Genomic DNA, 57,671 nt, shown 5'->3' on the forward strand with positions numbered 1-57,671 from the left:
GCTTCTAATGCCGGGGGGCTCACATCAGCGGATCTACGCCAGATCTGTACCTGCTCCTTGCCGTATTGCTCTTCTGTTTCTGCTTTATTCAGTCCCTGAAGCGCTCCGTAATGCCTCTCGTTCAACATCCATGTTTTCTCTACAGGAATCCATGCTAGGTCCAGATGATGCAGCACGATCCATGCCGTTCGGATAGCTCTCTTCAGATAAGAACTATAGGCAATATCAAACTGATACCCGTTCGCTTTCAAAATATCAGCCGCTTGCCTTGCCTCATTAAGCCCGCCTTCTGAAAGATCCACATCCGTCCAACCAGTAAACCGATTCGTTAGATTCCACTCGCTCTGACCATGCCGCAGCAGCACAATCTTCTTCATCTGAAACCATCCTCTCCCGCGTTAAGTTACCATTTAGGATTCCGAATTCATCCTGTAATTAGTACGAAAGAATGTAGTATTTTTGCCGCTTAGGCAATGGGTCGGAGATGACAAACACATCGTTCCTTTTACCATATCACATCCAAAATTCATTAACATCTTTAATTGATTAAACCTGCATGAAGATTGGATGAAACTTTCTATTATGGCGTTGATTTCGGCCGAGAATAGCTTTATAACTGGGAATAAGAGCAATCTTATTTTGCTACTTCACTAAACCAAATAGGAGATGATTCGATGGACGCTACAGCTTCTACTAACGCAGGGAAATGCCCGGTTATGCATGGCAGTGCTACGAGTTACAAATCTAGTGGTACTTCAAATAGAGACTGGTGGCCAAACCAGTTAAACCTGAGCATTCTTCATCAGCATGACAGAAAATCGAATCCTATGGGTGAAGACTTCGACTATGCCGAAGAGTTTCAAAAGCTCGACTACAACGCTCTTAAACAGGATCTCCGCGATCTGATGACAGATAGCCAAGATTGGTGGCCAGCAGATTATGGTCACTATGGCCCATTCTTTATTCGTATGGCATGGCACTCCGCTGGTACGTACCGCACAGGCGACGGCCGCGGCGGCGCAGGCAACGGCACGCAGCGTTTTGCGCCACTGAACAGCTGGCCAGACAATGGCAACCTCGACAAAGCGCGCCGTTTGCTGTGGCCAATCAAACAAAAGTACGGCAACAAAATCTCGTGGGCGGATCTCATGATCCTGACGGGTAACGTTGCAATCGAATCCATGGGCGGCAAGACGTTTGGCTTCGGCGGCGGACGCGCCGACGTCTGGCATCCGGAAGAGGACATCTACTGGGGCAATGAGAAGGAATGGCTCGGCGACAACCGATATACGGGTGATCGCGATCTAGAGAATCCGCTTGCAGCCGTTCAGATGGGTCTGATCTACGTTAACCCGGAAGGTCCTAACGGCAACCCGGATCCGCTTGCAAGCGGCCGTGACATTCGTGAAACATTCGCACGCATGGGGATGAACGATGAAGAAACGGTTGCACTCGTTGCCGGCGGCCATACATTCGGTAAAGCACACGGTGCAGGCGATGCCGCTAAGGTTGGACCAGACCCAGAAGCTGCTCCGATTGAAGCGCAAGGCTTGGGCTGGCTTAGCACGCACGGCTCCGGCAAAGGCCGCGACACGATCACGAGCGGCGTGGAAGGCGCTTGGACAGCAAACCCTACACAATGGGATAACGGTTTCTTCGATACGCTGTTCGGCTACGAGTGGGAACTCACGAAGAGCCCTGCAGGCGCACATATTTGGCATGCTGTTGATCAAACGGAAGACCATATGGCACCAGATGCAGAAGATGCATCCGTTCGTGTTCCGACGATGATGACGACAGCCGATATGGCGCTGCGCGTAGACCCTGTATATGAGAAAATCTCGCGCCGCTTCCACGAGAACCCTGAGGAATTCGCAGATGTGTTCGCTCGCGCTTGGTTTAAACTGACGCACCGCGATATGGGTCCGCGCGCTCGTTATCTCGGACCAGAAGTACCAGCAGAAGAACTGATCTGGCAAGACGTTGTGCCAGCCGTAGATTACACGCTCACTGAAGAAGAAATCGCCGATATCAAAGCCAAGATCCTCGACTCCGGCCTTACGATCAGCGAACTCGTAACGACGGCCTGGGCTTCGGCAAGCACGTTCCGCGGCTCCGATATGCGCGGCGGAGCTAACGGCGCTCGCATCGCATTGTCCCCGCAGCGCGATTGGGAAGTAAACCAACCGCAGCAGCTGACGAAAGTGCTGACGATTCTCGAAGGCATTCAGGAAGAGCTGTCGACCAAAGTAAGCCTCGCCGACCTGATCGTCCTTGGCGGCAGCGCTGCTGTTGAGAAAGCTGCGCTCAATGCAGGCTTCGATATAACGGTACCGTTCACGCCTGGTCGTGGCGATGCAACGCAAGAGCAAACGGACGAAGAAAGCTTCGCAGTGCTCGAGCCAGTTGCAGACGGTTTCCGCAACTACCAGAAGAAGCAGTATAGCGTAAGCCCAGAAGAGCTTCTCGTTGACAAAGCACAGCTGCTGGGTCTGACAGCGCCTGAATTAACCGTTCTCGTCGGCGGTCTGCGCGTACTCGGCGCGAACCATGGCGGCTCGCAGCATGGCGTCTTCACGGATCGTGTAGGTACGCTGACGAACGATTTCTTCGTTAACCTGCTCGATATGAGCGTAGCATGGTGTCCAATGGGCGCTAATGAATATGCCGCACACCACCGTACAACGGGCAAAGTGATGCGTACCGGTACGCGAGTTGACCTCGTGTTCGGCTCGAACTCCATCCTGCGTGCGATCGCTGAAGTATATGCTCAGAACGACAATCAAGAGAAATTCGTACGCGACTTCATTGCAGCATGGGTCAAAGTGATGAACGCTGACCGTTATGATCTGAAACGCACTCATTAATCATCTTCTGTAATCGTCATAAAGACCATCAAATTAACCATCAATCCCTGTTCATCAGACATGGATTGATGGTTTTTTAGTTTCTGCTCATGAATGAAGACTGGCTTTTGCAGCACAATATGAACTGGAATAACCTTCAGGTTTAGGACAAGGATGGAGAACGCCGAATGAATGAGACGGGGAGGGGCTAACTTGATGAAATGGTCTAGAGGAACGTATAACCCTCCCGGTACGGACAACAAACAGGAGGACAATAAGCAAACCGATGACGCCAATGTCCCGGCAAGTCTGCAGCATACGCTGGATAATTTCAAGGATTGCACGGATCTCATTCACCATACGTTTCCAGAAATCAATGTTAACCTTGTATACTTCGGGCATTTAGTCGGATCGGATGAGCTTTTCCGGGACGTCATAACTCCACTGACAAACGTTCGTGAGAATGAAGTGCAAGCTCTGCTAACTCGAAATCAGTATAAGTTGACACCCGACTCCAAATCACTGATCAAAGGCATTTTGAATGGCCAAGCGGCTATTTTCCATAACGACAAAGCGTACTTGATCGATATCTACAAACCTGGCTCTCGCTCAATTGAACAATCTGAGACGGAGACTGTCATTACAGGGCCACACGATTCATTCATTGAGACAGCTACTGCTAATTTATCGCTGATTAGACGCAGGGTCAAAAGCTCGCATCTCAAGGTGATCAAGTTGGAGGTCGGAGAAGTATCCAAGAGTACAGTGTACCTCCTATACATTGACGGTATTGCTAACATGGAATACGTTCGGGAATTAACCGATCGGATTAACTTAATCGAAGTGGATGCTGTCTATGATGGAAACATGCTGATTCAATATATCGATGATTCACCGAATTCCGTCTTCCCTTTATTCTCAACAACGGAAAGGGTAGATACGGCAGTCTCGAAATTAGTGGCAGGCAGAATCGTAGGGATTCTTGATGGCAGCCCTTCGGTATTCGCAGCTCCATCATCCTTTTTCGAGTTCATGGCATCCCCTGACGATTATTATCAGCGATGGTCGACGGGAACAGCAATTCGGGTCCTGCGATTTATCGCATTAATTATTACGCTTACGTTCACTGCTTTATATGTATCCGTTACGACTTACCATTACGAGATGATACCCGAAGCCTTGTTGTTAACGATAACCGAGTCTCGCAGCAAGGTGCCGTTTCCTCCGATTTATGAAGCGCTGCTTATGGAGATAACGATCGAACTGCTTCGAGAGGCAGGAGCACGACTTCCGACCAAAATCGGGCAAACAATCGGTATCGTTGGCGGTATCGTTATCGGACAAGCCGCCGTACAAGCCGGATTCACCAGCAACATACTCATTATTGCAGTTGCCTCATCCGCAATTGCATCCTTCGTCATTCCAAGTTACGTCATGAGTGCTTCTATCCGATTAATCCGTTTCGGATTGATTATTATGGCGGGCATTCTTGGTGATTTAGGCATAGCGCTTGGAATCGCCTATCTCGTCGTTCATTTATCAGGATTAACAAGCTTGAATTCGTCCTATTTGACACCTGTTTCCCCCAACAACTTCAACGATTGGCGCGATGTATTCATTCGTGCCCCCTTCTGGGCACTGACAAGAAGACCTACGCAGTCGAGAAGTCCGAACGCAGTGAGGAATAGAATGAGGAAGTAACGCTGGAGGTCAAGATGAAAGAGAAGCTGCATCCGTTTCATATCAGTGTGCTTGTATTCATGATTCAAGCTGGAGTGGTCGTATTCTTTCTTCCGAGGATGCTAGCGCAGTATATGGGTTATAACGGTTGGGTAGCTATCCCGTTATTTTCCGTCGTAGCGACGTTCAATATCTTTCTAATTTCCATCGTTTATCGGCTTGGCGATGGCAGGTCCATTTTTCAGATCATGGAACAAAGCTTGTCCAAGCTTATCGTCTACCCGGTGTATACTTATTTAATAGTAGTATGGACATTGTTGGGGTGCATAGCGGCAAAGCAGTACATTATCCTTTTTCAAGTGTTCGTGTTTCCGACTACTCCCATCATGTACATAAAGCTCCTGGTGGATATTATTGCATTCAGCTTGATTATTAAAGGCATCTACAATATATCGAAGGCTGCTACCGTTTTTTTCTGGATGGTCATTTGGACAATCCTGATGCTTACTTTCTTCATTAAAGGTTTTGAGTGGGTGAATCTGACGCCGTTCTTTTTCAAAGAATCCACTAATGTAGTTGTAGGAAGCATATCTATCTTTAGTTCGTTCCTAGGGTATGAACTCGTATTGCTGCTCTTCCCCTATGTCGATTCGAAGAAAGGCTTTATGAAAGCCGTATACTTCGGAAATTTCTTAACAACTATTGTCTATTTATCAATAAGCTTCGTCTGTTTTGGCTTTTACAGCTTTAAACAATTAACGAAGATGAAATTTCCGCTCGTCGACTTATTAGCATATATCAGGCTTCCTTTTGTCGAGAGGGTCGAGAATATATTCCTCGCCTTGTACCTAGTCACAAGCTTGATGAGCATTACGATGTATATCTGGGCTGCTACCGAAACTGCCAAAAGCCTTATCCCCCGGGCCAATAAACGTTGGATTACGGCAATTCTCGTATGCTGTGCGTTTGTTGTATCCTGGATTCCTAATATGTTGAGCGAAGTAGAGCTTTGGCTGAAATACCTTGGATACATGGCACTTGGGATTGCATTCGGATTACCGCTCATGTTAATCGCCATATTGGTCATCCATAACGGGGGAAAGAAAATTGCTTAAAGTACTTCGTCTATTCCTTACTGTTGCCTTGCTGGTGACCGTTACGGGCTGCGGAGACCAGCGCATATTGGAGAGGCTAGGCTTCATCCAAACAACAAGTTACGACTTAGCACCACGCAAGGAGAATGAGTCCGAGCAGAAGTTAATGATCAGTGTTACGATACCAAGGCCTGACTCTGGATCTGGATCTGGATCCGGGTCTGGATCTGGATCTGGGACTGGCGGTGTGAACAGAGAATTTCTAACCGCGATTTCATCGACCAGCAAAGAAAGCAGAATCATACTTTCAAGACAAACCGAATTACAGCTTGTAAGCGGTCAATTGCGAAATACACTCTTCGGATTAAGCCTAGCTAAACAAGGGATATGGAAGCATATCGACACCCTTGTTCGAGACCCATCCATTTCACCTAGAGTAAAGATCACAGTCGTAAACGGAAACGCTCATGATCTGTTGACCAAAAACTACCCCTTTCATCCTCGAACAGGGCAGTACATCGATCGCATGCTGGAGAAGGAATCTCTGTCCCAGATTGTACCTAAGACGAGTCTGTATCAATTTACGAAAGATTACTTCGATGACGGCATTGATCCTATAGCGCCCATTATTAAGGAAGTGGGGGATAGCGTTAAAATCGATGGGATTGCGCTGTTTCGGAAGGATCGTTATATCATGAGGATCGATCCTAAACAGTCGATAATCTTCGCGTTAATGCGCGCTGATATTACACAAGGAGAAATTAGCGTCGACCTATCGGGGGAGAATCGAAACAATGAACATGTTACGCTCAGTTCATTGGTCAGTCACCGTTCCGTAAAAGTAACACCTCGCAAGGGGAATTTTCATGTCGATATCAACATCAAAGTCAGTGGTTCGGTTCTTGAGTACATCGGTGTTCTTGATCTTGAGAAAAATAAAGACCGATCCACAATCGAGAAGCTAGTCTCTCAATATATCCGGACAGACGCGGAGCAATTAATTGCTAACATGCAGCAAAATCGTATCGACAGTCTTGGACTAGGAAAAAATATAAGGAGTACCCTCTCTTATGCTAAGTGGCATAAAATGAATTGGCCGGATACTTATCGCAACATAGATGTTCAATGCCATGTGAAGGTTCAAATAAAAGACTATGGGATGTTTACCAAATAACGTATAACACAAACACGCCGCTACTTCTGTATCGGCGTGTTTGTGTTAGGCGGACCTATAAATTGCGGAAAGCGTCAGCTGCCTTTACTTCCTTCGACAGCTGCCCATGCTCGGTCAGCCACTGAATAACGGTCGTCCATGACTGCTCCGACTGGCTGCCGAAAGGCTCTTCACCCGCATCCATTAACGGAAGCAGGATGTCCAAGCTTTTCTTCTCGATATCCGCATCAAGCGGGAACTCGCTGTTTTGCTTATCCAAGAGAAGTTGCAGCGCTTCAGCTGGATGTTCCTTCGTATATTGCTGGCCTCGGGCAGATGCCTCTACAAACCTCTTGATGGCATCCCCTTTGCCCTTCAATTCATCTTCACTTGCAGTCAGTACGAGTTCATAATAATCAGGAACGCCAAACTTCGCTGGGTCGAACGCCGTCACCTTCACGCCATCCTTCTCGAGCAGCAGCTTCTCGTGGTTGATGTAACCGCCAATAATGGCATCTACACGCTTAGTCGTCATGGATGGAATCAGGTCCCAAGAGACGTCCGTATAGCCGAGCTTCGATGGGTCCCCGCCGTCTGTCCGTACCATCGTATTCACAATCGCTTGATCAAGCGGAATGGACGGGTAGCCAATCTTCTGCCCAACGAGGTCCTTAGGGCTGCTGATATTATCCGAATCCAGCACCATCAATTGATTGAGCGGGTGACGAACAATCGCGCCAACGGATACGACAGGAATGTCTTCTGCACGGGCAATCGCTACTTGCATCTGATAACTGAGCGCAAGATCTGCCTTCCCCGTCGCAACCAGCTTAAGCGCATCGTTCGTATCCGCAGGCGTCACCAAATTGACCTTCAAGCCCGCTTCTTTGAAATACCCCTGCTCCTCAGCCGCATACAGGAATGTATGTACCGCATTCGGATACCAGTCCAGCAGCACCGTAAGCTCGGTCTCACCTGACGAAGATTCAGATTTCTTATTTGAGTCGGATGAGCAGCCAACGATACTGACAAGCACTGCTGCAACCGCAAGGGACAACCCTGCTTTTCGTTTCCAATTGTTGAATTTCAATGTCATTCTCCTTTAACGATCGATTTATCTTCTGCGGTATGCAAGAACCGCTTTCTCTAACCATAACGCTGCGAGGAACAACAAAATCCCCATTGCCGACAGCAGCAGCACGCCTGAGAACACGGCATCGGCACGCAGCATATTCGATGCCCGCTTCGTGTAGACACCTAGGCCTTTCTCTCCGCCAAGCCATTCCCCTAGCGTAGCGCCGCCAACACTGAATGCTGCAGCCATCTTCAATCCGGTGAAAAATCCGGGAAGCGCCGATGGCAGCTTCCACTTCAACAGCAGATCACGCCTGCTGGCGCCCATCGTCTTCATTAATGCCCCGATATCGGGATCGGCCGATCGGAATCCATCCGCTGTATTGACTGCGATAGAGAAGAACGTGAATAGAATGACGACCGTAATTTTGCTCCATATTTCATAGCCGAACCACATGACCATAATGGGCGACAATACGATGATAGGAATCGTCTGCGAGCCAACAATAAGCGGATATATCGTCTTCCTCGCTAAGGTTGAACGATCAATCAATATCGCAGCCAACGTTCCGATAACGATGGAAATCCCGAGCCCCAACAACGCCTCCCATAAGGTTACAAGCCAATGCTTGCCAAGCAGATCCCGGTTATCCCACATAGAGATAAATACGTCGGACAGCTTCGGAATAATGTAGTGCGGGACGTCAAATAGCCTTGTCCCGGCTTCCCATATCGCAGCCAGCAGTACAACAAAAACAACAACAGGTATGGACGTACTTACCTTCCGTTTCATACGCTTCCTCCCACCGGACTGCGAGAGGTTCGGCCAAGCAGCTCCAGCAGCTGCCTTTTCGACTCGAGGAAGGTCTGATCCAGCGACGTTTCATAGCTGCGGGGACGCGGAAGGTTGATCTTCAGCTCGCTGAGCTTCGTAATCGGCGACTCCGCCGCTACAAGCACTCTATCGGATAAGAGAATCGCTTCATCAACGTCATGGGTAATGAACAGAATGGTTTTGCGGTGCTGCTCCCATACCTGCAGCAGCCATTCCTGCATGCTAACGCGCGTCATTGCATCTAGCGCACTGAAAGGCTCGTCCAGCAGGAACAACTCTCCTCCTCCGAGTAGGGAGCGCAGGAACGATACCCGCTGGCGCATGCCGCCGGACAGCTCATGCGGATATTTGCGTTCCGTTCCTTCTAAACCCAAGCTCGGCAGCAGTTCCATCACTTGCCGCCTCGCTTCCCGCTTCGGCGTTCCCGCTAACTCAAGACCTAGCGCAGCATTATCCAGCACCGTGCGCCACGGCATCAGACTATCCTTCTGAGGCATATAGCCAATCTGCCTTTTCGCTGAAGCCTCCACAGCCGAATACGCAGCTTGGCCAATGGCAATCGTACCCGCTTGGGGAGCTATGAGCCCGGACAGCAATCGGAACAACGTAGTCTTGCCGATACCGCTAGCCGCTAGGATGCTAACGAATTCGCCTTGTTTGATGTTGAAGTCTAGACCTTGAAATAATGGAGCTTGTCCTGCGAAAGAGAATTCCAGACCACGTACCGATAAGGCAAGCGGCCGTCCTTCGTTTACTGCTTGGTTCAAATTGGCCACTCTTCTTTCCGATAAGCCATATCCCAGAACATATATTCAAGCTTGGACGCCACAAGGAACCGTTCTTCGAGACGTGCAAGTTCCGACTCTGGCAAACCTTCCGCCACACGATCCATATATTCGATCGTCCAATCGGTCAGCACTCCGAATTCCTCTGAGCTGTACATCAGGATCCATTCCCGATACAAAGGATGGTCGAGCGCACCAGGAATCTTCGCGTAAGCGACGCCAATCTCCCGATAGCTCCACATACATGGAAGCAATGCAGCGACCACCTCTGCCAACGATCCTTGCGAAGCTGTATCCAGCAGGAACTTCGTATAAGCAATCGTCGTCGGGGCAGGGACGGTCTGTTCCAGCTCTTCCCGTGACACGCCGAAACGTGCAGCATAGTCTCTATGCAGCGACATCTCTACGTGCAGGGTGGAATGAAGCAGTTCCGCAAACTTCGTCATCGTCTCGAGATCGCGAGCTTTCATGCTTGCCATCGCGAACAGCTTGGCATAATCAATAAGATACACATAGTCCTGCTTCAAGTAATAAATGAAACGTTCCGGATCAAGTGTTCCTTCACGCATCTCAACTAGGAACGGATGCTCGTGGCACTTATTCCAAATCATTTGGGTCGATTCATATAGTCTCTCGCTAAACCGGTTCATCTATATCCTCCTCGTATCGTTGTCTCTATGGTTTGTCTTAGCGGATATTCTCTTTCTCACGGTTGCACCAATCCGCAATGAAAGCGATCATAATCTTCGTGTAATCGATCAACTCCCGCATGTCCGTGCTTTCATCAACCGCATGGGCGTGCGCAAGCTCGCCAGGACCATAGATGACAGTCGGGATACCCGCCCGGCCAATCCAACCTGCATCCGTAACCGTCGGGCTCATCCCCGCTTCAGGTTCGGATCCACGAACTTGCTGATGACTGGCGAATAGCGTCTTGAACCCATCGTTTTCTCGATCCAACTCTAGCGATGGGAAGATTTCGCCTCGTTCCTCAATCATCGAGCGTCCTCCCCATGTGAAGGTTGGGGGATGGTTACGCAGCCAAGGGTCGCCGGCCGCTACGCGCAGCAGATGCTCTTCAATCTCCGCGGCGACGGTCTCATAATCTTCATCTGGGTAGAAATGTACCGTAATCCATAAGGAGCAGCGGTCTGCCACAAATGCTGCATGGCGGCCTCCCTCAATTACAGCAGGGTTAATCGTATTCGAACCGGCAGGAAAGCCCGGGTAAGATTTACTCACAGCCCAATGTCGTTCAAGCTCCTGGAGTCCTGTAATGAGCTTAACCATTTTCTCAATCGCGCTAGCCCCTTCAACTCCGCCCCCTGCATGAATCATTCTCGATCGCATGCCGTCATGGTAAGTAACCGGACTTTGCACCGTTACCCAGCCTGTGATGACGCCGCCTTGCCCTTGGATCGCCAAGCTGCTGGTATCCGCCACTACAGCGAAATCAGCTGTATAGCCTCGCTCCATGCAAGCGCGCGTTCCCGCTTCTCCAGCCTCTTCGCCAATGACTGAATGGAACAGCAGGTCGCCTTTGAGCTCCATGCCTGCTTCATTAAGCAGCTTAACTGCAAATAATAGAGCTGCAAGGCCGCCTTTCATATCTGCGGTTCCTCGGCCATAAGCTCTGCCATTATGCAAGGACAGCTTGAACGGATCAACCTTCCATTCCCCGCTGTCTCCGACCTCAGCAACGTCCATATGACCATTCAAGAGCAAGCTTCGATAACGTTCACGATCCGTACCGCGCTTCGTCGCTGTCACATTCGGGTCGCCAGGGTATACATCCCATAGCTCCGTCTCGAAGCCGCAAGCTTTCAACTGCTCCTCCATAAACTGCTGCGCCTTCAGCGTATTCCTCGCTGGCGGACTAACGGTCGGGAAGGCAATAAGTTCAGCGAGCAGCGCGAACAGCTCTTCCTGCCGTGCTTCCACTAGTTCTTGTAAATGTGTAATCAAAGCGTCTTTCATCTAAAGATCTCCTTCGCTTGCGTCGCGGGCAGGACCATAACAAAAAACCATCCGAGAATATACGAATGGTTCGATCTCCATACATTCTCTACGCCAGCATTACCTGGTTCAGATTAACGGTCAGGGAAATATCGTTCCCAATCTCAGCCAGACTCCATCCAGCCCCCGCAGCGCAATATGAATAATTATTCTCACTATAGCTCATAAGACGGGTAATGACAACCATTCTGCCTATCTCGAATAGAAGCCGCGTTACGCAGCCTGCCTCACAGCGTATAAGACATTTGAGGTGGCGGCAATTCTTCTCGGGCATGAATCTGCTGCAGCGCATCGAAGAACAAGTCTGGCTGATCCATCATCGTCATATGTCCAGCACGAGGAATCATAAACAGCTGTTTATGAGGCGCCTTAATTTCTTCAAAATACTGCTGCGCAATCACATAAGGTGTCTGCCAGTCATTATCTCCCAATACATAATAGATCGGCATATCGTAATCCGCTTGCTCATCACGAAGATTGAAATCTCCCAGAAACTTATAAACCTTGCCATGCGTTTTGTATATTCGCATGAAAGCTGTAAGATCAGACAATCTGAAGATCGGGCTCTTGAATACCGTTAACCACGTTTGAAGTCCGATTTTAATGGCCAAGTCGTATTTCCCTTGAATCTTTCTGACCTTGTCACACTTCGCCAGAAAGTTGCGATCAAATACGAGTTTCTCCCCCGGATACTCACCGATAGCCTCCAGCTTCTTGCGAGATTGCTCATCTCCAGCCTGTTCAATCAGCTCTAACACCTTGTTATATCCCACTCGTTCATTCTCGAGCATATTGATGACCTGACCAACACCAATATAATAAGCAATTTCATTCGGATATTGCCGAATAAATAGGGAACCAAGGACACTTCCCCATGAATGGCCGACAAGAACGATTTTGTGCATATTATATTGTATCTTCAAATATTGAATGATCCCATACAAATCCTCCAGCATCAGTTCAATTGTTGGAATCTTGTCGGGGTTTCGGATCAACGTCTTTCCCGCTCCGCGCTGGTCCCAATGGACAACTGTGTATATGTCCTCCCAGCGGGTCTGAAACGTTTCTGTTAATAACGATTCTGCCGAGCCTGGCCCTCCGTGCAAGTACAGCAATACAGCGTTGTTCCGATTCGTTCCTCTATGGAACAAATAATGCTCTATCCCGTTAACCTCGACATATTCTTCAACGCAGATGAGTCGTTTCATTTTATTTCTCATCTTATAATTCCTCCTCGTTGCTCTATTGATTTCTTCTTCGTTCAAACTCCTTCATCACTCTGCTCTGCAGCTCATCTTGGTTCTCAGCCGGCTCCAGGTTGCCATCTTCCTCAAACCCGTCCATCTCTTCCCCGTCGAATCGGTACATCTTCTTCAGCAGGCTCCACATCTGCTCCAGTTCCTCTGCTGTGAAAGCCGAGAACATATCCGCCAGCATGTAGATGCCTTGTTCCGAGCATTCCAATAATACCTGTTGGCCGATTTCCGTAATGGTGATATTCACCGCGCGTTTATCCTTTGGGTTAGGCATGATTTGGACAAAATGCTTCGACTCAAGAATCGCAATGATCTGTTTAATGCTTTGTTTGGTAGTCCCCAATTTTCTTGCGATGTTGTTTAGTGTCGCTTCATTCTCCTCCAGATGGGCAATCGCCAGCATCGCCATATATTGTCTCGAGGTCAGACTTTGCAGGTATGCATCCCCTTTCATCTGAATCTTGTTCGCGAGCGAGAACAAAGTAGCGTAATTCTGCTGCATGAGAAACAACTGCTTGTAAATATCCATCTAGTATCGGCCCTTCCAAATAGTCATTATACTGTCTAAATTAAGATTAGCAGCTGTTGGTAAAAAAGTCAATATACTTACTATTATTTTCTCTGCGAATCGATTTGTGCTCCCCCATAATATAAAGGAGGCTTCCTTTGCTCTATAAGGAACAAAGCCAAAAAGCCATCTTCTGTTTCGAAGATGGCTTTTTGGCTATTTGCTGGCCCGATAGGGAGTTGCTTATGACAGATTGATTTGGCGAATGAGTTCAAGGGGAACTTTTGGCTTCCGATCTTCCGTCAACAGGCCGTTAACCTCCTGCTGCACGTCCGTAATCTGCGTATAACAATAACCTACGAAATAGTCCGTTTCCTTGATCGCTTCATGAATGCGGCGGAATCGTTCGAGGAACGCTTCCTCTGTTGCAACCTGATTGCCGTAACCCCAACCTTTGTCGGACTTAAAGGCGATTCCGCCGAATTCGCTCATAATGATTGGCTGCCCTTTGTACGAATAACCCTCAGCGAACGCATATTTCCAATTGTTGAACGAAATGCGATTGTTCACGACCGCATCCTTGTCCGCATAGGAGCGCATGAATTGTTCCTTCGTCTCTGCGTAGTCATGCAGTGTGAGGATGTCCGATACGGTATGCTCCCATCCGTCATTTGTAACGACCGGTCGGTTCGGGTCATAGGTTTTGGTCAGATGATAGATCGCTTCCGTAAATTGCTGCTGACGTTTGTTCTTGAATATGTTCGCGACGCCCCATGACTCGTTGAACGGCACCCACGTAATAATCGAAGGGTGATTGTATTGTTGACGGACAACCTCCATCCACTCTTCTGTGAACGTCTGTACGGCGTTATCGTTGAACTCGAATGTCGCCGCCATCTCGGACCAGACGAGCAGGCCTTTCACATCGCACCAGTACAAGTACCGAGCATCCTCAACCTTCATATGCTTACGAACGCCATTGTAGCCCATCTCGAGCGTCTTCTCGATATCCTCGAGAATCGCTTCTTCGGAAGGCGGCGTTAGATGACTATCCGGCCAATAACCTTGATCGAGGATAAGCCGTTGATAGATTGGCGCATTGTTCAGGAGCACCTTGCCTTGTTCGATCGAAATTTTGCGCATGCCGAAGTAGGAATACACATGGTCGACAACCGCATCGTTCTCATATAGGACGAATTCCACATCATACAGATTCGGATGAGCTGGCGCCCAGTGCGTCTGCTTCCAAGGACCATTCGCCTCGTGCACAAGATCAATCTCGAGCTGCATCCACGGGCGATCAATCGTTAGGCTCACTTGCTTGACCGGCTGCCCCTTCAGCGAGATGACCGTCTCCAGACGCAGTCGATTGGAGGCCGAGCCGCCTTTCACCTGATATTCGAAGCGAATAGCGTTCGTATCGAGATCTGGCGTCATTTTGACTTGTCCGACATATACGGGATGAACAGCTTCGAGCCATACGGATTGCCAGATTCCCGTCGTCTGCACATAGAAGCATTCGAAGTTGTTCTGTACCCACCGCTGTTTACCGCGCGGCTGCGTCGCATCGAGACTATCCTCAACTTTGACCGTCAGCTCGTTAACAGCCCCGAACGTAATATAAGGTGTAATATCGAATGAGAACGCAACATAGCCACCTTGGTGGCTGCCCACATATTCGCCGTTCACCCACACCTTCGCAACGTAATCGACCGCCTGAAAATTCAACACAATCCGTTTGCCCGCTTCGTCAGCCGGAATGTCAAAGCTGCGATTGTACCACACATTCGGATGATGCGCTTCTTCTCCGATACCGCTCGCTGCGGTCTCATAAGTGAAAGGAACGTTGATTTTCAAGCCGCCGCCAAACTGGCGATGCCAACCAGCAGCTTCACCCGCATTGCTATCATCGAAACCGAAGTTCCATTCACCGTTCAGATTCGTCCAATTATCCCGAACAAACTGGGGACGCGGATAATCCTTGATATATTTCTTGGTCGTCATCGTGTTCAGTTCTCCTTTGTCATTGAGTTTAGAACTAATAATCGACGTGCTAATTATGTTTCGTTCGTTTTGTTACAAGAATATTGTTTTATTGATAATATAAATGGCTCGCAGCCAAAGTGTCAATGTTTATCGAATGGCTATTAAAATAATCAGTATGTTTGTATAGCTTCTCTGGTCAACGAATCAAACATCGAGTCTGATCTAATCATTCACTACAAAATTATTGTAATAAACAAAATAGTAACGTGCACCACTACATTTCGAACAGCCTCGCCATTCATGCTATATTGAATACAACACCTTTATGACTATTAATGATGGACGTGTTTGCAACAAGGAGGATATATCCATATGAAAATTAATCTTGACCTGATCGTCCGTTCCACCGAGATCGATGTGAACGGGCATGTGAATAATGCCAAATATCTGGAGTATCTGGAGTGGGGACGCGAGGAATGGTATGACGCGAACCAGCTGCACTATGAAACGCTGCTAGGACATGGCGTTCAAACGGTAACTGTAAACATTAATATCAATTATCGCAAAGAGTGCAAACAAGGGGACCGCCTCACCGTGACGACCGAACCTCAGTCGATCGGACGAAGCAGCTACGTATTACGCCAAGAGATCGTCAACGATCAAGGCGAGTTATGTGCCGACGCATTGGTGACTAGCGTTACGATGGATGTAGAAACGAGAAAGAGTCGGGCTGTTCCTGATGTTCTTCGCGGGGTATTCACGTGAACTCGGAGTGGATAAACTCGCATTATCCAATCTATTCGGCTGCCAACATTCAATCGCTGTATACGACCACGAATATGCCGATGCATAAAATCAATGAGCCGTCTCCTGTGCTGATTGGTGTTGCTCGCGGCAAAGGCATCCTTCGAATGGATGATCACGCTCATGAATTAACAGAAGGCAATGTCGTCCTTCTACCGCCACACCGTCATGCTGCACTTATCGCGAATGCTCAGCATCCGCTTCATGCCTATCGATTCGCGATCCATACGATTGAACAAACGGGTTCTCTACTTGCCGGTGCAATGATTCAGAAGAGCGAGCTGAACGCTTATTCGAGTATCAAGCTCATCCCTAATCAATCCAGCATCGTCGCTCAGATGGAGGAGCTGTACATCCATCGATCGACTGCAAGCGAAATGCGCCATGTACAGAACCAGATTATCGTCCATCAAATCATTCTTCAACTGCTGCAGCAGCATAATGAGCATGATCCAACAGGCGATCAGCCTTCGATGGAGCGAAGCATTACTTATCTGGAGAGCCATTATACGGACAAAATATCGCGCGAGCATCTGGCTGAAATCGCTGGTGTCAGCCACTCTCATTATTCGATTTTGTTCAAAAAGATGACCGGCTTCTCGCCTAATGAATACTTGTCGCGCTTGCGTATACATCGAGCAATGGAGCTGTTAATCAGCGGCTCGGGTACGCTTAGAGAAATCGCGCTGGAAGTAGGCTACAAGGACGAATTTTACCTCAGCCGCCGCTTCAAGCAGCACGCAGGCACGTCGCCATCCGGCTATAATCAGCGTACTAGCCACCGTATTGCCGTATTGCTTCCCCCGTATGCCAGTCATCTGTTAACGCTTGGCGTGGAGCCGACCGTCATCATTGCGGAGAGCAATGAATATGTGAATGCGACGGACCTAGCGCCGCCTCAGTCGATCACATTCATGAATACGTCCAGCACAATCGAGCAAATCGATGCAACGCTCCTGGAGAACGGCATTGAGCTCATTATTGCGGCCAAGCAGCATCTAGACATGTATGGACTGAATCTGGCTCATCTGCGAGCGATTGCTCCAGTCATTGAGATACCGTGGATGGATCTGGGCTGGAAGGAGCATCTACGGCTAATTGCCAAGGCGGTTCATCGAAGCGAACTTGCGGAGCAGTGGCTTGCCGCTTTCGAGCAAGAGGAACAGGCAGCTCGCTCACTCGTACAGCAAAGCGCTGCCGCTGACGAGATCATTACGATACTTGTCAGCAAACCCGAAGGGTTGTACGTCTATGGAGCGCGCAATGCGGGATATGTCTTGTATCAATCACTTGGCTTGCACTCCCCGGAAAGAATCCGCCCCGAAATCGATAAGCTTGGAGATCAGTTTCATTCCATACCGATCGAATTATCTGATCTGGCCGAATACGCGGGAGATCGAATTTTAGTTATTGTATACCCAGATGCGAATGGCTCCAGTTCTCATTCCGATGCTTTGTTCAACTCCATCCATTGGCGCACGCTTCCCGCGGTACTACGCGAGAACATACATCTGCTCGATCTGGATGAATGGATTCCATACAACCCGATATCGATCCGATTACAGCTTCAACGGGCTGCAGCCTTATTCGGCAGCGATCAATAGTACAAGCCTATCTTCAAACAAAAAGGCATGGTTTGGTCATTCCAGCATGCCTATAATTATCCTTGCAAGTGAGAATGATTTTCACAATCAAAGAGCATATCATAAGGGAGAGGCATCATTATATGAAAAAGCTTTTCGTTCCAATTATTTTTTCCTTCATTTTACTTCTAGGCGCTTGTGGAGAGTCCGCTTCGAACAATAAGGATACTTCAAGCCATTCGTCTACGACAACATCCCAGGAGACAGCCTCCGATACGTCGGCGGATTCCTCGGCTGCACAGACGGGTACTAGGGTTTATGAGTCGGAGAACGGTCCTGTTGATGTTCCGGCTAACCCGCAGCGCGTTGTTGTTATTACCCGCTTCTTGACTGGCAACGTCATGCTGCTCGGCGTACCGCTGGTCGGCGTGGACGAAATGTCCAAGGATAACCCGAATTTCGCAGACAAACTGAAGGATGTTGAAGTCGTAGCGGAAGACAGCGTCGAGAAAATAATGGAGCTGGAGCCGGACCTCATCATCGGGCTGTCCGATATTAAGAACATCGACAAGTTTAAGCAAATCGCACCTACCGTTACTTATACCTACGGTAAGGTCGACTACTTAACCCAACAGATCGAGATCGGCAAGCTGCTGAACAAAGAGAAGGAAGCGCAAGCTTGGGTGGATGATTTCACGGCAAGAGCGACAAAAGCCGGCGAAGACATTCGAGCGAAAATCGGCGATGATGCTACAGTATCGGTCATCGAGACGTTCAATAAGCAGCTCTATGTATACGGCAATAACTTCGGGCGCGGAACTGAGATTTTGTACCAGCCATTCGGTCTGAAGATGCCGAAGAAGGTTGAAGAAGCAACAGCGACGGATGGCTTCTTCGCCCTCTCGTCGGAAGTGATGGGCGACTACTTCGGCGACTATGTCATCTTCAGTAAAAATGCGGATGAAGACAACTCGTTCCAAGATACGACGACGTACAAAAATACGACAGCCGCGACAAACAATCACGTATTCGAAGCTGACGCAAAAGCATTCTACTTCAACGATCCGCTCAGCATGGAATACCAGCTGCAGTTCTTCATCGATCACTTTCTTGGGGAATAAGAAACGAATATAGACACAACAAAGCCCTCGATTTGATTTGAGGGCTTTTTGTTTGTTTTATTTTCATGCAGAGGATTATACAAGGACACCTGTCGGCAGAGCAGAACGGTAAAAGTTAGTAATATTAATGTATTGTAAATGATTCAGTGATAAAATATCCTTTGGCTTGCAAAAAGGAACTCATCATTACATTAGTAGAAAGGATATCTATACAACATGCACCGTTTTACATTTCGCGGATTAAGGATGCAGCCGGTCATACCAACGTTCGTGCTGCTGCTTATGAAGCTCGTTCTATTCCGTCAATTTTTGTTCCATGGTCTCGTATGGAGTACGCTCGGAGCGGACTTCTTCGCACTATGCGTGCTGCTTGGATTGTTTGAGCTTATTGTCCCTCAAAAGGGAAAACGAATAGCGTTCGCACTCATTAATCTTATCGTCTCGCTCATTCTGTTCTCTTCTAGCATTTATTATTCGCATTTCGGGTCACTTCCGACCTATACGGCTTTGCTCCAGTTAGATCAAGTCATGCAAATTCGTACCAGTGTGCAATCGACGATCGAGTGGAAAGATTATATTTTCTTCGCTGACCTGATTATCATGATGTTGCTGCTGTTCGTACCGAAACGTCGTAGCAATCGCAGTATTCGGATCGGCATCGCCTGGAAGGTATCTGTGCTTCTGATCGCGATATTGGGCTTCTATGTATCCAGCCGCTATATCCAAGCTAATGAAGATATTTCGAATGAGACCGTCCAAGCTCAGCAGCTAGGCTTTCTGAATTACCAGGTTGCAGCTGTAATCAAAGATAGCCGTGAAGAAAGCCGCATCCGGAATGGCAACCTTTCTGTAACGACTGCGACAATTAAACAGCTGGAAGAGACGTTCACGTACCAGTCCAAGAAAGCTGGTCAGCCGAACTTATTCGGCGCAGCCAAAGGCAAAAACCTGATTATCGTGCAGATGGAAGCATTTCAAAACTTTCCAATTCACTTGTCTCTCGGTGGCCAGGAGCTAACCCCTAACTTAAACAAGCTTGCTGACGAAGGCCTATATTTCCCGCATGTTTATCAGCAAATCGGTCAAGGTAATACGTCGGACGCAGAGTTTATGTCTAATACGTCTATCTACCCGACCGGTACAATACCAATGTCGACTGGTTACGGCGACCGCGTGCTGCCGAGCCTACCGCGGTTGTTAGATAAGCAAGGTTATGAAACAAATACGTTCCACGTCAATGCTGTCACCTTCTGGGACCGTATTAAGTTATATCCGGCGCTTAATTTTGATCATTATTACGACAAGCCGTATTATACCAATGATCACTTTAATGACTTCGGCGCTTCAGACGAGGAGCTGTACAAGGTTGGTATTGACAAGGTGTCAGCTCTGGCAGATGCCGATACACCGTTCTATGCCCAGTTCGTAACGGTATCCAGCCACTTCCCGTTCACGGTGCCGGACAAGTCGAAGAAGATCACCGTGCCTGAATCGATGCAAGGAACGCAGCTTGGCAATTATTTGACCGCGATCAACTATACGGATTATGCCGTCGGTACATTGATCGACCGATTGAAGCAAGAAGGGTTGTGGGACAATTCCGTTGTCGTCTTCTATGGCGACCACTTTGGTCTTCAGCCGCAAGATAATGATCCGGAATGGGTATCATCCCAGCTCGACATTACGTATGATTCTAAGATTTCCAGATTCAATATCCCGCTCATCATTCATGTCCCTGGCATGGAAGAAGGTCAGGTCGTCGATCAGTCGGGCGGACAACTCGATATATTGCCTACGATCGCCAATCTGATGGGCATTTCGCTGCAAGACGAACAATTCACTGCGTTCGGTCATGATCTGATGAACATCGACCATAATGTGTTTGGCATCCGATACTACCTTCCGACAGGATCGTTTATTAACGACGATATCTTGTTCGTTCCCGGCAAAGGATTTGATGACGGTACGGCGACTTCCCTCCGTACGTTGAAGCCGGTTAAGGACATCACGCCTTATAAGGCGGATTACGATTACGTCATGAATCTGATGCGTTTATCCGATGAATACGTCGAGTTGCTGCCGAAACGGGGACCTTAACCGCTAGGCTCGTCGACATACACAAAAGGGTTGTTCCTAAGGTCGTCGACACGGCCTTAGGGACAACCCCTTATCATTTTCGTCCCTCTTTTAAGGGTGCAAACTCCAGACTACTGCAGCTTTGTCGTTATCCGTAGGTACTGATTCGAGACCGTTGTGAACAGCTACTACAACCGTGAACGTAACGACAGACCCATTCAACAGTGTACCGTTCTCAATATAGAAGCTTAGGTCACCCGATCTCCTTTTCTATTGAATCTTATATCACACTTCATGAACGTGATACTTTGATTTTTTCGTCTAATAGGACTCCCAAATCCACAAAAAAAGCACGCCAGCTCAGTTGTTGGCGCGCTTCATTATCATTATACAAACCGAACTTTTTTCATTAATTTCCTGATCCCTTTAGGTAATATATAAGCAGCAGGAAAAGCAATTACAAATGAATTTCTCCATGCTGCGAGCCATTTTTCAAGGAAAACCTCATGGAAACCAACATTAATGACACAATTAAAAAATGAAATGATGCAAGACATTCCAAATGCCATCAAAAAGGTGAAAAGGATATATTCGTATTTCTTATTCAGCTTCAATGCTTCTTCCTCCGGACTCTAGTTGTGTGACACTCCTACCGTATCGGATGAAGAGTAATATATCGCAATCTAGTGAATATGTCTAGTTCCTCGTTCTCAGGTATGTATGATTCATTCGAGAGCCTGGTGTCGTTGCTATACGAAGTTACGATTGAGGTAAGATAGCTGGAGTTTATCACTTGGGGAACCCATCGGGGCGATGACCGAGACATTGAGCAACAGTAGCAGCTGCTGAGCGCTGAACAATCATTAGGTTTGGTTTAAACGCCAGCAGCCGATTTGTTAGTTTCTTGTGTGTGAACCGCCTCACATAGCAGGAAACGGTTCACATAATCATCTACAATCTCTAGCTCCATCCTTTTCATCCTCCTAGCAATGGTTATCTATTTCAGTTCAGTTCCACAATCTTTGTTGCGACATGCTTGCAAAACTCAATGTCATGCTCCACAAAAAGGATCGTTGGAGAATGCTCCAACAGCACTTCTTCGATTTGCATCCGGGAAATAACGTCGATAAAATTGAGCGGTTCATCCCAAATATGCAAATGAGCCTGTTCGCAGAGACTTTTTGCAATGAGCACCTTTTTCTTCTGCCCACCGCTAAAAGAGGCGATATCCTTCTCGAATTGCAACCGCGAGAAATCGAATTTCCTCAATATCGATTTAAACAGACTTTCATCGATTTCGTTGTTTCTGGCGAATTCCGACAAATTGCCATACAAGTGTGAAGTATCCTGCGAAACGTAGGATATTTTCAACTGGCTCCCTTTTCGAAACGTGCCTGAATAGGGAATTTCATCACCACAGATCAATTTGAGCAAGCTGGATTTGCCTGAGCCGTTTGGACCGGAGAGCACAATGCGGTCTCCTTGCTCCACTGTAAAGCTGACATCGTCGCAAACCTTCTTCTCGCCATAATGAATCGAAACATGGTCGAGCTCGACTAATTGCTGTTTGTGATACGCCATCTGAACAATTTTCAAACTCTCTGAGCTTTCTACATTGTTAAGCAGTTTCGATCTTTCCTCGATCTGGGATTGTTGTCTTTGCTCGATCGATTTGGATCTCTTCATCATTTTGGCAGCTTTATGTCCGATGTACCCTTTATCGACCTTGGAGCCAGAGTTGCGCGTACCGTTCTTGGTTTTTTCCACTTCGTGCGACCAATTGCTCGTTCGCTGAGCTGCTTCATTCAGCCGCTTGATGTCCTTCTTCAACTTCTCGTTCTCGGCCATCTCAAAGTTATCCTGTCGTTCTTTGTTCTCCCACCAGTCTGTAAAATTGCCTTTCTGGATTTCGATATTTGTCTTGTTAATCGACAGAACGTGATCCACGCAGTTGTCTAGAAACGCCCGGTCGTGCGATACCAGAATGAATCCGCTTTTGCCTTTCAAATAATCGCTGACCAGCTTGCGAGCATGAATATCCAGATGGTTAGTCGGTTCATCTATAAGCAGAAAATGGTTTTCCTTCAAAAACAAAGCTGCCAGCAGCACCTTCGTTTGTTCTCCGTTAGAGAGTGATCCGAATGGTCGGTATAACACGTCATCCGACACTTTCAACAGTGAAAACTCGCGAAGCAGCTGCCAGTGTTCATAGTCCGGAGAGATGTCGGCGACGATGTCGATGGTATTGTTCTCTTTGTCTTCAACGTGGAATGGGAAATAATCGAAGCTGACGTTGGCGGCAATCGTTCCGCTGTACTCGTATTTACCGAGCAGCAGATTTAGAAACGTCGTTTTGCCTCGGCCATTTCTCCCCGTAAAGCCCAATTTCCAGTCGGTATCAATTTGAAAGCTTACATCCTCAAAAATGTTGTCGTAACTGCCGTCATAAGCAAACGTCAGATTCGTTACCCTGATCAATGACATATATGGGCAACCTCCTTTGTCCAAATAAAATGAGCTACAAGAAAGTTACCTTTCTTGCAGCTCAAAAAATACGACAAATCCAACCCGACACTGGGCAGGAGAAGGTTATATTCGATGAGTGAAAAGAATAAGGTAACTTTCTTGCCATTAGAGAATAGAGAATAAAACAAATCAATTTTGTTCTATTCTTCTCCATAAAAAGCGGCAAGAAAATATTACATTATCCTCTTCAACTCCATTCGTTAAGTGTAGGTCGATTTTAGCATACCCGCATCTGCATTACAACCTTCGTTTAGTCATGCGAACCGCGCAGAAGTGTATCGGGAATTACGAAGAAGCGCCATCCCGCCAGACGAGGTGGAGGACATTAGCATAAACGGCTTCCCCAACCCGGTCTCAGAAATTTTCCACCGAAAAGGTTCCATCCCTATGCGTATGGACCCTATGGTGCTCGCCGTTTAAAACAGGTCGATGAATTTGTTCTTGATCGCATATTTGATCAAATCATGCTTGTCCTTCAATTGCAGCTTTTGCATCATATTGGACTTGTGATTTTCCACGGTTTTGGGACTGATCGAGAGCTGTTGGGATATTTGGATGTTCGTGTAACCCAATGCCGTTAATCGAAGGATCTCTCGCTCTCTTAACGTCAAGACTGACTCCGTTCCCTCTACCTTCATGAGACGGCTCAGCTGCTCTTCCGGAATTTGCGTCTTATAATATCGTTCACCGCTCATGACGGCTCGAATCGCTTCTTGTATTTCGTTCGCCTGACTGTTCTTGAGCAAATAGCCGTGAATGTGAAGCTGCAGCGCCTTTCTTACATAGATTTCCTCATCGTGCATGGTCAATACGATGATTTTGGTCGATTTTAATTTGGACAAAATGATTTGCGAAGCCGCGAAACCGTCAAGGCCGTCCGGCATCGATAAATCCATTAAAATGACGTCCGGCCTATGCCGTTCGGCGAGCAAGATCGCTTCCGTCCCGTCGCATGCTTCCCCGGTAATCTCAAGGCCAGACAGCCCTTCCAGCAACAGGCGAATCCCTTTGCGAATCAATACATGATCGTCAACGATCAGAATTGTCGTCTTCATGCTCCCACTCCTGATTGGTCGGCACTGCAATATCGATGCTCGTCCCTTCGCCGATTTGCGAATGGATTTCGGTCGTTCCGCCTATCTGGGACATTCGTTCTACGATATGGCGCAATCCCATTCCTTCTTTATTATCCTTTAGATGAAATCCGACGCCATTGTCGGTTATATGGATGTGGATGAAAGGCTCTTCCTTCTGGATTTGAATCGATACATGGCTTGCATTCGAGTATTTCATAATATTATGTAAAGCTTCTTGAACGGCTCGATACATGTTGATTTCAACCATGGCCGGCAGCCTGCCCTCCAAGTTCGAACCAAACGAGAAGCGAGTGTCGGGCATTTTGTTCTGTACCGACTGCACCAGCTGCTCAATCGTCGGAACGAGCCCCATGCTGTCCAGGCTGCGAGGCCTTAATTGCTGCGCATAGGATTTCACATCATCCATCGTTTTGCCAAGTTCTTTGCGCACTTCGTCGATGTAGGCATGCAATGGCGCGTCATGAATCCGCTGCATGATCGTATCCATCGCGATCGCGATACTGTACAACGATTGACCGACGCCGTCGTGCAGCTCCTGCGCCAGCCTCTTATGCTCCAGCTCTTTGGCCTCGATCAGCTGCTTCAACATGGATTTGGAGACGCGGGCTTCTTCTTCTTTGCGCTTGACCGTCCAATCCTTCAGCATCAATAAATAATACTTCCTCCCGTTTTCTTCCTCCAGAATAAGCGCCGTACTCATCTCCACATCGATTAAATCCCCGTGATACGTCGGCATCTCCGACAAAAAATAAGGGACGGTTTCTCTAGAAATCAGGTAACAGCGCTCTTCTCCCTCGGCTACTTGACGGTTCTGACAGTAAGAGCAATACGGAACCTTATCCTTAATCCTCCAGCCTGTAAGCCTGGTCGCCGCAGGATTCATCTCGACGACTTCCCTATGCTGGTCCATGATAATGATCCCGTCTTGAATGGACAGGAAGATTTTATCCAACAAATCCTGTTTCATCAATTTCAGAGTGATCACTCTCCGCTAGCGAAGCTCTAATAGGAATAGGGACTGACCTCCAAGCCAGTCCCTCTGCATTATTGGGATACCGGAAGCTTGGCTTTGATCCAATCCAAGTATCCGCCTTTGACGTTAAGCACGTCTTTCAAACCGCCAGCCTGCAGCAAGCTTGCTGCAATAGACGAACGCGCGCCGCTGCGACATTGAACGACATAGGTTTTTTCTTTAGGCAATTCGTGCAGCCGTTCCGGCAATGTTCCAAGCATAAGATGCAAGGCTCCCGGAATATTGCCTTCCTCCCACTCGCTCTGATTGCGTACGTCCACCAGACAGTATCGGTCATCCTCGAGCAGCGAATGAAGCAGATGCACATCGATTTCCGAATAGCTCTCGTTGTGCTCGGGATCAACCAGAGCGACGAAAGGCTCTATGACGCCGACAACGCGATCCAAACCGATGGAAGCGAGCATCTGTCTTATATTCGGCACGTCGGCTCCGCCGGCCAGCAGAACGATATCTTTATCGTAGTCCAGCAGCCAACCCGCCCAATTGACCAACGATTTGTTATAAGGAATGTTGATTGCTCCTTCATAGTGAGCACGGGCAAATTCGATGGAAGGACGCGTATCGACTAGCAAAGGGTCTGAACCGAATTTGCCCAATTCGCTTACATTGCCGATATAATCGATGTCCTCCGTTCGCACGATAGCCGGTCCGACTTTATTGATGTGCTTCATCCTGGCAAAATACTTCGGAGGCTCCGGCTGGCCTGCAAGCAGCTCCCGGACGAAGCTCTCCTCATCGTCCATCTTCAACGCCCAATTGTTCCGCTTCTCGTAACCGACCGTGGACGATGGAACTGCGCCAAGCGCTTTGCCGCAGGCGCTACCCGCTCCGTGAGCCGGCCATACCTGAAGAAAGTCGGGAAGTGCCTTGAACTTCTTTAGCGACTGGAACATTTGTCTAGCTCCGGTTTCAGACGTGCCCACGATGCCGGCCGCTTTCTCCAGCAAATCCGGTCTGCCGATATCGCCGACAAACACGAAATCCCCGCTGAAGATTCCCATAGGCTCTTCTGCCCCGCCTCCCAAGTCAGTCAAGAGGAAGGAGATGCTTTCCGGCGTATGGCCAGGCGTATGAAGCACCTCGAATTTCAAATTGCCGATGCGAAACTCGCTGCCTTCCTTAAGCAGCACATGGTTCACTTCGTTCAAATATTGGTATTTCCAATTCTCATCGCCTTCATCCGACAAATACAGCTCAGCTCCGCATTGGACGCCTAGCTGCTTGGCTCCTGATACAAAATCGGCATGGATATGCGTCTCCGTCGCCGCCGTTATGCGCAAGCCTTCCTTCTTCGCAGCTTCCAGATAAGGCTTCACGTTGCGTGCCGGATCGACCACAATAGCTTCGCCAGTTCTTTGGCAGCCTACCAGATATGACATATGCGCAAGATTCTCATCAAAAAACGAGCGGATGAACATAAGATCAAGCCCCTTTGTTATTCTTCGCATGCTTATGAACAACTTCCAATAACGTCTCGAAATATCGGAACCCGCTTACAAGCGCTGGATTTTTCAATAGCTTGAAGATACGCATAATCGAAATCTTGGAATAGGGTTGTTCATTGCGGTAGCGCAAATTGGTCTCGGCCAAGATGTCCGTTCCTTCTTGAACGAGAGGCAGCTCCTTAAGGCTTCCCGCAAGATAGGCCAGCGACTGCTTGTCCGTTACGACCTGTTTGACGAATGAAGCTGCTTCCTCCGCCTTCTCAAGCGATTCGACAAGCAAGGGAAGCTTATGCGTCAATGCAAGGATCGCAGATGCGTGCTCGCCGGACAGCTGAAGACTGTTCCACTTGTCCTCCGCTTCGTCTGCTAATGCGCTCAAGGACGACTTGTCGCTGAGCACATGACGTACGAACGCCGTTTTGTCCTCGAGCATTTGCAGCGCGTCCGTAAGCTCGGGCAGCTTATTAATCAGATAAAGAAGCGATTCTTTGTGCTCGGGGCTTTCCAATATCGCCTTGATTTGAGCATCCGTAGTTAGATCAGCCATTAGGCATCCTCCTTGTTAACGCAGATTTACATAAGTCCGCGCAGCATTCCGTTCCAGTACATGATCGGGAGAAGGTTCCTTTTCATCAAATACATGCTCACCCGCTCCTGCGACTGGTCGATCGGGAACGATTCGGCTGGGTTTTTATCATAATCGAATTCGGCAAGCACCAGTTTGTTATAGCCGGTCACGAGCGGACATGATGTATAACCGTCGTAGTGGGCCTTTGGTTCTTTGCCATTCATCAGCGACAGCAGATTGGCTGCGACCGTCGGCGCTTGTTTGCGTATGGCCGCTCCCGTCTTCGACGTCGGAAGATTGGAACAGTCGCCCGCGCCGAATACGTTCGGATATTTGTTATGCTGGAGCGTGTGCTTGTCTACGTCGACCCATCCGTCTTTGTCCGCAAGCGGGCTGCTTGCGATAAACGGGAACGGCCCCATCGGCGGCGTGACATGGATCATATCGTAATGAAGCGATAACGTTTCTTTCGTGTCCAAGTTCTGGAATGTCGCTTTCCGGCCTTCTCCGTCGATACCGATAAGTTCGACCCTGAACTTGGTGTCGATTTTCTTTCTTTCGACGACTTGATCGAGCGTATCCGCATAGCGCTTGACAGCGAAAATATTCGGCAAACCGGATGCGAATACAACGCGGCTCTTCGCTCGCACGCCCGATTTGCGGAAATAATCATCCGCCAAATACATAATTTTTTGCGGAGCGCCGCCGCACTTCACCTGCGTGCTCGGCTGCGTGAATATCGCCGTTCCGCCCTTGAAATTTCGGATATTGTCCCAAGTGCTCTGCACGTATTCGGGAGAATAATTGCTGCATACTCCGTTTTTGCCGATTGACTCTTTCAGGCCCGGCACTTTATCCCAATAAATTTGCAGCCCCGCCGCTACGACCAAATAATCGTAAGCAATCGCGCCACTGCTGCGCGTAAGAAGCCGATTGTCATCCGGGCGGATTTCCGTAACGGCATCCTGAATCCAATTGACGCCATCGGGTATGAAATCAGCCTGTTCCCGAACCGAATCCTCCAGCTTGGCGGCACCCCCTCCGACCAGCGTCCAGAGCGGCTGGTAATAATGCTTGCTCGACGGATCGATGATTACGATTTGATCTTTCAAATGCGGAGCGCTTCGAATCAGTCTAGCCGCGATGGAAACGCCGGCCGAGCCGGCCCCGATTATTGCAACCTTTGCATGATGAGTGAAGTCCATGGTTACAGCCTCCCCATTGGGTTTGAATTGTTGTGATAGGTCTATCGTACAGGAAAAGCTCCGTTATACCCATAGGGGTATTCCCTCATATTTAAAGTAGTCTTCGAATCATAGAATACTAGTCTATGACTTCGATAAGCGATCTACGCTATACCCTGTTTTGACCCTTATGAGGCCCCACCAAACAACAAAAAAGCACGCCAGCTAATTGGCGTGCTTCAAATTTGTTGTTTGGTGGAGTATAGGCGATTCGAAGCCCTGGCCTATTAGCTGCCAACGACTCGCTCTACCACCATTGGCTACTACACTGTAAGATAGATTTCCTTGAAGAGTACCGTTTTTACTCTGTACGTAACCAGCCTCGCTGTTGCAGGACTGGCAAGAACAAATCAACAAAGTGGATATGCCCCAATATTCACCTGAAAAATGACCTTTACAACACTGTTTCTGAGCTTAGACGACTGACAACCAATTGTCCTTCGATTTGCTGGGGGTTGCGAAGCAGGTTGAAGATCGGGCAAACCTGCTCGATCGCTTGATGGAGCGCCTGCAATGTTTCCTCTGACTCTTCGGATTCTATTATTAATTTGTAGTGAATGTTATGAGGGTAAATCGGGATATGCTCGTATCCCGGACGACCAGCTAGTGGGTGCATCTCCCCTGTCACTTCTACTTCAAGCGAGTGTAGCGACACTTGTCTGTCAGCTGCTTGGATTAATGCGATGTGCGTCAAGCAGCTTCCCAACACCCCAAGCTGAAGCTCAGGCGAAGAGGGGCCTAGATTATAGCCCGCGAAATCCGGTGGACTGTCGCTTATGACTTGGAAATCACGAATTCGGATTTCCCGAACACCACTTCTTCCCGACGCTCTTACCTTAGCGCTGAGAGCGTTAACTTGATCCGGCTGTTTCTCTGCTTGAACTCTACGAGTTAGAAGTGCTTCCCTTTTCTCTTTCAAGTATTCATTTAAGGTTCCCATTCTTCTATCCCCTTTACTAAGTTTAGAACGCAGGAACAACCGCTACTCCGTATTTCTCTTCAATAAATTTCTTCACTTCCGGTGTTGTTAACGCCTCGTCTAACTTCTTAATCTCATCACGGTTCTCGTCCCCGCTTCTTACAACGATGACATTCGCGTATGGCGAATTTGCGTCTTCCCTGAACAATGCGCTCTGCGGATCGATCTTAGCCTCCAGAACCAAGTTTGTATTAATGATCGCTCCGTCCAGATCCGGCAGAGATCTTGGCAATGTTGCGGAATCAGCTTCTACGAACTTGAGCTTTTTCGGATTGTCGATAATATCCTTCGGAGTAGCTTCGTAAGTCGTTAGCCCGTCTTTGAGCTTGATTAGACCCTGCTGCTGCAGGAGAACGAGAGCACGATATTCATTGGATGGATTGTTCGGAATGCCGATTGTGGCTCCTTCTTTGATTTCGTCCTTGGATTTGAGCTTGCTCGAGTAGAAGCCGATTGGCTCCACATGAACTTTTGTCGTCACGACGAAGTTGTAGCCCTTCTCGTCTTTGACGGAGTCCAAATAAGGAACGTGTTGGAAGTAGTTGGCATCGATCTGCTTTTCCTGCAATGCCGGATTCAACTGCCCTTCATCGTCGAGTACTTTGATCTCCAGATTAATGCCTTCCTCTTTAAGCTTAGGCTTGATGAACTCCAAAATCTCGGCATGAGGTACAGCTGCCGCTCCGACTTTTAATGTGACTTCTTTAACCGGCTCGGAGGCGGACGAGGACGTACTGTCGCTCGGATTTTGATTAGCAGAAGCTTGCTCGGAATTATTGCTGGAGGACCCGTTGTTATTCGAACCGCAAGCAGCAGCCACTAAGCTCACAACAAACAGTAAGGCAACAAGAACAACCAATCTTTTCTTAGACATTTTCTCTCCTACTTTCTATTTTTGTATGTAAAATTATTAAGACCTCAAATCGCTCTTCCCCGCAAACCAGCATTATTCGAGCTTGTAACGCCTGTTGTAAATGGACTTCGATATCCCGTCGCCGGTCCACTGGATCGATTGAATCAGAAGGATGATGACCAAGACGGTGGCAAACATAATATCCTCCCGGAATCGTTGGTAACCGAAGCGAATCGCTAGACTTCCAAGTCCGCCAGCCCCAATTGCTCCGGCAACTGCTGTTAATTCGGTAATTCCGATGATGGCAATGGTTACGCCTCGCACAAGCGCAGGCAGCGCTTCAGGAATGAGAACCCGGAAGATGATTGTAATGGGCGAAGCGCCAACCGCGATCGCCGCCTCAATCTTCCCTGCTCCTACTTCCTTCAACGAATTCTCCACGATACGTCCCAGGAAAGGGGCCGCACCGATCGATAACGCAACGATAGCTGCGGTGGGACCAAGCGATGTTCCTACGATCAGACGCGCTAATGGAAGCAACAGCACGATCAGGATAATAAACGGAATCGATCGAACACCGTTGATGAGGAAGCTAATCATCTTGTTGATAGGCACGGACTGTAGGACATGCCCTTTGTCGGTTACAACAAGCAGAATACCGAGGGCCAACCCCAATAAAAGGGCGAAGAAAGATGACCAAGCCACCATATAGAGCGTCTCTCGAAGAGCTTCCCAGAGGAGTTCAAATAAATCGTTTTTCATATTCCCTCCCCCAGTCCTTCGATTAATCCTCGTCTAGCACGATACTGCTCCATAACGCCTACGAATCTTCGTGCGGTATCGCTCTTCGGGTTCAAGAACAATTTGGCGACTGGACCGGTCTCCACGATTCTCCCATTCTCGATGACGGCCATGCTATCGCATATATGCTGGAGAACTTCCAATTCGTGAGTAATCAGCACGATCGTCAGCTTCAACTGGCGGTTAATGTCCTTTAGCAGTTCCAGAATGGAATAGGTAGTCTCTGGATCGAGAGCCGAAGTCGCTTCATCGCTTAGCAGTACATCTGGATCATTCGCGAGCGCGCGGGCAATGCCAACCCGCTGCTTCTGCCCCCCGCTAAGTTGCGCCGGATATGCCTCTTCCTTGTCGGACAGCTTAACCAAGTCAAGAATCTCCCGGACTCGCTGTCGAATTCGCTCCCTTGGATGACCTGCGACCACGAGCGGAAACGCAACATTCTGATAAACGGTTTTACCATCCAGCAGATTAAAATGTTGAAAGATCATACCGATCTTTTGCCTAGCTTTGCGAAGTCTACGACCACTCAATTGCGTAATATCTTCGCCTCCGATCCAGATACGCCCCGAATCCGGTTCCTCCAGTCGGTTCATGCATCGGATCAGCGTGGATTTGCCAGCTCCGCTAACTCCGATAATGCCAAAAATTTCGCCTGTGGCAATCTGTAAATCGATGCGGTCCAGCGCTGAGACGCTTCCTTTTGTCGTCAGGTAGGTTTTGCTCAGTTGCTCCACGAGAATCAAATCGTCACCTCCTTATACAAATAAAAAAAACTAAGCCTTTCCCCCTTCATTGAAGGACGAATACTTAGTTTCCAGATATCTGGTCAGCTTAATGATACATATTAAATTCTTATTATTCCGATGTGCTTATATTAATTTAATTCATTTTTCACAAGGTGTCAATATCTTCCCAAAAAAGGCACCTTTTAATTATACTATTCTTACTATTCACACAAAACCACTTGGATTTAGGAGGTTTATCATGAGCATCGCAACACGCCAAATGAAACTATCGGCATATTTGGTTGGTACCGGAATGCATGTCGCCTCATGGAGGCTGCCGCAGGCTCTCGCAGGTGCCAGCATTGACATCGACTACTACAAGAAGCTTGTAAGAACAGCCGAAAAAGGGAAATTCGATATCGCGTTTCTAGCTGACAGCCTAGCGATCAATGAAGTTTCTCATCCCAACATTCTAAACCGTTACGAGCCGATCACTCTTATCGCTGCTTTAGCCGGCAGCACGGAGCAAATCGGCATTGTCGCCACAGCATCTACCTCCTACATCGAGCCTTTCAACCTCGCTCGTCTGTTGATGTCCGTCGATCATATTAGCAAGGGCCGGGCTGGCTGGAACATCGTCACGACCCGCGATTTATCAGGCAACACTGCGAGAAATTTCAGTGCCGAGGATCATCTTGAGCATGGATTCCGCTATCGAAGGGCTAATGAGTTCATTGATGTGGTGCTCGGATTGTGGGATAGCTGGGAGGACAACGCTTTTATCCACGATAAGGAGAACGGCGTGTTCTTTGATCGCAACAAGCTTCATCGGCTCCAGCACAAGGGAGAGTTCTTCTCTGTAGAAGGTCCTCTGAATATCGGCCGTTCCCCCCAAGGGCGCCCCGTACTTGTTCAAGCCGGCGTCTCCGATTCCAGGCAAGAACTCTCTTCCCGAGTAGGGGAGATCATCTTCTCGATCAAGTACGATTTCGACGATGCGAGGGCTTACTATGATGCCTTCAAGAACAAAGTGGACGCGGCAGGACGGAATCCGGATCAAGTTTATATTCTACAAGGCATCTCCCCCATTATCGGCTCTACAGAAGAAGAAGCAAGAGAGAAGAGAAGCCGGCTAGAGTCCCTCATTCCCGAAGAAACCGGCATCGGTTTTCTATCCGATTATTTCCAAGGCTTCGTCGATTTCACCGGTTTTACTTTAGACGACCGGGCTAAGGATGCCGGACTAGATCGCCTCCCGATGACAAAGACCGATTACTTAAAGCATCAGCCGGTTATTTCCCGGATCAATCCGACTCTACGCGAGGTTTACTCCCTGCTCACCGGATCGTTCAGCAGCGACCATCTGGTCGGTACCCCTGAGAAGATTGCCGACACTTTAGAGTATTGGTTCCGTAACCGCGCTGCTGACGGCTTTATGCTGATGGCGCCTTCGTTACCTGACGGATTGGAGGATTTCGTCGAGCAAGTCGTCCCCATTTTGCAGAAGCGAGGCTTATTCCGACTCGAGTACACCGGCTCTACCTTGAGGGAGCATCTTGGCCTTCCGTTTCCGGCAAACCGTTACGCTTGATCTCGTAACAGCCATTATAATAAATCGATGCTTTGCACAGAACCGATATACTCGTATTTATATATTTTACCTGCTGTACCTGACGGAATTGCTCGGAGCTTCCCTTTCTTCACAAGACCCTGGCAGTACTTACCGTCTGCTTGTGGACCTCAAGTTCGTCAGCCGCTTTCGACGGACTGATGATACGATGATATCGAATCGCCAATTGCATCAACTGACGTTCGATTTTGATATATTTGCGATGATCCATCCCATTCTTCCCTCCCGCTGCCGCTAGATAAGGGGCTAGAATGCTCCGAACCATGGCGAGCACGAAGGATGGATTCTCTTTCATTTCATCCAGCGCTATCGAGATTACATAACAATCTTGGGATTGAAGAAACAATCCTCTATTCAAATCCATTCGATATTTCGAGCGATCCGTGCCATGCGAACCATAGTCCATAATTTCGATGACGAACCGCAGACTCCCTATGATCCACATAAAGTCTACGAAATACGACCGCCCCCGCCAATCTTTAACCTCATATTCCGGATATAAGCCATCAAAATGCCCTATAAGCTCCCACCATATTTGTTCCGCAAACATTCGATTACCGAAGCCATGACCTCTCTTCAGAGTATCTTTTCGCTCCCCATGGCGTTTGGACATATGTGTCTTAATCCACAACTCATGTTCGATCTCGAAACTCAGACTGCATCACCTCTCCCGACTAACAAAATAAGCCCCGATTCCCTTCACGCTAGAAAGGAAACCGGGGCGTGCTTCGCCACATTTAACTTGCATACGCCAATCATACCGAAATAAACCCTCATGAAGCAACTATCTTTGCGGCGAAAAGCGGCCTTGTATGGGACTATATACGATATTTCATACAAAACCTTTGCGATCGTCCATCCCGCGCGCTGATTTGTATGATATTTCGTTCAAACCCTCTGCGATCGCCCATCCCGTACTCCGCTTGACGAAGCCCATCCTTCGCAGACTTAGCGGTAGATTCAAACGCCGTGCTCGTCCATTCGATGTCTACTCTTCGAAGCCTTTCACCCACTCCCTTAGGGGGATGTATGAATCCTTATTGTAGGCTGAAGAAGCCCATCCTTCGCAGACTTTAGCGGTAGATTCAGACGCCGTGCTCCTTCGTTCGATGATTCTCGTGATGCTTACTCATCCACTTCGTCCGCGCGGGCGAACCCATTAGGGGTTCTCACCCCTAAGCCTAGCCCACCAAATAAAATAAGTCCACGAAATATATCGTGGACCTGTTTATTTTATTATGGTGGAGCCTAGGGGGTTTCATCTTGCTCAGCACGATGATCCATCATGGGATGTATGAATCCTTATTGTAGGCTGTCGAAGCTTATCCTTCGCAGATTTTAGCGGTAGATTCAGACGCCGTGCTCCTCCGTGAAGCTTACTCATTTGACGCCTACTCATTCACTCCGTCCGCGCGGGCGAACCCCATTAGGGGTTCTCACCCCTAGGCAGTCCCCAAATTAACAGAAAACCACGTCCAATGGACGTGGTTTGATTGTTTATTTGGTGGAGCCTAGGGGGTTCGAACCCCTGACCTCGTCGCTGCCAGCGACGCGCTCTCCCAGCTGAGCTAAGGCCCCGTGGGCTGCATACAGCAGCCAAATGTCGTCAATAGGAAAATATTAGCACGCAGCATTGAAAAGTGTCAATCATCATCCTTCCCACTTCTCAGACGCAAATCACGCTGCTTCATTACTCCTTCTTCGACCCGCCTATCGCGCCCGAACCACCCGATAATGGATGCTTGGACAGCAGCGTATTCAGTTCCTTCATGAACATATCGATGTCCTTGAATTGGCGGTATACCGATGCGAAGCGGACGTATGCGACTTCGTCAACGGGATATAACTGCTCCATCACAAGCTCGCCGATGATGCGGCTTTCGATCTCGGCATGAGCAGTCGTACGCAGCTCCTTCTCGACTTCAGAGACGACAACTTCGAGTCGTTCTGCCGGAACCGGACGTTTCTCGCATGCGCGAATCAGACCGCGCAATAGCTTCTCGCGACTGAATTCTTCGCGGCTTCCGTCTTTCTTAATAACGATGAGCGGCGTTTCTTCGATCATCTCGAAGGTTGTGAAACGGCGACTGCACTTCTCGCACTCACGTCTGCGACGAATCGATTTGTTCTCGTTAGCCGGCCTCGAATCAAGCACCTTGGAGCCGGCATAATCACAATATGGACATCTCATTTGGGAATCCTCCAAGACGCTAGGTCAACTTTTTTTGAAATTCCAAAGGTTACCTGTAATGAAGTTCACAATAACGCACATAATACAGTTACCAACCGCAAGGAGGTGAACGACAATGAGCCAAGGTAACAGTAACCAACTGGTTGTACCACAAGCTTCCGCAGCGCTCGACCAACTGAAATACGAGGTTGCAGCCGAACTGGGTATCTCCCTTTCGCAAGACGGCTACTATGGTAACCTCACGACTAAAGACGCTGGTTCCATCGGGGGCAGCATTACGCGTAAACTCGTGCAAATCGCTGAGCAATCGCTCGCAGGCACGACTCGCTAATATCTTCTAGACATGCTTGGGACAGCCTATCAAGACGTGCATAACGTCTTGGTGGGCTTGTCCGAGGCTTTATTGCATTTGACCCCGACCTTCACCCTTCATAGACGATGCCGCACTTGCGCGTTTCGTCCTCCTAACCGACTTCCTGGTCAGCGAACTCCGGATATAGCCGCTTATATTTATTATAATAATAAAAGACCCGTTGTACATAGTGCCGCGTCTCGCCGTACGGAATATCGCTTACCGATTCTTTGGTGCCATCCCACGTGCCGTTGTTCAGCCACTTGCTTACATTTCCCGGTCCTGCATTATAAGCTGCCACTACAACGGTTGTATTGCCATCAAACTGTCTATGCAAGCTGCTCAAATACCACGATCCAATCTGGATGCTTACGTCAGCGCGGTGCCGCAGCGTGTCTTCCGATACATTCGAGAATCCTGCCTTCTGAATGACCCAATCAGCCGTATCCGGCATTATCTGCATCAAGCCGAGTGCGCCTTTCTTGGAATCCTTGCCGGTCGAGTAATTGGTCTCCACCCGTATGATCGCTGCAATGAGCAGCGGATCAAGATCGTAATTCAACGCGCTGGCCCGTATATCTGCTTGGTAATGAATCGGATACATCCATTTGCCTATCCAATCCGATCGGATGAACAGGAATGCAAGGAACCCTATAATGAGCAGCAGAAACAGTCGTTTTCGCTTCCGACGTCGTCTCATAATTACAGCCCCTTCTACTTACTCCTAAGCAGTTCCCACAGCAGCTGAACCTGCTTCCGAGTCTCCTCCAGCGTTCCGCTGTTATCAATGACCCAGTCGGCCAACCTGCGCTTCTGCTCGATGTCCATCTGCAGTCCAATTCGTCGTTCTGCTTCTTCTGCCGCCAGCCCGTTGCGATTCATGAGTCGCTCGCGCTGCACTTCATGCGGTACATAGACGACGATGACTCCCGCATATGACGATTGCTGCTCTGTCTCATATAGCAGAGGAATGTCCGCAACAACAATCGGATCAACTGCCAGCCGCTCAGCCTGCTCCATCTGCTCGCGCATACGTTTGCGGATTGCCGGGTGGGTGATAGCCTCCAGCTCGCGCAGACGTTCAGCTTGTCCAAACACAATGCTGCCAAGCGCCGGCCTATTCAGTGTTCCATCCTCACTCAGCACAGCTTGTCCGAACTTCTCCGCAATCGCTTGCAGCGCCGGCTCGCCTGGAAGAACGACCTCTCTGGCCACCCGGTCGGCATCAACGATATGTGCGCCAAGCTCAGTGAGCATTGCAGATACTGTGCTCTTGCCGCAGGCGATGCCGCCGGTTAACCCGATTCTCATACTTGTACCCCTCTCGTCAGACCGCTAGAACAGCTTTATAATTCCCATCACAATAAGCATCATTCCGGGCAGCGCGGACAATGTCTGCATGCCCCGCCAGCCCGCATATTTGAACCCGACACGCATCCCTGCAACCAGAAACACTGCACTAGACAATGCAATAACAACTGCTGTCACAGTTGGCTGAAGACCGATCATAGCCGCTCCGAGACCTGCGCCGAAAGCGTCGAATGACAGCGCAACACCAAGCAGCAGCGCCTCCGATGCAGAGATGCTTCCCGACTTATCTACGTCAGCCACTTGCGGCTTACGCAAAATTTGAATCACGATACCAAGCTGCTTCAGCTCTAAACTTACGAGCGTCTTACCGCTGGCTGCATCATATTCAGACTCCACGGATACGATCGCAGCTTCAGCCGTCGGTTCGTTCTCGGCCTCTTCCTGTGCGCGGTCCCGCTCCCGATTACGCTTTAACTGCAGCAGCGCCCATAAGCCTATCGCAATGAGAATAGATGCACCAATAATACGGGCAACAACTGGCGACAAATAATCTGTAATAAAACCGCCAACCGCCATCGACAACCAGATCACAATGCCGGATAAGCAGGCGATAATAATTACAGAAACAATTGGAATTCGGATGCGCCGCAGTCCATACGTTACGCCAACGCCGAAGCCGTCAAGGCTGACGGCGAATGACAGCAGCAGCAGTGATGCCAAATGCGCGAACAACCGTTGTCCCTCCCCGCAGAGGATCGTTCCAATCTCAAGCTGACCATGATGCGAACAGCTGTGCGTGGAACAATCGCCTATGTCGATAGACCATCATATGCGGGGATATCGCGCATGTGCTAACCGCACAGAGAGGCGGAAAGCGGCAATACATCCTTAATGAATTTTGGGTGAACTGCCTTTCGGCCGTTCTTGACGTCCTGCCTTCTGGGCAGAAGCGTTGCGCGGCTTCGGCTGGCATTTCGGACAAATATGCGTACCGCGGCCGCCGACTACAAACTTCTCAATCGTCGTGCCGCATGTCTGGCATGGCTCTCCGCCGCGACCATATGCGAGCAGCGAGTGTTGGAACATACCCATCTCGCCTTGTCCATTCACATACGACTTGATGGATGATCCGCCCGCTTCTACCGCTCTGCCGAGCGTATCGCGAATCGCGTCATACAACTTCGACCACTCCGCAGCTTTAAGCGTATCCGCTGTCCGCTCTGGGTGGAGTCCTGCTTGGAACAGCGCTTCATCGACATAGATGTTGCCAAGACCTACGATATACGCTTGGTCCAGCAGCAGCGGCTTTAATTTCGTTGTCCGTTTGCTAAGCGTTTCACGAAGCGACTGCAGCGTGAACGCCTCGCCCAATGGCTCTAATCCAAGCTTATTCAGCGGAGGCATTACCCATTCCTCGCCTCGCGTGAATAAGTCCATCGTGCCGAACTGTCTAACATCCTTATATCGAAGCTCTGTACCGTCGGTAAAATGAAAAATCACATGCGTATGCGTCTCCACCGGCTCGTCCGATGGATAGACACCATACCGTCCCTCCATCCGCAGATGGGAGACGAGAATAAGATCGTCCATGACGATCCTTATAAATTTACCCCGCCGCTCTACCGAGCGAATCGTCTGTCCGGCAAGTGCACCGGCGAATTCGACAGGCTCGGAGGGGCGTCTTATTATACGCGGCAAACTCACTGTAACTTCAGTGATGGTCTTGCCTGCGACTAATTGATTCAATGTTCGGCAGACTGTCTCTACCTCTGGCAATTCTGGCATGTTGTCTTCACCTCAATGCCCATTATACCGTATCCGTACGTGTAGTTGGATGGTACATAACATTTTGGCAGATACCAATTGACACCTTTGTCGTAACTACTTCGCTTCATACCAGCTATGACCGTAGCTGACGTCTGCTTTCAGCGGTACATCCAATTCGATCGCGCTCTCCATAACGTCCGGCACGAGCTTCTTCATGATTTCTAATTCATCCTCAGGTACTTCGAAAACAAGTTCGTCATGCACCTGAAGCAGCATGCGGCTCTTCAATTCGCGCGTGCGAAGCTCTTGATCCATCTTCACCATCGCCAGCTTGATGATATCAGCTGCCGTTCCTTGGATCGGCGTATTCATCGCTGTCCGCTCTGCAAACGAACGAAGATTGAAGTTAGATGCCTTGATCTCTGGCAGATAACGGCGACGTTCCAGAAGCGTCGTCACATAGCCGTCGCGACGAGCCTGCATCACGATATCATCCATATACTTACGAACGCCTTGGAATGCGACAAAATACTGCTCGATAAACTGTGCCGCTTCCTTCCGCGTAATGCCGAGGTTGTTCGAAAGACCGAAGTCGCTGATGCCGTACACAATACCGAAGTTAACGGCCTTCGCTTGGCGGCGCATGTTCGAGTCGACATCCTCTGGACGAACGCCAAATACGTCTGAAGCCGTCTTCGTATGGATGTCCATATCGTGCAGGAACGCTTCCTTGAGCCCGTGGTCACCCGAGATATGCGCGAGTACGCGCAGCTCGATCTGCGAATAGTCCGCTGCGAGCATGTACCAGCCCGGCTCGGAAGGTACGAATGCTTTTCGGATCTGGCGTCCTTCCTCCAGACGAATCGGAATGTTCTGCAGGTTCGGGAACTGACTGCTCAGGCGGCCTGTTGCCGCAATCGTCTGCCGGTAGAACGTATGAATATGTCCGGTATTCGGACGAATCTCCTTCAGCAGTCCTTCAACATAGGTCGATTGCAGCTTGGACAGCTGACGGTACATCAGAATCGACGGGATAATATCATGGTACGGCGCCAATTCTTCGAGCACGTCCGCATCTGTGGAATATCCAGTCTTCGTCTTCTTCTTCACCGGCAAACCAAGCTTCTCAAACAACACTTCGCCAAGCTGCTTAGGCGAACCGATATTAAACTCCATGCCAGCTAACTCATAAATCTTGCCTTTCAGCTCCAGCACGCGGCCTTCCAGCTCTGCGCCAAGCTGTTCGATAACGGATGCATCAGCTCTAATGCCTTGCAATTCCATGCCAGCAAGTACACGTGACAACGGCTGCTCCAGGTCATAATACAGCTTGTACATGCCAGAGCGCTCCAGCTCTGTACGCTGCTTATCCGCCAGACGGCGTACGGCATCCGCTTTAGCCGCGATAAACGCGTGCAAACCTTCGGTCTCCGGCAGCTTGAACTTCGCACCCTTGCCGAACACCGACTCGTCGGAAGCAACGCTTGGCAGACCGTATTTGCCGCATAGACCGCTTATCGTCTGTGCCGATTCCGTCGACGTCGGATCCAGCAAGTAAGCTGCAAGCTGAACGTCAAACACAATGCCGTTAATCGGCAAGCCATGCCAAGCGAGGGACAGCTCCACTCGGTGCATATCGAAGCCCGTCTTAGCCGCATCTGTTGACGCGAGCCAATCCCGGAAGAACCCGAGTGCATCCGTCTTCGCTTCATCAAGCGATATCACGTGAATCGCATCAGGCGAAGCAACTGCAATCGCAACGGTCTCGCTCTGATGCGGGTTTTCTCCTATCACTTCGCAGTAGATGCTCTCTACCTTCGGCAGCGCACAGGACAAAGATGCAAGGGCATCATCATCACCGGCTGTAACGGTAACTACGACCAGATCAGCTGCTTGTACAGCGCCTTCTGCACCAACCGCTTCACCCGTAAGATCTAGCCGCTCCATCAGCGACTTGAACTCAAGCTTGCGGAATGCTTCTGCGAGCACCGGCTTCTCATAGCCGTTGTACTTCATCTCTTCAACGCCTTGCTCCAGCGGAACTTCACGGAAGATCGTCGCCAGCTTCTTGCTCATAATGGCGTCGTCCTTGTGCTGCTCCACCTTCTCCTTCATCTTGCCTTTCAGATCACCTGAATGCTCAAGCACTTGTTCAACCGAACCATATTCATGCAGCATCTTAAGTGCAGTCTTCTCGCCGACACCCGGAATGCCCGGAATGTTATCGGACGTATCGCCCATAAGCCCTTTCAGATCAATGATCTGTAGCGGCACTAGACCGTATTTTTCTTGAATTTCAGCAGGTGAATAGCGCTCCACCTCGCTGACACCTTTGCGCGTAATCGCAACCGTTACCTTGTCGGAAGCTAACTGCAGCATATCCTTATCGCCAGACACAACAAGCGCTTCTGCGCCCTGCTCGTCCGCCATCCGCGTCAACGTACCGATAATATCGTCGGCTTCATAGCCAGACAGCTCAAACTGGCTGATACCGAACGAAGTCAGCAGCTCTTTGATAAGCGGGAACTGTTCAGACAGCTCGGAAGGCGTCTTCTGGCGTCCGCCTTTGTAATCGCCATACCCTTCGTGACGGAACGTCACTTTGCCAGCGTCGAAGGCGACCAGCATATGGGTCGGCTTCTCTTCTTCTAATAGCTTGAGCAGCATCGTAGTGAAACCGTATACTGCATTCGTATGTAATCCGCTTGCGTTCGTTAGCGGCGGCATCGCGTAGAAAGCCCGGTTAGCAATACTGTTGCCGTCGATCAAAATCCACTTTTCCATTGGCGGCATCTCTCCTGCATTTTCAATATGATGGTTCTGCCTTTTACTTCTTACTATCATACCATAAATGTGCATGGTTCTGCCGGGTCGAGCAATCTTGTTAAAAGCCAGGCTGCATCCTATTCCGTACTTTTATCCTCAACCAAATCGAATCGAAAATAGGAAGTTGGAAGATGCTCCATCGAGAGATCGATGCTTCTCTTACTATTGTTGAAATCATATTGCAGCTGCAACTTATTTACATCGCCTACTAATGATATTGACGGGTAAGGATGAACTAACTGATACCACTGCTTGTCATTTTTGCGAAACACGGCTCTCATGATCAAATCATTGCCCCAGTATCCATATACCGTTATCGTCCTAGGAACTGTGGTTACTTCAAAGACATGGTTAGGCAAATAAATAAAATTACGAAACATATCATGCATCATCATTTTCGCCGAACCTACCGGTCCGATTTGACGATCGTCATACAATTGCGATTGATTCTTGATAAACACATCGGGCATGATTCTGAGCGTCAGGTTTAAATTACTCTCTTTCACGTTGTACGAAGCAATCTCAATTGATGTATCCAAAATCTCAGTTGTCCCGATATGCTGCTTCTGGATATAACGCTTAATTAATTGATCATCTGGTATGGTTGTTACTAACATAAATTCATGTTTGATGTGAGGAACGATAACGATGCTTACAAATGGAAGACAAAATAAAATTACTGCAAGTTTGTGCTTGGAAGTTGCGGTAATTAGAACGATACCAGAGATGATCAGGAGGTATATTGCTACTAAGAGTTGAATTCCGCTCGTGAAGACAGCGATGTATGGATTTATGTATGAATAAGATCCGAGAACAATCCATAACAATAGTAAGCAAAAGTTAATTCTTATAAATACATTATTCATCATTACCCCCCTACGACCGTGACTTTATGCTATTTTCCAATTTCGCTAAGATTATATAAATATTAATAAAAACAAACAAGGCTGTTCTGCGTCACAGTGTGACGAGGAACAGCCTTGGCTCTCTTGCATGGATAATCGATCTGATTAGTTCAAATCCGGTCGTTTACCTGTTACCAGGTATACAACGCTCTCGCCGATGTTCGTCGCATGGTCAGCGATACGCTCGATGAAACGGCCAACAAAGTTGAGCTGCATCGATTGCGAGATCGTCTGCGGGTTCTCGAACATAAGTGTCCACAGCTCACGCGTGATTTGCTTATACAAGGCGTCGACGTGATCGTCGTCCTTCGCCATTTTGTAAGCGAGGCCTACATCTTCTTTCACGAACGATTGAATCGACTCGTTGATCATGACCTGTACGATTTCTGCCATGCGCGGCAGGTCGATAAGCGGCTTAATCAACGTCTGTCCTTCTAAACGGAGCGTCACCTTGGCGATGTCAAGCGACAGATCGCCCATGCGCTCCAGATCGCTTGCGATTTTGAACGCGGCCAGAATGCGGCGCAGATCCTTAGCCACCGGCTGCTGTGTAACGATCAGCTTGGAACCAAGCTCTTCGATTTTCTCTTCCAGACGATTGATCTCTGGGTCGCCGCCAATGACGCTTGTAGCACGAACAGTATCGAGCGTTTTGAGCGATTCCATCGCCTCACGCAGCGCACCTTCTACGCGTTCACCCATCTCAACGAGCATCTCGTGAAGCTGGTCCAAATAATGGTCAAACTCTTTACGTGGTGTCATCCTAATACAACTCCTTCAAGCTTAGCCGAAACGGCCGCTAATATAGTCTTCTGTCCGCTGATCCGTTGGATTGGAGAACAGTTTCTCCGTTTCGTCATACTCGACAACTTCACCATTCAAGAAGAACACCGTCTGATTCGATACACGCGCTGCTTGATGCATGTTGTGCGTTACCATAACGATCGTATAACGATCTTTCAGCTCCTGCGCCAACTCTTCAATCTTCAGCGTCGAGATCGGGTCAAGCGCGGATGTCGCTTCGTCCATCAGCAGAATGTCCGGGTTAACCGCCAATGCTCGAGCAATACAGAGACGTTGCTGCTGGCCGCCCGAGAGGCTGAATGCCGAACGCTTCAAATAATCCTTCACTTCCTCCCACAGAACAGCGGAACGAAGCGATGTTTCGACGATTTCGTCGAGCTGCTTACGGTCGCGAATGCCATGCAGACGCGGTCCGTAAGCGATGTTGTCATAGATCGATTTGGGAAAAGGATTCGGCTGCTGGAACACCATGCCGACCTTCTTGCGCAGCGTCTCCACGTCAACGTCGCCGGAATAAATATCGGTTCCCGATATCGCAATCTCGCCTTGAATGCGAGTGCCGGGAATCATATCGTTCATCCGATTAAGCGTCCGCAGCAGCGTTGACTTGCCGCAGCCCGATGGACCGATGAAAGCCGTGATTGCTTTCTCAGGAATGCGCAGCGACACATCCTTCAGCGCATGGAACGCGCCATAGAACAGATTCAGTTGATTAATTTCAATTAAGGTTTGCATCGGATGACCCCCGCGTTTGAGTATTCAAGACCAACTATTAATAAATCGTCACGAGTCGATTAAGGAAGTTCAAAAAGTCGTCTTTTGATCACGAAGTGTATCCGGAAGATTATTCGGCGTCGAAGCTTGTGTTCACCTTCGGAGTGCGGTACTCATGTAGGTTTGGCCTACACTCCGTTCCTCCTGAAGTTATTTGCGATACCTCAGGCGTTACATCCTGCGAGCAAATAACCGCTTCGCAAGCATAAGCTATTCAGATTCTCACAATCTTCTCGGTGCTGAAAACCCAACTTTTTGAACGCGTATTTTATTTAGATATGTTTGTTGTATTTGTTGCGAAGCAGAATCGCCGACAAGTTCATCAAGAGCAGCATGACGAGCAGCACGATGATGCCGGATGCAGCAAGCTCTTGGAACGAAGCCTGCGGACGCGATACCCAGTTGTAGATCTGAATCGGCATAACCGTGAACGAATCCAGCGGTCCCGTTGGCAGGAAGGCCACGAACGTCAGCGCACCGATCATGACTAGCGGCGCTGTCTCGCCGATTGCACGCGACATCGCAAGAATGACGCCTGTTAGAATGCCTGAGATACATGACGGCAGTACAGACCGCGATACAGTCTGCCATTTCGTCGCACCTAGTGCATAAGAAGCGTCACGCCGCGACTTCGGCACCGAGCGAATCGCTTCCTGCGCCGATACGATAATGATCGGCAGCACGAGCAGCGTCATGGTGAACGAACCGGCGAGCAAGCTGCGTCCCAGATGAAGCTCACGAACGAACAGCGTTAGACCAAGAATACCGTAAACGATCGATGGAACACCGGCCAGCGTACTGATATTAAGTTGAATCATTCGCGTAATCCGGTTCTTCTTCGCATATTCTTCCAGATAGATCGCAGCGCCTACACCCAGCAGGAACGATAGCGGCGTCATAATCAGCAGCATGTACAAGGAGCCCACGATCGCGGACTTCATGCCAGCCTCGCTCGCTTTGCGTGAAGGGAAGTTGTTGAACAGCTCCGGTCTGATCATATGAATTCCGTCCGTAATAATATCAATGAGCAGCGCCATTAAGGCAATGACACCGATCGACGTGGCCACCAGGAAAAGCAGCTTCAGAGAGAAGTCGATGCGCCGGCGTCCGGCGATCTGCTTGCGATTGGCATCTATAAAAATTGAAGACATCCTAGTACTCCTCCCGGAAACGTCTAGCTACGTATTGTGCAAGAATGTTGAGCAAGAAAGTAATGACGAACAACGTCATCCCTACTGCGAAAATCGTTCCGTATTCGACGCTTCCATGCGGCGTGTCGCCCAGGCTGACCTGTACGATATATGCCGTCATCGTCTGAATGCTTTCCAGTGGATTGGCCGTCAGCTTCGGCGTGGAGCCCGCAGCTACGGTAACGATCATCGTCTCGCCGATCGCGCGGGAGAACGCAAGCACGGCGGAAGCGACGATACCGGAGAATGCTGCTGGCACGACAATCTTAAGCGCAACTTCGAACCGAGTCGCGCCAAGCGCATATGCGCCATCGCGCAGGCTGCGCGGTACGGCCGTCATCGCATCTTCGCTGAGCGAGCAGACCATCGGAATAATCATAATACCGACCACGATGCCCGCAGCAAGTGCGTTGAACACGCCAGCATCAGCGAAGAGGCCGCGAATGATCGGTGTAATGAAGCTGAGTGCGAAATAACCGTAGACGATCGTCGGAACGCCGGCCAGCACTTCCAGAATCGGCTTCACAATGTTACGAACCTTCTTCGGTGCGTACTCACTTAAGTAGATCGCGCTCGCCAGTCCAATTGGGACTGCTACAAGACAGGCGATAACGGTGATGAGCAGCGTACCGCAGATAAGCGGCCAGATGCCGAAGCTCTTCGGATCGATAAGCGGCGACCATTTGCCACCGGTAATGAAGTCGATGAAAGGAATCTTCTCGAAGAAATGATACGTTTCACCGATCAAGGTAGCGACGATGCCGATCGTCGTGGCGATTGAGAGCGCAGCGCATAGAAACAGCGCGATCGGCATAATTTTATCCATTAGATGAGACTTTTCATTGCGGAATCCGTGATCCCGCTTCGCAGCAGCGTTTACGAGCTGCTTCGGACTCTTGGTGCTCAGCGCCTCGTTAGGCATGTATGATTCTCTCCCTGCCTCTTCCGAATAATTAGCTTAATTAGTGAAGCTTCGTAGCTTCTTCGCTATATTGGTCATCAGGCAGTGGTACATAGCCAACTTCGCTTGCGAGGCTACCGATATTGTTAATGTAGTAATCAGCGAATGCATACACTTCCGGACGCGACATTTCTTCTTTGTTCACATAGATGAACAGTGGGCGGGACAATGGTGCATACGTACCGTCCTTGATCGTCTCTGTAGAAGGGGCGATAGCGCCTTTGCCTGCATCGATCGGAACAACTTTCAGCTTATCAGCGTTCTCTTCATAGTAAGCAAATCCGAAGTAACCAATAGCATATTTGCTGCCTTCAACGCCTTGTACGAGCGTATTGTCATCTTCGCTGAACGAGATTTGAGTATCGTTGCGGATACCCTTCTTCTCAAGAATCGCTTCATTGAAGTAGTCGTATGTGCCTGACTCAGCACCTGGGGAATACATCAGAATCTTCTCTGCCGGCCATCCTGCGCGAACGTCTGCCCACGTCTTAACCGTCGATCCTGTCGTGAAGATCTTGTTCAGCTCTTCTACTGTCAGATGATCGATAAAATCATTGTCTTTGCTTACGACGAGCGACAGTCCGTCGTAAGCGATCGTCAGATCCGAATACTCGATGCCGTTGTCGCTGCAAGCTTTCGCTTCTTCGTCCTTGATCGGACGCGAAGCATCAGCGATTGCCAGTTCTCCACTGCAGAAACGTTTGAAGCCGCCGCCTGTACCCGAGACGCCTACCGTTACGCGCACATCAGGATTGAATTTGCCGAATTCCTCAGCTGCTGCCTCGGTCAGTGGGTATACCGTACTGGAACCATCGATCTCGATCTGTCCGCCCATCTCCACCGTTACGTCCTCATCATCGACTGCCTCTTCTTCTCCCGTATCAGAGCTCTGATCATCGCTCGTCTGTTCCGTATCGCTGGAACCGTTCGATGTCGAATCTTCAGCCTTATTGCCACACGCTGCCGTTATGAAAAGCAGCGCAATCATCATCACCATTAACAAGCTCTTGAAGCCTTTGTTCTTCAACACCAACGACCACTCCTTAGAATCCCATTAGTAAGTTTAAGTTTATAAGTACAAGTTCTTCTTGGTCTTAATGTTACGAGATGTTTGTAAATCGGGTATAGGCGAAATGTTAACTGCATGTAAAAATCAAGTGCCGCAAGTTCGAAATGAAAAGAAGGCGGCTCGCGCCGCCTTCTCAGCTATCCAAATCCATTATGAGGGGATTATTTCAGCTTGCTTGCTTGCGAAGCGTAGAAGCCTTTGGACAGTGGAACGTAGCCAACTTCCTTCGACAGCGTGCCTGCGTTTTGCAGGTAGAATTGTGTGAAAGCTTTAACTTCCGGGCGGTTAGCCAGATCCGTTTTGTTCACGTAGAAGAAGATTGGACGGGACAAGAAGTACATGCCGTTAGCGATCGTTTGAGCCGATGGACCAATTGCACGCGTTCCTTTGTCGATAACAACGGCTTTCAGCTTCGATTTGTTCTCTACATAGTACGCGTAACCGAAGTAGCCGATTGCATACTTGTCGTTCGTGATGCCTTCAACGAGTACGTTGTCGTCTTCGCTGAACGTGATTTGGCTGTCGTTACGGCTCGATTTCGATTTGCCATTCACTTTCTCCGTGAAGAAGTCGAACGTGCCGGAGTCGCTGCCTGGCGAATAGATTTTGATTTTCTCGTCCGGGAAGCCTTTGCGAACGTCAGCCCACGTTTTCACTGTGGAACCGCTTTGGAAGATCGATTTCAACTCAGCAACCGTCAGCTTTTGTGCCCACGTATTGTTTTTGTTGATTGCGATCGTGATGCCGTCATACGCTACCGTTACGTCTGTATACGTGATGTTTTTCGCAGCGCATGCTTTTTTCTCTGCATCCGAGATAGGACGCGATGCGTCAGCGATTGGAATTTCACCATTGCAGAAACGTTTGAAGCCGCCGCCCGTACCGGAAACGCCTACCGTTACGCGAACGTCTTTGTGATCTTTGCCGAACTCTTCTGCGACAGCTTCCGTGATCGGATATACTGTGCTGGAACCATCAATTTCAATCGTACCCTTCAGATTGTCGGCAGCACCTGCTTGACCCGTCAACAGAAGCGACAAGCTAGCTGCAACAATCGCAAGCTTCAAAGTCAATTTCTTAAACAACGAAGACCACTCCTCAATTAGGTATCGTACATCTTATGTACATGCCTAATATTAGGGGCGGTCTGTTAAGAGAAAATTATCGAATTATGAATAATTAGTAAAGTTTACCTATAAGTGCTCAAAAGCGAAGTTTTTGAACTTCCTCTACAAATCTTCTAATCGTTCCTGAACGCTTACAGAGTGATTATGCGCTTGATTGGTCAGTTCAGCGACAAGTCGGCTGCTATCGCGGTTATGTTCTGCCGATTGGCATAACCTATCGAAAGCAGAGGCTGCAGACTCTACAAATTGATTGCTGGCTCTTGTATCCGCTTGGCTCTGATGATGCAATCGGCTTGTTTCCTCAATAGCGCCTTGAATACCGCGAACGAGCGAAGCGATGGTATCCGCAGATTGCTTCGTTTCCACCGCAAGCTTCATAACTTCATCCGCGACAACTGCGAAGCTGCGGCCATGCTCGCCTGCTCTAGCTGCTTCGATGGCTGCATTCAGAGAAAGCAGATTGCAGGTTTCTGCAAGCTCTCGAATAAGGGACGTCACTTGACCGACATCGCGTGCACGCTCCTGCAGCTCGTCAAAATGCGACTTTTGTGCCGCAGCAAGTTCTGTCAGTCTGCCTAATCCCTCACGAACCTGATCCAGTTCCATCTTGCCCTGCTGCGTCATCATTACCATATCCGTCGACAGATTCGAGCCGTCCATTGTCGATTGTTTCACTTCCGCAATTTCGCGTTCGATCGACGCCATCAGCCCTTGCGTCTCTTTGAGTACAACCGATTTCTGCTGAACGGCCGCATCCTGAATATCACGCGAAATGCGAAGCAAGTCGCCTACCGTAAGCATGCCGGCAAGCTTAGCTCCTTCAGTAACGATTACGCAATTGTACAGCGTCGCTTCATCGCGACTAAGTGCTTGTCCAATAAGGCTTGCGGGGTCCATTTCACTGTCAATCATTAACGGTTCGGCATCCATCAGCTTCGTAACAGGCTTATTGTAATAGAGCTCGGATCCGAATCTTTGGCTAAGGTAATGATAGAATCGATTGCGCATGATCAGTCCAAGCGGCTCTCCAGCTTGTCCCGTTACTACAGCGCACTCTTCGTCGACACGGCTCTTGAATAATCGAAGCAAATCTAGGCAGCTCGTATCGGCCGACACAGTGACCGGATAGCGCAAGTAATCGGAAAGGCGAATCGTTGGTATGACAACCACATCCGCTGGGGGTTCAATTGGCGCCTGCTTCTGCTCCTGCACATGCTTTAGTTCCTGCTTTTGCTCCTGCACCTGCTCCTGTTTCTGCTCCGCTTCTTCACGTATCATTAGCAATTGCATAATGATCTACACTCCATCCCATCGACAATTTCTGTATCTGATAAACCCACTATAAACTGGCAAATTTATCACAAACGCAGCGTTTTGTTAATGGAGTGTTAATTTTCGACAGTGTTCGCAATTTTGTCGATTGCATGCTAACGATTGCTTGATGCCCGGCGCACATGAATTGCGTCGATTGTGACGATGCTACTGAAGCGGTAATGAGCAGCTGCCGCATCGATATCGCACTAATTTCTTATAAGCGGAAGGGAGCCATTATTGATGACGACTTCGAAAAACCGCCGCGTGAACGCTTGGCACCAACGGAAGCACAACCACCAACCGACGCATGGCAAAATCAAATCATTTGCCGAACTCGCGGAAGAACCAGGTACGATGCCAGCGGTAAATACAACGATGCTTATCAATGAGCACGCGAAACAAGCTAGTCAGCAATCATTACTCCCTTAAGCTGCAACTGCCGTTATTCGACGTTAGAAGAAGAAGCTGTCGCCTAAGCGACAGCTTCAACTAAACATTATTCTGCTTTTATAAATAGCGACAACTTACCGTTTATTTCAATACTTTGCTAAGGAACAGCTTCGTACGTTCCTCTCTCGGATGCTCGAACATTCGCTCCGGCGTTCCCTCTTCAATAATTCGGCCCTCATCCATGAATAGAACACGGTCGCCAACTTCACGAGCGAAGCCCATCTCGTGGGTAACGATCACCATCGTCATCCCCTGTGCAGCAAGCTTCTTCATGACGTCGAGCACTTCGCCAACCATCTCTGGATCGAGTGCAGATGTCGGTTCATCGAACAACATTACACTCGGCTTCATCGCTAGAGCACGCGCAATGGCGATACGCTGCTTTTGTCCGCCGGACAGACGAGCTGGGTATGCATCGCGCTTATCGGCAAGGCCAACAGAAGATAGCAAGGCAAGCGCCTCGGCATCCGCCTTCTCTTTCCCCAGCTTCTTCAGCTTGCGTGGCGCAAGCGTCACATTCTGGAGCACGGTCATATGCGGGAAGAGATTAAACTGTTGAAACACCATCCCCATCCGCTGGCGAATCTGATTCAGATCGCGCTGCCTGCCGGTTATGAGCTGATTCTCAAAACGAATCTCTCCGCTTGTCGGTTCCTCCATCCGGTTCAGACAACGGAGAAACGTACTTTTGCCCGAGCCGCTCGGACCGATAACAACGACAACCTCGCCTTTACTAATTTCGGTGTCGATGCCTTTTAAGATTTCATGCTTACCATATGATTTGCGTAACGATTGAACATTAATCATGAGGCACTCAGCTTCCTTTCCAACAGACCAAGCAGCTTCGACAAGGTGAATGTCATAACGAAATAAACGGCTGCTGCAACAAGCAATGCCTCAAATGTCCTATACGTAGTCGAATAGACGGTCTGCGTATTGTACATCAAATCGGCGATACCGATGAAGGAAACAAGCGATGAATCTTTAATAATGACAATAAACTCGTTGCCGATTGCAGGCAGCATGTTCCGAAAAGCCTGCGGCAGCACAATATGGCGAAGCGCCATCCCATGCGACATGCCAAGGGATCGCGCAGCTTCGGTCTGCCCTTTATCAATCGCATTAATTCCTGCCCGGAATACTTCAGCCATATAGGCAGCGCTATTGATTGTGAGCGCTATGACACCCGAAGTAAAAGGAGGAAGGTTAATGCCGAAATTCGTTAATCCGTAGTAAATGATAACGATTTGAACAAGCATCGGCGTGCCGCGAATAACCTCGATGTAAACCGACGCCAGAAAGCGCAATATGCCGATCTTCGAGATCCGCAGCAGCGCGATGCCTATGCCCAGTATTGTCCCGAACAGAACGCCGAAGAATGAAAGCTGCAGTGTCAGCCAAGCGCCCTTCAGAAAATACGTCCAATATTCCGATAGAAATCCAAAGTCCAAGTCCATACGATGCCTCTTACTCGCTCAGCAGCTTGTTGGCTTCGACGATATATTCGTCAAGCGAGCCATTCTGCTTTATTTTATCCAACGATGTGTTCAGCGCATCAACCAGCGTTTTATTGCCCTTCTTCACAGCAACCGCCGCGCTGCCCTCCTGGTCGGTAGGCACAACAATGTCCGTCAGCGTAAGTTCAGGCTGGTTCGACGCATACAGCTTCGTTACCGGCATTTCCGCCATGATCGCATCCACGCGACCGCTATTCAGCTCCATGATCAGCTCGCTGATCTTACCCAACGAAGTAAGCTTCGCGCCTTCGATGCCTTTGGCGATGCCTTCTTGAAGGCTGCCCTTCTGCACACCGATACGTTTACCCTTCAAATCGTCGAACGTTTGATAAGAAGCGGCGGCGTCCTTTTTGACGAGAACCCCTTGCTCTGCCGTATAATAAACATTAGTGAAATCTACACTCTTCGCCCGTTCTTCAGTCGGTGTCATGCCGGAAATGACGAGGTCAACCTTATTCGAGTTGAGCGCCAGCAGCAATCCGTCGAACTTCATATCTTGAATTTCGAGTTTTACGCCAAGGTCCTTCGCAAGCTGCTGTGCGATCGAGATATCGAAACCGACGATCTCGTCTTGCCCATTGTTCGTATGATGAAATTCGTATGGCGGGTAGTCCGCACTCGTTCCGAGCACAAGTTTGCCGCTTGCCTTAATAGAAGCGAGCTTGTCCTCTTTGCTTCCGCACCCTACGATCGTAATAACCATTGCAGTAAGTAGTAGTATCGTTATCCAACGTCTCATGATGTTCTCTCCCCTTGAAGTAGCTTGGCAACAACTCTACAATTATAATGGGCAATTCGACAAAAACAACTACATTTCGACACTATTCAACAGTGTTAATTTCAACCAATCCAGAAAGTAACAAATAGAGTTTTGTACTCATAAAGGAGCGATTCGCAATGACCATGAAATCTGTAATATTCGATACGATTAATAAGCATGCAGCACACTGGACTGCGATGTCACTCGACATTGGCGCCAACCCGGAGCTTGGCCACGAGGAATTCCGCTCTTCAGCGCTGCTCGCCGATGAGTTGGAACGTCATGGCTTCACCGTCGAACGTGGGACGCTTGGACTGCCAACTGCCTTTATTGGCACATACGATTCAGGCAGGCCAGGTCCCGCCGCGGCTTTTCTGTGCGAATACGATGCGCTGCCGGAAATCGGACACGCATGCGGACACCACATTATCGGTGTGATGGGCGTCGCCGCTGCAGTTGGATTGAAGTCCGTCATCGATGAGACTGGCGGTGTCATTCGTGTATATGGTACTCCAGCCGAAGAGACGAAAGGCGCCAAGGTGACGATGGCCGAAGCCGGCTTGTTCGATGACTGCTCGTTCGCACTCATGGCGCATCCGTACCACTCCTACGAGAAGTCCGGCGAATCACTGGCGATGGACGCGATCCAATTCGAGTTCTTCGGCAAAACGGCACATGCGGCAGCCAATCCGCATGATGGCGTGAACGCGCTTGATGCGGTCATTCAACTGTTCAACTCGCTGAACGCCTTACGACAGCAGGTGCGCAGCGACGCGAGGCTGCATGGCATCATCGATGCCGGAGGTCAGGCGCCGAACATTATTCCTGACTATGCCTCGGCCAAGTTCTATTTCCGCTCTGCGGACCGGGCATACACGAACGAGCTGACGCAGCGCGCACTGCGCTGCGCGGAAGGTGCGGCGCTGCAAACGGGCTGTACGCTCAAGACGAATGCATATGAGTTTTCTTACGATGAGCTTCGGACGAATGAGACATTGTCCAGCTTGTTCTCGGCTAACTTGATCGAGGGAGGCGTACCAGCGGAAGCGATTGTTTCAGGTAAAGACAATGGTTCGGTGGATCTCGGCAACGTCTCCACCAGATGCCCAGCCATTCATCCCTATGTACAGGTCGTAGACAATCCGTACCAGCTTCATACGATTGAGTTCCGTGACGCCGCCATGCAGCCACGAGCGATGCAAGGCCTGCTATTCGGTGCGAAGGTACTCGCCGCAACGGCGTACGACGTGTGCGCCAATCCGGCGCTGCTCCGTCAGGTGCGCGAGGAGTTCGAGCGGGCTAAGAAATAGAATGTAGTTGGTTAAAGCAGCGATCTTAAAGCAGTGACCCTAAATGGTCGCTGCTTTTTTGGTATGTAACGATAGTCGGCACTTCGCGAAGAGCTGCATATACTGACTCTCAGTTGGACTAGCAAGTACGTGTCGGTGAGACAAACCTTGATAGGAGTGGACGTAGGGTATATATGCGCACCTACGTATTGGTGAATTCGCCTAATGCCCACTATAGGTGCACTCCTGCACCTTATGTACCGCCAAACCCGCCTTTGCCCCATTGTAGGTGCAATTCTGCACCTACATACACCAATCCCGCTTATCAACCCTCCTTAGGTGCGTTTCTGCACTAACATTCCACCAATCCACCTCCCCACCCATCTGTAGGTGCAATTCTGCACCTACGTCTCACCGTCACTAGTTCCTCCCCCTAAGTTGCACCCTAATGTGCTCACAATTACGCTCTATTTCATTCTCCCCCACACTCCGTGCCCATTTTACTCTTTTCCACCATTTCACAAGGGGATTCATTTGCATGTATTTGTAAAAAGTGATATCATAAGTATATCAAATCAATATCATCACATTTATTCTAAGGGGCGTGTCTTACAATATGGTGGAATCAAAAGCATGGTACATGAACGGCTATGCAGCGCTGCTTCTTGCGCTAGTCTCATTCATCGGCGGAATCGCACTTGTCATCGTCGGTGCCAGCGAGTCTGACCCCAATGCAGCGATGATTGTGTTTGGCGTCATCCTCTTCGTTGTCTTCATCATTACGGTTACTTCACTGGTTATCGTGCAGCCGAATGAAGCGAAGATTATTACATTCTTCGGCTCCTACAAAGGCACCGTACGAGACAGCGGCCTGTGGATGGTTGTGCCATTCACGAACAAATCCAAAGTGTCGCTCAAAGTCCGCAACTTCAACAGCCAGACGCTTAAAGTCAACGACGAAGAAGGCAACCCGGTTGAGATCGGCGCCGTGGTCGTGTACAAAGTCAAAGATACGGCCAAAGCAAGTTTCGACGTCGATAACTACGAGAAGTTCGTCGCGATTCAGAGCGAGACGGCCATCCGCCATATCGCTGCGCATTATCCTTACGATTCCTACGACAATGATCCTAAGGCTTCGCTCCGCGGCAATGCGGATGAAGTTGCGACTGAACTGATGAATGAGCTTCAATTCCGTCTCAACGTAGCTGGTGTGCAAGTTATCGAGACGCGCTTGTCCCACCTTGCCTATGCGCAGGAAATCGCAAGCGCCATGCTCCAGCGCCAACAAGCAATCGCCATCGTAGCCGCTCGGCAGAAAATCGTTGAAGGCGCTGTTGGCATGGTCGATGCAGCGCTTCAGCAGCTGGAGGCTTCCGGGATCACATTGGACGACGAACGCCGTGCTGCAATGGTCAACAATCTGATGGTCGCGATCGTCTCCGATCGGGCAGCAACGCCTGTCATTAATGCCGGCTCGCTGTACAGCTAAGAAGGTATCATTATGGGTAAAGAGAAGAAGGCTTTCCCGCTCCGCCTTGATCCAGAAATCTACCGTGCGCTAGAGCGCTGGGCCGGAGACGAGTTCCGCAGCGTCAACAGCCACATTGAATTTCTGCTTCGCGAATCCTTGGCGAAGTCTGGCCGATTGAAGCAATTGCGTCCTCCCGAGCCACCCGAATCCGAGTAACATACGAGCCACTTTCGAGCCCTGCAGCCCCGCATCCCAGATAGCGGAGAGCATGGCTCTTTTTCTATCCACAAGTCCCTCCGCTCGAATTCATGAAGCGGAAGTGCTAATATAAATACACCTGACCAATGGACAAGTAAAACCGAGTACTAGTAACTCATGAATGACAAGGGAGGACTCTATTATGAAAAATGAACTAATCCGCCGTTTCACCTCATACGTCGTAATCGATACCCAATCTGACGATGCAAGCGAGAGCTGCCCATCAACGCCAGGTCAATGGACGCTGGCGCGCAAGCTTGTCGACGAACTGAAGGAAATCGGCATGCAGGATGTAACCGTCGACGAGAACGGCTATGTGATGGCGACACTCCCTGCCAATACGGACAAACCAGTAGATACGATCGGATTTCTGGCCCACGTCGACACAGCAACCGATTTCACCGGTAAAGACGTTAAACCGCAGCTTGTCGAGCAATATGACGGTCGTGATCTTGTACTGAACGAGGCACTTGGCGTCGTTCTCGCAACTAAAGACTTCCCTGAACTCGCAGGTTATGTCGGACACACACTTATAACAACAGATGGCACAACGCTGCTCGGCGCAGACGACAAGGCGGGCATCACCGAGATTATGACCGCTATGGACTATCTGCTCCAACACCCGGAAATCAAACACGGCGCTGTACGCGTTGCCTTCACGCCTGACGAGGAAATCGGCAGAGGCCCGCACCGGTTCGACGTAGCTGCCTTCGGCGCCAAATATGCATACACGGTCGATGGCGGTCCGCTCGGCGAACTGCAATACGAAAGCTTTAATGCCGCCCAAGCGCGCATTACGGTTAAGGGCAACAATGTTCACCCTGGCACAGCCAAGGGCAAAATGGTTCACTCCTCCAAAATCGCAATGGAACTGCACAGCCGTCTGCCTGCGCAAGAAGCACCGGAGTTCACAGAAGAATACGAAGGCTTCTTCCATCTGATCTCGATGCAGGGCACGGTCGAGCAGACGCAGCTTGTCTATATCATTCGCGATCATGACAAGGATAAATTCAATGCCCGCAAAGCGCTTGTCGAGCAAATCGTCGATGAATTCCGCGCCAAATACGGACCGTCCAGCATCGTGCTCGAGCTGAAAGATCAGTACTACAACATGCGAGATCGCATCGAGCCGGTTAAGCATATCGTCGATATTGCCTATGACGCGATGAAGAGTCTCGACATCGAGCCGGTCGTCATTCCGATCCGCGGCGGTACCGACGGCTCCCAGCTGTCGTACATGGGTTTGCCAACGCCGAACATTTTCACCGGCGGCGAAAACTATCACGGCAAATTCGAATATGTGTCCGTCGATAATATGGTCCTTGCAACGAAGACGATTATCGAGATTATTAAACGTTTCGAGCAGCAGGCTTAGACGTCATCGCATCTCCATACTCAATGCCAAGAAACCGATCGCACCTGCGGTCGGTTTCTTCACGCTTTTCGTCCACTTTTCTATATCAAGCCTAATATTCATATGTTTGTAGTAACGGCTATATACGTGATATTTGACATTTGCCCATATGAAAGGAGTCTTTGCAAGCTCCGATGATATCTTCCGCTGATGCGTTACGATCGATCTTCAGGACTGGATACGACTCTGCCTTCGTTATTTCC

At 49.2% G+C, this 57,671-nt stretch carries 54 protein-coding genes and 1 tRNA gene (2 of these 55 only partly in view); 16 read left to right on the top strand and 39 right to left on the bottom strand.

The features are described 5' to 3' along the window. Nucleotides 1–377, bottom strand: the 5' portion of a protein-coding gene (gene gpmA, locus H8B09_RS13255) for a 2,3-diphosphoglycerate-dependent phosphoglycerate mutase (RefSeq protein ID WP_191204010.1). 346 nt of this gene lie to the left of the window's left edge; only the first 377 of its 723 coding nucleotides appear in the window; it begins with the start codon at nucleotides 375–377; its stop codon lies beyond the left edge, outside the window. 297 nt (nucleotides 378–674) lie between these two features. On the opposite strand from gpmA, the gene katG reads away from it, so the two are divergent. The 4 genes from katG to H8B09_RS13275 all read left to right on the top strand — a co-directional run bounded on the left by katG (nucleotide 675) and on the right by H8B09_RS13275 (nucleotide 6,794). Continuing rightward, nucleotides 675–2,867, top strand: coding sequence for a catalase/peroxidase HPI (katG, locus tag H8B09_RS13260; protein WP_191204011.1), 2,193 nt, complete (start codon nucleotides 675–677; stop codon nucleotides 2,865–2,867). Nucleotides 2,868–3,062: 195 nt separating this feature from the next. Beyond that, nucleotides 3,063–4,547 (top strand): spore germination protein, encoded by a 1,485-nt coding sequence (locus tag H8B09_RS13265; RefSeq protein WP_224753575.1) that lies wholly within the window; start codon nucleotides 3,063–3,065, stop codon nucleotides 4,545–4,547. Nucleotides 4,548–4,561: 14 nt separating this feature from the next. Beyond that, nucleotides 4,562–5,641, top strand: coding sequence for a GerAB/ArcD/ProY family transporter (locus H8B09_RS13270; RefSeq protein WP_191204013.1), 1,080 nt, complete (start codon nucleotides 4,562–4,564; stop codon nucleotides 5,639–5,641). Further along, a complete protein-coding gene (locus H8B09_RS13275; RefSeq protein ID WP_191204014.1) occupies nucleotides 5,634–6,794 on the top strand; it encodes a Ger(x)C family spore germination protein in 1,161 nt (386 codons plus the stop codon). Before H8B09_RS13270 ends, H8B09_RS13275 begins: the two co-directional genes overlap by 8 nt. Before the next feature lie 55 nt (nucleotides 6,795–6,849). On the opposite strand, the gene H8B09_RS13280 is transcribed toward H8B09_RS13275, so the two are convergent. The 8 genes from H8B09_RS13280 to H8B09_RS13315 form a co-directional block, all read right to left on the bottom strand. Then, nucleotides 6,850–7,869 (bottom strand): ABC transporter substrate-binding protein, encoded by a 1,020-nt coding sequence (locus H8B09_RS13280; RefSeq protein WP_191204015.1) that lies wholly within the window; start codon nucleotides 7,867–7,869, stop codon nucleotides 6,850–6,852. Nucleotides 7,870–7,887: 18 nt separating this feature from the next. Next, nucleotides 7,888–8,640, bottom strand: a complete 753-nt coding sequence (locus tag H8B09_RS13285; protein ID WP_191204016.1) for an ABC transporter permease — start codon at nucleotides 8,638–8,640, stop codon at nucleotides 7,888–7,890. Further along, nucleotides 8,637–9,449: an ABC transporter ATP-binding protein gene (locus H8B09_RS13290; RefSeq protein ID WP_224753577.1), complete on the bottom strand. Its 813-nt coding sequence runs from the start codon at nucleotides 9,447–9,449 to the stop codon at nucleotides 8,637–8,639. Before H8B09_RS13290 ends, H8B09_RS13285 begins: the two co-directional genes overlap by 4 nt. Beyond that, the gene (tenA, locus tag H8B09_RS13295) at nucleotides 9,446–10,117 is read right to left on the bottom strand and encodes a thiaminase II (protein WP_191204018.1); all 672 of its coding nucleotides are present in this window, start codon (nucleotides 10,115–10,117) and stop codon (nucleotides 9,446–9,448) included. Before tenA ends, H8B09_RS13290 begins: the two co-directional genes overlap by 4 nt. A gap of 37 nt (nucleotides 10,118–10,154) precedes the next feature. After that, nucleotides 10,155–11,444, bottom strand: coding sequence for an acetylornithine deacetylase (locus H8B09_RS13300; protein WP_191204019.1), 1,290 nt, complete (start codon nucleotides 11,442–11,444; stop codon nucleotides 10,155–10,157). 266 nt (nucleotides 11,445–11,710) lie between these two features. After that, nucleotides 11,711–12,703 carry an alpha/beta fold hydrolase gene (locus tag H8B09_RS13305; protein ID WP_191204020.1) on the bottom strand — a complete coding sequence of 331 codons (993 nt, stop codon included), beginning with the start codon at nucleotides 12,701–12,703 and terminating at the stop codon, nucleotides 11,711–11,713. Nucleotides 12,704–12,725: 22 nt separating this feature from the next. Further along, nucleotides 12,726–13,268 (bottom strand): MarR family winged helix-turn-helix transcriptional regulator, encoded by a 543-nt coding sequence (locus tag H8B09_RS13310; protein ID WP_191204021.1) that lies wholly within the window; start codon nucleotides 13,266–13,268, stop codon nucleotides 12,726–12,728. A gap of 222 nt (nucleotides 13,269–13,490) precedes the next feature. Continuing rightward, nucleotides 13,491–15,251, bottom strand: a complete 1,761-nt coding sequence (locus tag H8B09_RS13315) for a glycoside hydrolase family 2 protein (RefSeq protein ID WP_191204022.1) — start codon at nucleotides 15,249–15,251, stop codon at nucleotides 13,491–13,493. 354 nt (nucleotides 15,252–15,605) lie between these two features. Here H8B09_RS13315 and H8B09_RS13320 point away from each other — a divergent pair, with 354 nt between their 5' ends. From H8B09_RS13320 to H8B09_RS13335, 4 genes are all read left to right on the top strand, one after another. Further along, entirely contained in the window at nucleotides 15,606–15,998 is a 393-nt protein-coding gene (locus H8B09_RS13320) for an acyl-CoA thioesterase (protein WP_191204023.1), read from the top strand. Further along, nucleotides 15,995–17,641, top strand: a complete 1,647-nt coding sequence (locus H8B09_RS13325) for an AraC family transcriptional regulator (protein ID WP_318152612.1) — start codon at nucleotides 15,995–15,997, stop codon at nucleotides 17,639–17,641. Before H8B09_RS13320 ends, H8B09_RS13325 begins: the two co-directional genes overlap by 4 nt. Nucleotides 17,642–17,763: 122 nt before the next feature. After that, nucleotides 17,764–18,741: an iron-hydroxamate ABC transporter substrate-binding protein gene (locus H8B09_RS13330; RefSeq protein ID WP_191204024.1), complete on the top strand. Its 978-nt coding sequence runs from the start codon at nucleotides 17,764–17,766 to the stop codon at nucleotides 18,739–18,741. A gap of 216 nt (nucleotides 18,742–18,957) precedes the next feature. Next, nucleotides 18,958–20,838 carry an LTA synthase family protein gene (locus H8B09_RS13335; RefSeq protein WP_191204025.1) on the top strand — a complete coding sequence of 627 codons (1,881 nt, stop codon included), beginning with the start codon at nucleotides 18,958–18,960 and terminating at the stop codon, nucleotides 20,836–20,838. A gap of 365 nt (nucleotides 20,839–21,203) precedes the next feature. Here H8B09_RS13335 and H8B09_RS13340 read toward each other — a convergent pair whose 3' ends face one another. The 11 genes from H8B09_RS13340 to H8B09_RS13390 all read right to left on the bottom strand — a co-directional run bounded on the left by H8B09_RS13340 (nucleotide 21,204) and on the right by H8B09_RS13390 (nucleotide 32,106). Further along, nucleotides 21,204–21,431, bottom strand: a complete 228-nt coding sequence (locus H8B09_RS13340; protein ID WP_191204026.1) for a DUF2798 domain-containing protein — start codon at nucleotides 21,429–21,431, stop codon at nucleotides 21,204–21,206. A 388-nt stretch (nucleotides 21,432–21,819) separates the two neighbouring features. Continuing rightward, on the bottom strand, nucleotides 21,820–23,301 hold the full coding sequence (locus H8B09_RS13345; RefSeq protein WP_191204027.1) for an Lsa family ABC-F type ribosomal protection protein: 1,482 nt from the start codon (nucleotides 23,299–23,301) through the stop codon (nucleotides 21,820–21,822). A 458-nt stretch (nucleotides 23,302–23,759) separates the two neighbouring features. After that, nucleotides 23,760–24,398, bottom strand: coding sequence for a response regulator (locus tag H8B09_RS13350; RefSeq protein WP_191204028.1), 639 nt, complete (start codon nucleotides 24,396–24,398; stop codon nucleotides 23,760–23,762). Beyond that, on the bottom strand, nucleotides 24,373–25,407 hold the full coding sequence (locus tag H8B09_RS13355) for a PAS domain-containing sensor histidine kinase (RefSeq protein ID WP_191204029.1): 1,035 nt from the start codon (nucleotides 25,405–25,407) through the stop codon (nucleotides 24,373–24,375). Before H8B09_RS13355 ends, H8B09_RS13350 begins: the two co-directional genes overlap by 26 nt. Nucleotides 25,408–25,484: 77 nt before the next feature. Continuing rightward, nucleotides 25,485–26,891, bottom strand: coding sequence for an MBL fold metallo-hydrolase (locus H8B09_RS13360; RefSeq protein WP_191204030.1), 1,407 nt, complete (start codon nucleotides 26,889–26,891; stop codon nucleotides 25,485–25,487). Between the two features lie 4 nt (nucleotides 26,892–26,895). Continuing rightward, complete coding sequence (locus tag H8B09_RS13365; protein WP_191204031.1) at nucleotides 26,896–27,465, bottom strand: hypothetical protein; 570 nt, start codon at nucleotides 27,463–27,465, stop codon at nucleotides 26,896–26,898. 26 nt (nucleotides 27,466–27,491) lie between these two features. Continuing rightward, on the bottom strand, nucleotides 27,492–28,691 hold the full coding sequence (locus H8B09_RS13370; protein ID WP_191204032.1) for an NAD(P)/FAD-dependent oxidoreductase: 1,200 nt from the start codon (nucleotides 28,689–28,691) through the stop codon (nucleotides 27,492–27,494). Nucleotides 28,692–29,124: 433 nt separating this feature from the next. After that, nucleotides 29,125–29,670, bottom strand: coding sequence for an OsmC family protein (locus H8B09_RS13375; protein ID WP_191204033.1), 546 nt, complete (start codon nucleotides 29,668–29,670; stop codon nucleotides 29,125–29,127). A 22-nt stretch (nucleotides 29,671–29,692) separates the two neighbouring features. Further along, on the bottom strand, nucleotides 29,693–30,583 hold the full coding sequence (locus H8B09_RS13380) for a MetQ/NlpA family ABC transporter substrate-binding protein (RefSeq protein WP_191204034.1): 891 nt from the start codon (nucleotides 30,581–30,583) through the stop codon (nucleotides 29,693–29,695). Between the two features lie 72 nt (nucleotides 30,584–30,655). After that, nucleotides 30,656–31,324 carry a methionine ABC transporter permease gene (locus H8B09_RS13385; protein WP_191204035.1) on the bottom strand — a complete coding sequence of 223 codons (669 nt, stop codon included), beginning with the start codon at nucleotides 31,322–31,324 and terminating at the stop codon, nucleotides 30,656–30,658. Next, a complete protein-coding gene (locus tag H8B09_RS13390) occupies nucleotides 31,321–32,106 on the bottom strand; it encodes a methionine ABC transporter ATP-binding protein (protein ID WP_191204036.1) in 786 nt (261 codons plus the stop codon). The genes H8B09_RS13385 and H8B09_RS13390 overlap by 4 nt, the downstream gene beginning before the upstream one ends. A gap of 241 nt (nucleotides 32,107–32,347) precedes the next feature. On the opposite strand from H8B09_RS13390, the gene H8B09_RS13395 reads away from it, so the two are divergent. After that, on the top strand, nucleotides 32,348–33,679 hold the full coding sequence (locus H8B09_RS13395; protein ID WP_191204037.1) for an LLM class flavin-dependent oxidoreductase: 1,332 nt from the start codon (nucleotides 32,348–32,350) through the stop codon (nucleotides 33,677–33,679). Nucleotides 33,680–33,788: 109 nt separating this feature from the next. Here H8B09_RS13395 and H8B09_RS13400 read toward each other — a convergent pair whose 3' ends face one another. From H8B09_RS13400 to nrdR, 3 genes are all read right to left on the bottom strand, one after another. Continuing rightward, nucleotides 33,789–34,331 (bottom strand): hypothetical protein, encoded by a 543-nt coding sequence (locus H8B09_RS13400; protein WP_224753578.1) that lies wholly within the window; start codon nucleotides 34,329–34,331, stop codon nucleotides 33,789–33,791. Between the two features lie 889 nt (nucleotides 34,332–35,220). Continuing rightward, nucleotides 35,221–35,296 (bottom strand) — tRNA-Ala (locus H8B09_RS13405). 112 nt (nucleotides 35,297–35,408) lie between these two features. Beyond that, entirely contained in the window at nucleotides 35,409–35,909 is a 501-nt protein-coding gene (nrdR, locus tag H8B09_RS13410; RefSeq protein WP_191204038.1) for a transcriptional regulator NrdR, read from the bottom strand. 115 nt (nucleotides 35,910–36,024) lie between these two features. Here nrdR and H8B09_RS13415 point away from each other — a divergent pair, with 115 nt between their 5' ends. Beyond that, nucleotides 36,025–36,240, top strand: a complete 216-nt coding sequence (locus H8B09_RS13415) for an alpha/beta-type small acid-soluble spore protein (protein WP_191204039.1) — start codon at nucleotides 36,025–36,027, stop codon at nucleotides 36,238–36,240. A 133-nt stretch (nucleotides 36,241–36,373) separates the two neighbouring features. On the opposite strand, the gene H8B09_RS13420 is transcribed toward H8B09_RS13415, so the two are convergent. The 13 genes from H8B09_RS13420 to H8B09_RS13480 form a co-directional block, all read right to left on the bottom strand. Then, complete coding sequence (locus H8B09_RS13420; RefSeq protein WP_191204040.1) at nucleotides 36,374–36,961, bottom strand: lytic transglycosylase domain-containing protein; 588 nt, start codon at nucleotides 36,959–36,961, stop codon at nucleotides 36,374–36,376. A 14-nt stretch (nucleotides 36,962–36,975) separates the two neighbouring features. Beyond that, nucleotides 36,976–37,572, bottom strand: coding sequence for a dephospho-CoA kinase (gene coaE, locus H8B09_RS13425; protein ID WP_191204041.1), 597 nt, complete (start codon nucleotides 37,570–37,572; stop codon nucleotides 36,976–36,978). Between the two features lie 24 nt (nucleotides 37,573–37,596). Further along, nucleotides 37,597–38,304 carry an MntP/YtaF family protein gene (locus H8B09_RS13430; protein WP_191204042.1) on the bottom strand — a complete coding sequence of 236 codons (708 nt, stop codon included), beginning with the start codon at nucleotides 38,302–38,304 and terminating at the stop codon, nucleotides 37,597–37,599. 156 nt (nucleotides 38,305–38,460) lie between these two features. Further along, on the bottom strand, nucleotides 38,461–39,357 hold the full coding sequence (gene mutM, locus H8B09_RS13435) for a DNA-formamidopyrimidine glycosylase (RefSeq protein WP_191204043.1): 897 nt from the start codon (nucleotides 39,355–39,357) through the stop codon (nucleotides 38,461–38,463). 96 nt (nucleotides 39,358–39,453) lie between these two features. Continuing rightward, a complete protein-coding gene (gene polA, locus H8B09_RS13440; RefSeq protein WP_191204044.1) occupies nucleotides 39,454–42,123 on the bottom strand; it encodes a DNA polymerase I in 2,670 nt (889 codons plus the stop codon). Nucleotides 42,124–42,242: 119 nt separating this feature from the next. Further along, nucleotides 42,243–43,031, bottom strand: a complete 789-nt coding sequence (locus H8B09_RS13445; RefSeq protein ID WP_191204045.1) for a hypothetical protein — start codon at nucleotides 43,029–43,031, stop codon at nucleotides 42,243–42,245. A gap of 144 nt (nucleotides 43,032–43,175) precedes the next feature. Next, a complete protein-coding gene (gene phoU / locus H8B09_RS13450) occupies nucleotides 43,176–43,832 on the bottom strand; it encodes a phosphate signaling complex protein PhoU (RefSeq protein WP_191204046.1) in 657 nt (218 codons plus the stop codon). A gap of 21 nt (nucleotides 43,833–43,853) precedes the next feature. Then, nucleotides 43,854–44,609 (bottom strand): phosphate ABC transporter ATP-binding protein PstB, encoded by a 756-nt coding sequence (gene pstB, locus H8B09_RS13455; RefSeq protein WP_191204047.1) that lies wholly within the window; start codon nucleotides 44,607–44,609, stop codon nucleotides 43,854–43,856. A 311-nt stretch (nucleotides 44,610–44,920) separates the two neighbouring features. Next, nucleotides 44,921–45,799, bottom strand: coding sequence for a phosphate ABC transporter permease PstA (pstA, locus tag H8B09_RS13460; RefSeq protein ID WP_191204048.1), 879 nt, complete (start codon nucleotides 45,797–45,799; stop codon nucleotides 44,921–44,923). 1 nt (nucleotide 45,800) lies between these two features. After that, nucleotides 45,801–46,760, bottom strand: coding sequence for a phosphate ABC transporter permease subunit PstC (gene pstC, locus H8B09_RS13465; RefSeq protein WP_191204049.1), 960 nt, complete (start codon nucleotides 46,758–46,760; stop codon nucleotides 45,801–45,803). Nucleotides 46,761–46,800: 40 nt separating this feature from the next. Continuing rightward, nucleotides 46,801–47,829, bottom strand: a complete 1,029-nt coding sequence (locus H8B09_RS13470; protein WP_318152613.1) for a PstS family phosphate ABC transporter substrate-binding protein — start codon at nucleotides 47,827–47,829, stop codon at nucleotides 46,801–46,803. Between the two features lie 200 nt (nucleotides 47,830–48,029). Further along, nucleotides 48,030–48,953: a PstS family phosphate ABC transporter substrate-binding protein gene (locus H8B09_RS13475; protein WP_191204050.1), complete on the bottom strand. Its 924-nt coding sequence runs from the start codon at nucleotides 48,951–48,953 to the stop codon at nucleotides 48,030–48,032. 144 nt (nucleotides 48,954–49,097) lie between these two features. Next, nucleotides 49,098–50,285 (bottom strand): methyl-accepting chemotaxis protein, encoded by a 1,188-nt coding sequence (locus tag H8B09_RS13480; protein WP_191204051.1) that lies wholly within the window; start codon nucleotides 50,283–50,285, stop codon nucleotides 49,098–49,100. A 264-nt stretch (nucleotides 50,286–50,549) separates the two neighbouring features. Between H8B09_RS13480 and H8B09_RS31255 the strand changes: the two genes are divergently transcribed. After that, nucleotides 50,550–50,738 (top strand): DUF6254 family protein, encoded by a 189-nt coding sequence (locus H8B09_RS31255; protein ID WP_191204587.1) that lies wholly within the window; start codon nucleotides 50,550–50,552, stop codon nucleotides 50,736–50,738. Between the two features lie 102 nt (nucleotides 50,739–50,840). On the opposite strand, the gene H8B09_RS13490 is transcribed toward H8B09_RS31255, so the two are convergent. From H8B09_RS13490 to H8B09_RS13500, 3 genes are read right to left on the bottom strand one after another with little or no spacing between them, the layout of a single operon-like run. Next, the gene (locus tag H8B09_RS13490) at nucleotides 50,841–51,566 is read right to left on the bottom strand and encodes an amino acid ABC transporter ATP-binding protein (RefSeq protein ID WP_191204052.1); all 726 of its coding nucleotides are present in this window, start codon (nucleotides 51,564–51,566) and stop codon (nucleotides 50,841–50,843) included. Continuing rightward, nucleotides 51,563–52,216, bottom strand: coding sequence for an amino acid ABC transporter permease (locus tag H8B09_RS13495; RefSeq protein ID WP_224753579.1), 654 nt, complete (start codon nucleotides 52,214–52,216; stop codon nucleotides 51,563–51,565). Before H8B09_RS13495 ends, H8B09_RS13490 begins: the two co-directional genes overlap by 4 nt. A gap of 10 nt (nucleotides 52,217–52,226) precedes the next feature. Further along, on the bottom strand, nucleotides 52,227–53,015 hold the full coding sequence (locus H8B09_RS13500) for an ABC transporter substrate-binding protein (protein ID WP_224753580.1): 789 nt from the start codon (nucleotides 53,013–53,015) through the stop codon (nucleotides 52,227–52,229). A 164-nt stretch (nucleotides 53,016–53,179) separates the two neighbouring features. Here H8B09_RS13500 and H8B09_RS13505 point away from each other — a divergent pair, with 164 nt between their 5' ends. The 5 genes from H8B09_RS13505 to H8B09_RS30475 all read left to right on the top strand — a co-directional run. Further along, nucleotides 53,180–54,346: a M20 family metallopeptidase gene (locus H8B09_RS13505; RefSeq protein WP_191204530.1), complete on the top strand. Its 1,167-nt coding sequence runs from the start codon at nucleotides 53,180–53,182 to the stop codon at nucleotides 54,344–54,346. A 595-nt stretch (nucleotides 54,347–54,941) separates the two neighbouring features. Beyond that, on the top strand, nucleotides 54,942–55,814 hold the full coding sequence (locus tag H8B09_RS13510) for an SPFH domain-containing protein (RefSeq protein ID WP_191204053.1): 873 nt from the start codon (nucleotides 54,942–54,944) through the stop codon (nucleotides 55,812–55,814). Between the two features lie 12 nt (nucleotides 55,815–55,826). Then, a complete protein-coding gene (locus tag H8B09_RS13515) occupies nucleotides 55,827–56,012 on the top strand; it encodes a type II toxin-antitoxin system antitoxin (protein WP_191204054.1) in 186 nt (61 codons plus the stop codon). Nucleotides 56,013–56,196: 184 nt separating this feature from the next. Then, complete coding sequence (gene pepT / locus H8B09_RS13520; RefSeq protein WP_191204055.1) at nucleotides 56,197–57,429, top strand: peptidase T; 1,233 nt, start codon at nucleotides 56,197–56,199, stop codon at nucleotides 57,427–57,429. 189 nt (nucleotides 57,430–57,618) lie between these two features. Then, nucleotides 57,619–57,671, top strand: partial view of a hypothetical protein gene (locus tag H8B09_RS30475; protein ID WP_224753581.1) — the start only. It continues 121 nt past the right edge of the window; 53 of the gene's 174 nt are visible here — the first part of the coding sequence; its start codon is at nucleotides 57,619–57,621; its stop codon lies off the right edge, out of view.

This window comes from Paenibacillus terricola, assembly GCF_014779765.1.
Classification (GTDB): Bacteria; Bacillota; Bacilli; order Paenibacillales; family Paenibacillaceae; genus Paenibacillus_T; species Paenibacillus_T terricola.

Coding starts and splice junctions, on each gene's coding strand:
- H8B09_RS13510 (WP_191204053.1), top strand. CDS start 54,942: ATGGTGGAATCAAAAGCATGGTACATGAACGGCTATGCAGCGCTGCTT.
- nrdR (WP_191204038.1), bottom strand. CDS start 35,909: ATGAGATGTCCATATTGTGATTATGCCGGCTCCAAGGTGCTTGATTCG.
- katG (WP_191204011.1), top strand. CDS start 675: ATGGACGCTACAGCTTCTACTAACGCAGGGAAATGCCCGGTTATGCAT.
- H8B09_RS13270 (WP_191204013.1), top strand. CDS start 4,562: ATGAAAGAGAAGCTGCATCCGTTTCATATCAGTGTGCTTGTATTCATG.
- H8B09_RS13360 (WP_191204030.1), bottom strand. CDS start 26,891: ATGTTCATCCGCTCGTTTTTTGATGAGAATCTTGCGCATATGTCATAT.
- pepT (WP_191204055.1), top strand. CDS start 56,197: ATGAAAAATGAACTAATCCGCCGTTTCACCTCATACGTCGTAATCGAT.
- H8B09_RS13375 (WP_191204033.1), bottom strand. CDS start 29,670: ATGGGAACCTTAAATGAATACTTGAAAGAGAAAAGGGAAGCACTTCTA.
- H8B09_RS13315 (WP_191204022.1), bottom strand. CDS start 15,251: ATGACGACCAAGAAATATATCAAGGATTATCCGCGTCCCCAGTTTGTT.
- phoU (WP_191204046.1), bottom strand. CDS start 43,832: ATGACACCACGTAAAGAGTTTGACCATTATTTGGACCAGCTTCACGAG.
- coaE (WP_191204041.1), bottom strand. CDS start 37,572: ATGAGAATCGGGTTAACCGGCGGCATCGCCTGCGGCAAGAGCACAGTA.
- H8B09_RS13285 (WP_191204016.1), bottom strand. CDS start 8,640: ATGAAACGGAAGGTAAGTACGTCCATACCTGTTGTTGTTTTTGTTGTA.
- H8B09_RS13480 (WP_191204051.1), bottom strand. CDS start 50,285: ATGCAATTGCTAATGATACGTGAAGAAGCGGAGCAGAAACAGGAGCAG.
- H8B09_RS13385 (WP_191204035.1), bottom strand. CDS start 31,324: ATGAAAAACGATTTATTTGAACTCCTCTGGGAAGCTCTTCGAGAGACG.
- H8B09_RS13395 (WP_191204037.1), top strand. CDS start 32,348: ATGAGCATCGCAACACGCCAAATGAAACTATCGGCATATTTGGTTGGT.
- H8B09_RS13400 (WP_224753578.1), bottom strand. CDS start 34,331: ATGTCCAAACGCCATGGGGAGCGAAAAGATACTCTGAAGAGAGGTCAT.
- H8B09_RS31255 (WP_191204587.1), top strand. CDS start 50,550: ATGACGACTTCGAAAAACCGCCGCGTGAACGCTTGGCACCAACGGAAG.
- H8B09_RS13370 (WP_191204032.1), bottom strand. CDS start 28,691: ATGGACTTCACTCATCATGCAAAGGTTGCAATAATCGGGGCCGGCTCG.
- tenA (WP_191204018.1), bottom strand. CDS start 10,117: ATGAACCGGTTTAGCGAGAGACTATATGAATCGACCCAAATGATTTGG.
- H8B09_RS13330 (WP_191204024.1), top strand. CDS start 17,764: ATGAAAAAGCTTTTCGTTCCAATTATTTTTTCCTTCATTTTACTTCTA.
- H8B09_RS13320 (WP_191204023.1), top strand. CDS start 15,606: ATGAAAATTAATCTTGACCTGATCGTCCGTTCCACCGAGATCGATGTG.
- H8B09_RS13280 (WP_191204015.1), bottom strand. CDS start 7,869: ATGACATTGAAATTCAACAATTGGAAACGAAAAGCAGGGTTGTCCCTT.
- H8B09_RS13305 (WP_191204020.1), bottom strand. CDS start 12,703: ATGAGAAATAAAATGAAACGACTCATCTGCGTTGAAGAATATGTCGAG.
- H8B09_RS13495 (WP_224753579.1), bottom strand. CDS start 52,216: ATGGACTTGGACTTTGGATTTCTATCGGAATATTGGACGTATTTTCTG.
- H8B09_RS13355 (WP_191204029.1), bottom strand. CDS start 25,407: ATGAAACAGGATTTGTTGGATAAAATCTTCCTGTCCATTCAAGACGGG.
- mutM (WP_191204043.1), bottom strand. CDS start 39,357: ATGCCAGAATTGCCAGAGGTAGAGACAGTCTGCCGAACATTGAATCAA.
- H8B09_RS13445 (WP_191204045.1), bottom strand. CDS start 43,031: ATGAATAATGTATTTATAAGAATTAACTTTTGCTTACTATTGTTATGG.
- H8B09_RS13515 (WP_191204054.1), top strand. CDS start 55,827: ATGGGTAAAGAGAAGAAGGCTTTCCCGCTCCGCCTTGATCCAGAAATC.
- H8B09_RS13310 (WP_191204021.1), bottom strand. CDS start 13,268: ATGGATATTTACAAGCAGTTGTTTCTCATGCAGCAGAATTACGCTACT.
- H8B09_RS13505 (WP_191204530.1), top strand. CDS start 53,180: ATGAAATCTGTAATATTCGATACGATTAATAAGCATGCAGCACACTGG.
- H8B09_RS13345 (WP_191204027.1), bottom strand. CDS start 23,301: ATGTCATTGATCAGGGTAACGAATCTGACGTTTGCTTATGACGGCAGT.
- H8B09_RS13500 (WP_224753580.1), bottom strand. CDS start 53,015: ATGAGACGTTGGATAACGATACTACTACTTACTGCAATGGTTATTACG.
- H8B09_RS13350 (WP_191204028.1), bottom strand. CDS start 24,398: ATGAAGACGACAATTCTGATCGTTGACGATCATGTATTGATTCGCAAA.
- H8B09_RS13300 (WP_191204019.1), bottom strand. CDS start 11,444: ATGAAAGACGCTTTGATTACACATTTACAAGAACTAGTGGAAGCACGG.
- H8B09_RS13335 (WP_191204025.1), top strand. CDS start 18,958: ATGCACCGTTTTACATTTCGCGGATTAAGGATGCAGCCGGTCATACCA.
- pstA (WP_191204048.1), bottom strand. CDS start 45,799: ATGTCTTCAATTTTTATAGATGCCAATCGCAAGCAGATCGCCGGACGC.
- H8B09_RS13380 (WP_191204034.1), bottom strand. CDS start 30,583: ATGTCTAAGAAAAGATTGGTTGTTCTTGTTGCCTTACTGTTTGTTGTG.
- polA (WP_191204044.1), bottom strand. CDS start 42,123: ATGGAAAAGTGGATTTTGATCGACGGCAACAGTATTGCTAACCGGGCT.
- pstB (WP_191204047.1), bottom strand. CDS start 44,609: ATGCAAACCTTAATTGAAATTAATCAACTGAATCTGTTCTATGGCGCG.
- pstC (WP_191204049.1), bottom strand. CDS start 46,760: ATGCCTAACGAGGCGCTGAGCACCAAGAGTCCGAAGCAGCTCGTAAAC.
- H8B09_RS13420 (WP_191204040.1), bottom strand. CDS start 36,961: ATGAGACGACGTCGGAAGCGAAAACGACTGTTTCTGCTGCTCATTATA.
- H8B09_RS13365 (WP_191204031.1), bottom strand. CDS start 27,465: ATGGCTGATCTAACTACGGATGCTCAAATCAAGGCGATATTGGAAAGC.
- H8B09_RS13490 (WP_191204052.1), bottom strand. CDS start 51,566: ATGATTAATGTTCAATCGTTACGCAAATCATATGGTAAGCATGAAATC.
- H8B09_RS13265 (WP_224753575.1), top strand. CDS start 3,063: ATGAAATGGTCTAGAGGAACGTATAACCCTCCCGGTACGGACAACAAA.
- H8B09_RS13415 (WP_191204039.1), top strand. CDS start 36,025: ATGAGCCAAGGTAACAGTAACCAACTGGTTGTACCACAAGCTTCCGCA.